The organism is Olsenella sp. Marseille-P4559, from assembly GCF_900605015.1.
In the GTDB taxonomy this organism is placed as follows: domain Bacteria; phylum Actinomycetota; class Coriobacteriia; order Coriobacteriales; family Atopobiaceae; genus Tractidigestivibacter.
The window spans coordinates 398,518-440,916 of record NZ_LR027575.1; the positions used below are offsets into that span (position 1 = coordinate 398,518).

General features: G+C 59.6%; 40 protein-coding genes (1 of these 40 only partly in view). 32 read left to right on the forward strand and 8 right to left on the reverse strand.

What is annotated here, in order from left to right:
- Positions 1–1,959, reverse strand: partial view of a S8 family peptidase gene (locus tag E0E00_RS13330; protein ID WP_130813020.1) — the 5' portion only. The gene continues 498 nt to the left of window position 1, outside the view; only the first 1,959 of its 2,457 coding nucleotides appear in the window; it begins with the start codon at positions 1,957–1,959; its stop codon lies beyond the left edge, outside the window.
- A 3-nt stretch (positions 1,960–1,962) separates the two neighbouring features.
- The gene (locus tag E0E00_RS13335; protein ID WP_130813021.1) at positions 1,963–2,925 is read right to left on the reverse strand and encodes an AAA family ATPase; all 963 of its coding nucleotides are present in this window, start codon (positions 2,923–2,925) and stop codon (positions 1,963–1,965) included.
- Between the two features lie 176 nt (positions 2,926–3,101).
- Between E0E00_RS13335 and E0E00_RS13340 the strand changes: the two genes are divergently transcribed.
- Positions 3,102–3,701: a hypothetical protein gene (locus E0E00_RS13340; RefSeq protein WP_130813022.1), complete on the forward strand. Its 600-nt coding sequence runs from the start codon at positions 3,102–3,104 to the stop codon at positions 3,699–3,701.
- A gap of 263 nt (positions 3,702–3,964) precedes the next feature.
- On the opposite strand, the gene E0E00_RS13345 is transcribed toward E0E00_RS13340, so the two are convergent.
- The 4 genes from E0E00_RS13345 to E0E00_RS13360 all read right to left on the reverse strand — a co-directional run bounded on the left by E0E00_RS13345 (position 3,965) and on the right by E0E00_RS13360 (position 7,602).
- A complete protein-coding gene (locus E0E00_RS13345) occupies positions 3,965–4,426 on the reverse strand; it encodes a hypothetical protein (RefSeq protein WP_130813023.1) in 462 nt (153 codons plus the stop codon).
- A 338-nt stretch (positions 4,427–4,764) separates the two neighbouring features.
- On the reverse strand, positions 4,765–5,886 hold the full coding sequence (locus E0E00_RS13350) for an AAA family ATPase (RefSeq protein WP_130813024.1): 1,122 nt from the start codon (positions 5,884–5,886) through the stop codon (positions 4,765–4,767).
- A 2-nt stretch (positions 5,887–5,888) separates the two neighbouring features.
- Complete coding sequence (locus E0E00_RS13355) at positions 5,889–6,125, reverse strand: hypothetical protein (protein WP_130813025.1); 237 nt, start codon at positions 6,123–6,125, stop codon at positions 5,889–5,891.
- 67 nt (positions 6,126–6,192) lie between these two features.
- Positions 6,193–7,602, reverse strand: coding sequence for a tyrosine-type recombinase/integrase (locus E0E00_RS13360; RefSeq protein WP_130813026.1), 1,410 nt, complete (start codon positions 7,600–7,602; stop codon positions 6,193–6,195).
- Positions 7,603–8,350: 748 nt separating this feature from the next.
- Here E0E00_RS13360 and E0E00_RS14755 point away from each other — a divergent pair.
- Both E0E00_RS14755 and E0E00_RS14760 read left to right on the forward strand, forming a co-directional pair.
- Positions 8,351–8,719 carry a hypothetical protein gene (locus tag E0E00_RS14755; RefSeq protein WP_207302768.1) on the forward strand — a complete coding sequence of 123 codons (369 nt, stop codon included), beginning with the start codon at positions 8,351–8,353 and terminating at the stop codon, positions 8,717–8,719.
- A complete protein-coding gene (locus tag E0E00_RS14760) occupies positions 8,658–9,170 on the forward strand; it encodes a hypothetical protein (protein WP_207302769.1) in 513 nt (170 codons plus the stop codon). The genes E0E00_RS14755 and E0E00_RS14760 overlap by 62 nt, the downstream gene beginning before the upstream one ends.
- 86 nt (positions 9,171–9,256) lie before the next feature.
- Here E0E00_RS14760 and E0E00_RS13370 read toward each other — a convergent pair whose 3' ends face one another.
- A complete protein-coding gene (locus tag E0E00_RS13370) occupies positions 9,257–11,149 on the reverse strand; it encodes a PfkB family carbohydrate kinase (RefSeq protein WP_130813027.1) in 1,893 nt (630 codons plus the stop codon).
- A gap of 210 nt (positions 11,150–11,359) precedes the next feature.
- On the opposite strand from E0E00_RS13370, the gene E0E00_RS13375 reads away from it, so the two are divergent.
- The 29 genes from E0E00_RS13375 to E0E00_RS13510 all read left to right on the forward strand — a co-directional run bounded on the left by E0E00_RS13375 (position 11,360) and on the right by E0E00_RS13510 (position 40,275).
- The gene (locus E0E00_RS13375) at positions 11,360–12,748 is read left to right on the forward strand and encodes an ADP-ribosylglycohydrolase family protein (protein ID WP_130813028.1); all 1,389 of its coding nucleotides are present in this window, start codon (positions 11,360–11,362) and stop codon (positions 12,746–12,748) included.
- 77 nt (positions 12,749–12,825) lie between these two features.
- The gene (locus tag E0E00_RS13380) at positions 12,826–13,914 is read left to right on the forward strand and encodes a BMP family ABC transporter substrate-binding protein (protein WP_130813029.1); all 1,089 of its coding nucleotides are present in this window, start codon (positions 12,826–12,828) and stop codon (positions 13,912–13,914) included.
- 121 nt (positions 13,915–14,035) lie between these two features.
- Entirely contained in the window at positions 14,036–15,592 is a 1,557-nt protein-coding gene (locus E0E00_RS13385) for an ABC transporter ATP-binding protein (protein WP_130813030.1), read from the forward strand.
- Complete coding sequence (locus tag E0E00_RS13390; protein ID WP_130813031.1) at positions 15,585–16,718, forward strand: ABC transporter permease; 1,134 nt, start codon at positions 15,585–15,587, stop codon at positions 16,716–16,718. The genes E0E00_RS13385 and E0E00_RS13390 overlap by 8 nt, the downstream gene beginning before the upstream one ends.
- Entirely contained in the window at positions 16,715–17,710 is a 996-nt protein-coding gene (locus E0E00_RS13395; protein WP_130813032.1) for an ABC transporter permease, read from the forward strand. Before E0E00_RS13390 ends, E0E00_RS13395 begins: the two co-directional genes overlap by 4 nt.
- A 40-nt stretch (positions 17,711–17,750) precedes the next feature.
- A complete protein-coding gene (locus tag E0E00_RS13400) occupies positions 17,751–18,731 on the forward strand; it encodes a nucleoside hydrolase (protein ID WP_130813033.1) in 981 nt (326 codons plus the stop codon).
- Positions 18,732–18,756: 25 nt separating this feature from the next.
- Positions 18,757–19,671, forward strand: a complete 915-nt coding sequence (locus E0E00_RS13405; RefSeq protein WP_130813034.1) for a ribokinase — start codon at positions 18,757–18,759, stop codon at positions 19,669–19,671.
- A gap of 80 nt (positions 19,672–19,751) precedes the next feature.
- The gene (locus tag E0E00_RS14475) at positions 19,752–19,925 is read left to right on the forward strand and encodes a hypothetical protein (protein ID WP_165443708.1); all 174 of its coding nucleotides are present in this window, start codon (positions 19,752–19,754) and stop codon (positions 19,923–19,925) included.
- Between the two features lie 73 nt (positions 19,926–19,998).
- Positions 19,999–20,280 carry a hypothetical protein gene (locus E0E00_RS13410; protein WP_130813035.1) on the forward strand — a complete coding sequence of 94 codons (282 nt, stop codon included), beginning with the start codon at positions 19,999–20,001 and terminating at the stop codon, positions 20,278–20,280.
- A gap of 656 nt (positions 20,281–20,936) precedes the next feature.
- The gene (locus E0E00_RS13415; RefSeq protein WP_130813036.1) at positions 20,937–21,491 is read left to right on the forward strand and encodes a hypothetical protein; all 555 of its coding nucleotides are present in this window, start codon (positions 20,937–20,939) and stop codon (positions 21,489–21,491) included.
- Positions 21,492–21,538: 47 nt separating this feature from the next.
- Positions 21,539–22,276, forward strand: a complete 738-nt coding sequence (locus tag E0E00_RS13420; protein WP_242622281.1) for a GntR family transcriptional regulator — start codon at positions 21,539–21,541, stop codon at positions 22,274–22,276.
- A gap of 327 nt (positions 22,277–22,603) precedes the next feature.
- A complete protein-coding gene (locus E0E00_RS13425) occupies positions 22,604–23,473 on the forward strand; it encodes a class II aldolase (protein WP_130813037.1) in 870 nt (289 codons plus the stop codon).
- Positions 23,474–23,519: 46 nt separating this feature from the next.
- The gene (locus E0E00_RS13430; RefSeq protein WP_165443709.1) at positions 23,520–23,978 is read left to right on the forward strand and encodes a PTS sugar transporter subunit IIA; all 459 of its coding nucleotides are present in this window, start codon (positions 23,520–23,522) and stop codon (positions 23,976–23,978) included.
- Between the two features lie 54 nt (positions 23,979–24,032).
- The gene (locus E0E00_RS13435; RefSeq protein WP_130813039.1) at positions 24,033–24,317 is read left to right on the forward strand and encodes a PTS sugar transporter subunit IIB; all 285 of its coding nucleotides are present in this window, start codon (positions 24,033–24,035) and stop codon (positions 24,315–24,317) included.
- 76 nt (positions 24,318–24,393) lie between these two features.
- On the forward strand, positions 24,394–25,770 hold the full coding sequence (locus E0E00_RS13440; protein ID WP_130813040.1) for a PTS galactitol transporter subunit IIC: 1,377 nt from the start codon (positions 24,394–24,396) through the stop codon (positions 25,768–25,770).
- Positions 25,771–25,861: 91 nt separating this feature from the next.
- Positions 25,862–27,361, forward strand: a complete 1,500-nt coding sequence (locus tag E0E00_RS13445; RefSeq protein ID WP_130813041.1) for an L-fuculokinase — start codon at positions 25,862–25,864, stop codon at positions 27,359–27,361.
- 666 nt (positions 27,362–28,027) lie between these two features.
- Positions 28,028–28,831, forward strand: a complete 804-nt coding sequence (locus E0E00_RS13450) for a GntR family transcriptional regulator (protein WP_130813042.1) — start codon at positions 28,028–28,030, stop codon at positions 28,829–28,831.
- Positions 28,832–28,876: 45 nt separating this feature from the next.
- Complete coding sequence (locus E0E00_RS13455; protein ID WP_130813043.1) at positions 28,877–30,094, forward strand: BMP family ABC transporter substrate-binding protein; 1,218 nt, start codon at positions 28,877–28,879, stop codon at positions 30,092–30,094.
- A gap of 78 nt (positions 30,095–30,172) precedes the next feature.
- The gene (locus tag E0E00_RS13460) at positions 30,173–31,717 is read left to right on the forward strand and encodes an ABC transporter ATP-binding protein (protein ID WP_207302770.1); all 1,545 of its coding nucleotides are present in this window, start codon (positions 30,173–30,175) and stop codon (positions 31,715–31,717) included.
- Positions 31,707–32,825: an ABC transporter permease gene (locus E0E00_RS13465; protein ID WP_207302771.1), complete on the forward strand. Its 1,119-nt coding sequence runs from the start codon at positions 31,707–31,709 to the stop codon at positions 32,823–32,825. Before E0E00_RS13460 ends, E0E00_RS13465 begins: the two co-directional genes overlap by 11 nt.
- A 2-nt stretch (positions 32,826–32,827) precedes the next feature.
- Positions 32,828–33,742 carry an ABC transporter permease gene (locus tag E0E00_RS13470; RefSeq protein ID WP_130813044.1) on the forward strand — a complete coding sequence of 305 codons (915 nt, stop codon included), beginning with the start codon at positions 32,828–32,830 and terminating at the stop codon, positions 33,740–33,742.
- Positions 33,735–34,319 (forward strand): cysteine hydrolase family protein, encoded by a 585-nt coding sequence (locus tag E0E00_RS13475; protein ID WP_130813045.1) that lies wholly within the window; start codon positions 33,735–33,737, stop codon positions 34,317–34,319. The genes E0E00_RS13470 and E0E00_RS13475 overlap by 8 nt, the downstream gene beginning before the upstream one ends.
- Positions 34,320–34,333: 14 nt before the next feature.
- Positions 34,334–35,284: a carbohydrate kinase family protein gene (locus tag E0E00_RS13480; protein WP_242622282.1), complete on the forward strand. Its 951-nt coding sequence runs from the start codon at positions 34,334–34,336 to the stop codon at positions 35,282–35,284.
- Positions 35,285–35,286: 2 nt separating this feature from the next.
- Complete coding sequence (locus tag E0E00_RS13485; protein WP_130813047.1) at positions 35,287–36,039, forward strand: nucleoside phosphorylase; 753 nt, start codon at positions 35,287–35,289, stop codon at positions 36,037–36,039.
- 42 nt (positions 36,040–36,081) lie between these two features.
- Positions 36,082–36,879, forward strand: a complete 798-nt coding sequence (locus tag E0E00_RS13490; RefSeq protein ID WP_130813048.1) for a BtpA/SgcQ family protein — start codon at positions 36,082–36,084, stop codon at positions 36,877–36,879.
- 81 nt (positions 36,880–36,960) lie between these two features.
- The gene (locus E0E00_RS13495) at positions 36,961–38,103 is read left to right on the forward strand and encodes an iron-containing alcohol dehydrogenase (protein WP_242622283.1); all 1,143 of its coding nucleotides are present in this window, start codon (positions 36,961–36,963) and stop codon (positions 38,101–38,103) included.
- A 51-nt stretch (positions 38,104–38,154) separates the two neighbouring features.
- Positions 38,155–38,871 (forward strand): tryptophan synthase subunit alpha, encoded by a 717-nt coding sequence (locus E0E00_RS13500; RefSeq protein ID WP_130813050.1) that lies wholly within the window; start codon positions 38,155–38,157, stop codon positions 38,869–38,871.
- Between the two features lie 101 nt (positions 38,872–38,972).
- A complete protein-coding gene (locus E0E00_RS13505) occupies positions 38,973–39,425 on the forward strand; it encodes a helix-turn-helix domain-containing protein (RefSeq protein ID WP_207302772.1) in 453 nt (150 codons plus the stop codon).
- Between the two features lie 112 nt (positions 39,426–39,537).
- Positions 39,538–40,275, forward strand: coding sequence for an IS3 family transposase (locus E0E00_RS13510; protein WP_207302773.1), 738 nt, complete (start codon positions 39,538–39,540; stop codon positions 40,273–40,275).
- Positions 40,276–40,501: 226 nt separating this feature from the next.
- Here the strand turns inward: E0E00_RS13510 and E0E00_RS13515 are convergent, their stop codons facing one another.
- The gene (locus E0E00_RS13515; protein WP_165443710.1) at positions 40,502–42,244 is read right to left on the reverse strand and encodes an IS1634 family transposase; all 1,743 of its coding nucleotides are present in this window, start codon (positions 42,242–42,244) and stop codon (positions 40,502–40,504) included.
- Positions 42,245–42,399 lie beyond the last annotated feature (155 nt).

Below are 42,399 nucleotides of genomic sequence, written 5' to 3' on the forward strand. Positions count from 1 at the left end.
CTCCCGTGGCCACGGCAGCTCATGCACGCGCATCTCGTTCGTACGGCCCTCTTTGTCGAACGGCTGAATCTCGCCCTGTACCACCAGATTGACTCGGCTGTCCAGGCAGCCGAGAGCATAGTCGATATGGGGGATGCCCCATCCACACGCGCGGAGCAGGGTCCGATAAGACCCCTTCTTGCCCTTCTCGACGTCGAATTCCCTCTTCATCTCGTCAGTCCAGCGCGCAGAATGGACGAGGAGGGCGCGCACCGTCTCGGGCCACAGGTCGGGATACGCCTCGAGGATTCGAGATGCCATCCACGAAGCCTGCGCGGTCGCCGCGCTGGTCGCCCTCGTGGTGGTGAGATAACGCTCTGGGAGCTCGTTCGACGTGGTGAGCCGTGAGAGATCGTCACAGTCCAACACATTGCGGTACGCATCTCCCGCAAGGTTTCCGCCGTCACAACATATCTCGGGCTTGATGGGCCACATGTCATCCCAGAGGACCGAGGTCCTGCTGTAAGGGCAGAGGTCGCCCTTCAGCGCCATCGCGGCGTATCCGTCGAATCCGGCTTCGCTTATGGTCACTGCGTCCGCGTACGCCCCGACTGTGAGCGCGTTCCATGCCTGCGCGGGGTCCTGGACGGGCGAGTTGACGTTATGGTCCGAATAGGGCGCGTCGTGGAAGCCGTTCTTGTCAACGTTGCCGGCGCTCACGAGACACAGACGCTTGTATTCGCCGTCCGCGTCGGTGCCTGCAGTAAGCTCGTCGAGCTTAGCCGACCAGGAGGAGGGCTTTCCGTCAATCTCTTCCGAATCGTCGGTAACCGCCATGCAGTAGACGCGGCTGCGATCGGGATGCTCCATCTCGATGTGCGCCATCGCATCTGCCGTGACGGAGCCGTAGAGGTGTTCCGGGTTGCGGTCCGAGTCAGGGAGGATCTTGACTGACTCGAGGTGGCCATGCAGCTGAATCGGACCAGCAGATTCCAGGGCATGCCTCAAGTCATCATAAAGTGCTATGCCCGCCATCTCGGTGCCATGTCCAGCACGATCATTCGGAGCCCATCCGTCATCGGCGGCGAGGACGGAATCGTCCGCGTCATGGATGGCGACACCCAGCAGCTGGTGGCTCGCGTTGACGCCCGTGTCGAGCAGGCACACCGACACGTCCGATTCGGTCGGAACGACCCTTCCCGCTGCATCGTCAGAGAGCTCCCTCTGGAAGCGTGGCTCGAAGTCGAGGAACTCGTGGTTGGGCTCTGCCAGTGGCCTCACCTCGTTCATGGGGCCTATATTGTCGAAGAGCGTCTCCAGGTCGTCGCCATCGAGTCTGGCAAGCGTGACTAGGCATTCGGGAAAGACGAGAAAGTCATCAGAGGCGTCTATCTGCCGGTCGCGGCACCACATCTTGAATCTGCCGAAGAGCTCCTCGGCGTTCTCCTGCGTCGTGCCGAACCATACCTCGCACCATTTGGGAGCATCAGCCGGATACTCGTCGTCCCTTCCGGTCCATAGGGAGCGAACTGGTACAGACTCGATGCTATCGATGCTCTCGACAAGCGGCTGGTTTTTGGGCTTGCCCCTCTTGGTGGCCTTGCACTCGTCCGCGTAGTCCGAGACCTTCTTCTCGAAGTACTTTGCACTCCTCTGGGGGACGTACACGGTGGCGGAGATCACCGGGTCATCGCCACCGGTGCTCCTCACGTTCACGAGCTGGATCTTGCTGTTCGTATTGTCAAACGAATCGGGGTCCATCTCGTAACCGGCCGAGCTGTTGAAGCGCAGGTAGGTGCCGCCGCGCCCCTCGGCAGCAGTGTCAGCCTTGATGGCCTTCTCCAGCTCCTGGCTCAGCTTCTTGGCATGGGTCTGCCGGTTCCGTGCGGGGTTCTTCCTCTCGCCGCCACCGCCGCCCGGCCGCTCATAGGCGCAGCCCTCCGACGTGTCGGAAAGAATGACGTTGCGCTTGAGCTCCATGGGCTAGCTCGCCTGCCTGCCGGCGCCGTAGAAGCCGAGCCTCTCGTCGCACAGCGCGAGCAGGCCGGCCTCGTTCACGTCGCCGTCGCCGAGCAGCGAGTCCTTGATGGCATCGTCGCACACCTGCACGATCTCGGCCTGGCAGAGCTTGGCCATGCGCGTGGCGAGCGCGGAGGAACAGCGGAAGGAGGGATCGTAGCCGCCCACGGTGTGGTCCACGAGTTCGCGGGCCTGCTCCTCGCTCGGCAGGTCGTAGTGCAGCACGTCGTCGAAGCGCCTGAAGAGCGCCGGGTCGAGCATGTCGCGGTTGTTGGTCGCGGAGATGATGACGCTCTGCGAGCGGTCGGCCTCGATGAACTGGAGGAACGAGTTGAGAATGCGCCTCATCTCGCCGACCTCGTTGTCCAAGCTCCTGTCGGCCCCGATTGCGTCGAACTCGTCGAACAGGTACACGCCGGGCACGCGCGCGATGCTGTTGAAGATCTGGCGCAGCTTCGCGCTCGTCTCGCCCATGTACTTGGTGATGAGCTTGTCCATCTGCACGGTGAGGAGCGGCATCTGCAGCTCGGAGGCGACGACCGAGGCGGTCATGGTCTTCCCCGTCCCCGGCGCGCCCTCCAGCAGGATCCGCCGCCTGTTCTCGTAGCCGTAGTCGGCGAGCTTCCCGCGCTGGCGGTACTCCCTCACCACGCGCCCCAGCCGCGCCTTTATCTCGTCGGAGACGATAAGGTCGCCCATCCGCACGTCGGGGTAGGTCACGGAGAAGAGCCCGTCGTTGCTCGCCAGGTTCAGAACCTTGGCGGAGGCCCGCTTCTGGTCGGCGAGGGCCTTCAGCTCGCGCGCGGCGGAGGAGTGCCCCTTCCTCGCCTCGCCGGCCGCTATCTGCAGCAGACAGCTGCGGAAGGCCTCGTCGTCGTTGGCGTAGTGGGCCTTCGCGAGCTGCTTCACCTGGTCGTTGGTCGCCATCAGCGATTCCCCCTTCCGCGAAAAAGTCAATAGATAATCCGTCTCTCCATGATAGGTCATGCGGCGGGATCCGCCCAGACCCCAAACGCCCCGCGCACCAAAGCTGCGGGTTGCCGGCAACACCGCCCCCTCCATAGAATGTGCGGGCGAAAGTGCCGGCTCGATAGGAGGCGAGAATGGGCGAGAAGGACCTCGACACCCTCAGGAGCGGCTTCTTGCTGCGCTCGCTCTTCGGCTCCGCGATGGGCAAGGAGACGAGCTACGAGCTGGCCTCGCGCCGCGCCTACCGCGACCTCTGCCGCACCCTCGCCGTCAAGGGCGTGCCCGGCGCGGCGAAAGCCAGGGAAAGGTGCGCCAAGGCCGTCGCCGAGGGGCTTCGGGAGGCCCTCGCACCCGCCCCGCTCACGTGGGATGGGTATGCGGAGAAGCACCAAGCCCTGTGCGATGAGCTGGTCGGAATCTACCAGGCCGAGGCTCCCGCCTGCGGCTTCACGTACGGCCACACCCAGAAGTGGGTGAATATGGCCGCCAAGTACCTCGTGGTGCTCGGCGTGAGAGAGGCGGAATCCAGCATCGGCGCGCTGCACGTCCCCATAGACTCCGTCGTGCTCAAGACGGTCGCGATGGCTAAGAGCGAGGGAGGCCTTGGGGTCGAGAGCCCCTTCGGCAAATGGACGGCCATCAATGACTATCCGGCCTATCTGGCATATGAGGAGAGCATCCGCAGGAGCCTTGGCGAGGGCGTCCTGCCCCTTGTTTGGGAGTTCGCCGTATAGAAGGGGCCGGTGCGATCGGCCGATGAGCGCCTCGCGCGACTTCACAAAGCTGTTCACAAATCCATACGCCGTTCACATCCGTGGAAAGGCGGAGGAAACTCATTTGGTGCTCTGACCTGCTGATTCCCAAAGAGATTCCCAACTCGACGGCATTGCCACATCAGGAGCGCACATACGACCGGTCATACCAGGAAAGCCGCCGCTCGGGTTTCACCGTGCCCGTCGTCATCAGGTCATTGGTATTGGTATCCACCACCCGCCGCCTAAGCAGTATTTGGTGAAGGGGCGTCCGTATCCTCTGCTGCGTCGTCCTCAAGCGCCCCGAAGTCGATCGTCTGCTGCACGGGCCTCGCCACCACGCCGAGCACGATCTGGGGAGCCTGGCCCGCCGCCTCTTCCCCGTCGAGGCGTCGCTCGGCCCTGCCGTACTCGTCGGGGTACTTGCGCTCGAGCAGCCACGCGGCCGCCGTCCAGCACTGGTTGCGCACCAGGGCCGCAGCGCGGATGGTCGTCAGGAGCGTCCGCTTGAACTCGGCCTCCTCCTTTTTTAGTCCGTCGCTTAATTCGCGCTGCAGCCGGTTCTTGGGCTCGCCTATCCAACGGTAGAAGGTGGACGAGTGTATCCCAAGCGCAGAGATGATGTCGCCGTTGGAGAGGCCGTCCGCCTTCAGCTGGATGGCCTGGTCAACCATCTCCTGTGTGAGCTTCGTCCTGCGCCCAGCCATATGCGGCCACCTTCCCGTGGAACCGGATGTTTCCCATGCCACCAGCATGGGGCGCGGTCACAACATGGGGATGTCCGGGACGCGACTGGACGCCCCCGTACGACTTATCAAAGGGGTTCTCAAGATTCACAAGAGCGAGATTCTGGCCGTCCCGCATTCTCGGCTCTTGCTCCCAAAAGCCCGTCGGTCTCGGGAAAAGCCCGGCTGGCTGATCAACCCCTATAGGGAGGTTGCCAATCAACCTCCCTATAGGGGTTGATTGCCTAGCTTTTCCGCACGCGGAGACTGTCAAATGACGTCCCTGAGAATCTGACGGGCTTTCCCGACAGGCTTCCGTGCTACCCATTGTCGTCACCTCCGACAGGGATGAGCTCCGTGCCCAGGGTCGGCTGCCATGAGGCCCAGGCGATGTGGTTCCTGCTCTGACCCCTGCCGCCGACGCGCATACGCACGAGCTGGTACTCGTCCATCTCGATGAGGTAGTCCTTGATCGTGTTGGGCGAGAGGGCCGTAAGGCGCTGCACGGTGCTGAACTCCACCGGCTCGCCGCCGTTTTGGTCGAGCAGCTCCTTGATCTTGCCCCGGGCCTTCGCCAGTCGGGCGGCCTCGCGGGTGGGGGCCTTGTCGAACCTGCCATCGTCGTCGCGGAAGAACAGGCCGTCCATGCGCACGGCGTTGAAGTCGAGGTTACGGTTGGCTTTGGACCTCTTGAAGCTGCGCAGGTCCGTCGCTATGCGCACGGCTACGGAGCCGTCCGGAAGGTCGGACATCTCCTCCTCTCCCGGCGCGAGCTCGGTGAGCGCCCAGAGCGCCGCGTAGTTGCGTCCCAGGGTCCCCGCCCCGCTTACGCGGTCGCGCGCCTCCTTCAGGTCCTGCGCGCCCTTGCTGAAGTGGTGCGTGTAGATGACGCCCGCACCGGTCCTGCTCGCCACCATCTTCAGGTATGCCAGGGTCGCCTTCGCGTCCTCGTTGCTGTTCTCGTTGCCCATGAAGAGCGGGTAGATGGGGTCGATGATCACGACGTCCGGCCTGCAGTCGCTGACGCAGATCGCCTCGGCCACGTCCTTGACCGTGAGCTCGGGGTCGTCGTCGGTGTGCGCGATGAGCACGCGCCGGGAGACCTCGCGGGCGACCTCGGGCGAGAGCGCGGCGTCGATGATGCGGTTGTCGTACTCGGCGGCGCCCATCTCGGTGTTCACCACCAGGATGCGCTCGCACCTCGTGAAGGAGAAACCGAGCACGGCCGTGCCCATGGCGAAGGCGACGACCATCTGCGCCGTGAGGAAGGTCTTGCCCACCTTGGGCGCCGCCCCGATGAGCATCACGGAGCCCTTTCGGAGCGTATTCTCGATAAGGACCGGAGGCAGCTCCTGCCGCTCCGCCGGGAGAGGCGAGAAGAGCGCAGAGAAGCCCCCGTTGCCGGAGCTAGCTCCGCCCTCCATGTCGGGAAGCGACTCCATGGCTAGTCCTCGATGCCGAGCATCTCGCAGAGCTTGGGCCCAGAGATGGCCCACGTGCCGCCGATCATCTTGGCGGGCAGCGTCCCGTCCGCGCACCAGCGCTGCACCTGCCTCTGGCTCCAGCCGCCGATCTCGGCCACGTGCTTGGGCGTCTCCCGCACCTTGATGTCCGCTCGCGTGATCCGCGAGCAGTCCAGCGAGTTCTCCCAAGCCCTGTTCTCACCCTTGCGTCGTGCCATATGAAAGCCGTCCTCTCTGTCGCCTCGTATAGGTGCGTGTGGCTACAGACAGGACGGTATATGGGTGTCACAAGTGGGCCTCGTGCCTCCTCACGACCCCGTTCATGGCCTCCATGCCGCGCTTCTTGGCGTCGGGCATCGCGTCCGCGTAGATGTCCACGGTGATGCTCACCTTGGCGTGCCCCAGGATTTTGCTCACGACCTCCACGTCCACGCCCTCGTGGATGGCGCGCGTGGCGAAGGTGTGGCGCAGGTCGTGGAACACGACGCGGCGGCCCTTGATGCCGCGCAGGTCGTTGCCCTGGGCGAAGGAGCGCCAGCTGCGCGAGAGGACGGTGGGGTTGAAGAACCCGCCGTTGGCGTTTCCGCAGACGTGGTAGTCGAGCGGTGGCCTGCCGCCCGTGTCAGAGAGGTCCGCGCCTGCCTCGGCCATCTCTCGGGCCTGCTGCTCGCGGCGGGCCAGGAGCAGGCCGCGAAGGTCTGCGTTGAGAGGTATGAAGCGGTTGCCCGCCTTGGTCTTGGGCTCCTTCTGGACGAATTCGCTGCCAGAGCGCGAGAGCACGTTGCACACGTGGATGGAGCCGGTGGGGTACTGCCCGGAGCCCTCCAGGTCCACGTCGCGCCAGCGCAGGCCGCACACCTCGGACTGGCGCATGCCGGTGAGCAGCGCGAGCTCCACGCACACCATGAAGGCGCTCGGGTCGCCGCCCGCGTTAGCCCGGTCGATGAGCAGGTTCAGCAGGTCGAGGCTCGAGTCATCGAGCGGGTTGGGGTCGGGGTTTGCCGACTTGGGGGCGTCCACGCGCTTGCGCGGGAAGCACAGGGCGAACTGCTCGGCGTCCATGTCGCCGTTCTGCACGGCGTACTCGCAGGCGTTCTTGAGGCACCAGTACGCGCGGTTGATGGTGGCGCCGGCCTTGCCCTGCCGCTCAAGCGACTTCTGCCAGGCGAGGATGCGGGCGGGCGTGAGGTCGCGCAGCCTGGTGCCGCCGAAGCCCCGGTCCATGCTGCGGATTGCGTAGCGGTAGCCGTCGTAGGTGGAGCGCGCGATGCCCGCGGGGTTGTTGGCGCTCTTGATCTTGCGGGAGGAGACGAACGCGTCCACGTACTCGTAGACGGTGGAGTCGGGCGTGACGGAGAGGATGGTGGCGTCCCCGGCCCCCAGCTCCGCTTGGCGGGCCTTGCGCTCGGCCACCTCGTCGTCGACCATCAGCTGCTCGCGCCACTCGGCGAGCGCGGCGAGCGCCCCCTCGCGCCCCTGGTTCGGGCGGGACTTGGTGGGGGAGAGGATCTCCGTGCGCGTGGTGCGCCCGTCGGCCGTCTGCTTGGGGTAGTTCTTGATTGCCTTGCTCTTGGACTTCCACGGGCCGTCGTCGTCGCTCACCTTGAGGAGGGCCTCCCAGTGGCCGCGCTCCACGCCGTCCTTGCCGCGCCTCACGCGGTAGCGCACCGTCCCCTCGCTGTACCTCTTCGCCATGCGCCGCGCCTCCCCGAAGTCACTGTGCCCACCATGGTGCCCACCAAATGCCCACCATGCATCTCTAGTAGAATCATATCAGAGGAATTCGCGCCAATCCGCAGGAATCAACATAATAGCAGGTAAACAGCATTAAACTGGTCGTATCAGTTCGCAGGCATCCGCGGCCATACGCGATACAACACGGACTGACACGGAAGAGGTCAGAAGTTCAAATCTTCTAACGCCCACCACGAACCATATGGTCTACCAGCTCGTCTGCTGGCAGGCCATTTTTCGTACGGCTTCCTGTCCAAATGCTGTCCAAGCCGCTGTCCAAATGCGGTCGGAAAGTTTGAACTATTCAGAGAGTCAAGTCTCGTTTGGCCTAACGAACATCCTCGCTCCTGTAACCATTTATCCCACGATGGTATCTACGCACGACTGAACAACTGGCGGCCCCTAAGAGTTCGGTAGTGTCGAGAATGACACACCATAGGAGCGTCTTTCTAGACACAATCACTGTACGGACGCTTACGCCCAAGTGGCAGGCAATATGATTCCCGGAGACAATAGCTCCCCCATTGAGCAATGCCAGGATGGCCTCATATCGACGGTCCATATTTGCCTCCTCATTATGGCCCGATTCTAATTGAGTGTCCTTTGAAATAACGCACATACTTTTGCCAACGATAGCGACAAGATTTCCGTTTACTGCTACTCTGCATGCACGCTGTCCGAGGGATTCTCCTATAGCGACCTGAAAGTCATGGAGAGCACGCTCAGCGCGCCCGAGTACGTCGGCGCACTCGACAAGGGTGGTACGCAGGTCAAGGCATGGAAGTACACCATCGACCATGCGTCCGAGATCGTTGTCGTCTCGACGTTCTCCGTGAAGGATGGGCAGACTGGCACCGTCACCGACTTCTCCTATGATCTGGCGAACGCGCAGGTAACCACTGCCGTGTTGCAGAAGGGCGATACGGCCACGGTCCGTATTACCGTCAGAAATAACGCAGGTGTGGAGGCGAACTCAACGTCACTGTTCGTCCCCCCTGCTCTCCAAGGCCACCAGCGTGAGCGACTCGTTCACCCCCGAGGGTACGGCTGGGCTTCCGCTCAGTCTCGCATCGATTGAGACCTCGTCAAACTATACGGTCAAGTGCATCAAGCTGAACCTAGGCGTGACATATAACGTGAACCGTGCTCCGCAGCCTGGCGAATATACCGAAGTCGCCAATGCCTCTGATGCCGACTTGCTGCTCCTGGCGTCCACGAAACCCCTAGAGGCCAACAAAGGTGGCTACGTTTCAGTGTCCTACGCGGTAAGCGATGGGGTGGGGCCTGCGTTCAACGACAAGCGGGACGTATTTAACACCGTTCTCGACTTTGACATCGAGGGCAACTCCATACTGACACTTGAGTCGAACGCCGTGATCTTTGTGGGCACCGATATCGTGCTGACCAAGGTGTGGAAGGACGGCGGAAGCGCCAGCGGTCTGCGCCCCGATGCCGACGCCTTCGCAGTGTCCCTGACGCTCTCATCGGACAAGGGCATCGATCGATATCGGTCAGCCCTCGTTATCTAGACCGTTAGATACGAGAAAAGAATGCTTGAGGACAATCCCTCGCTTGAAATCGTCACTGGGTGAAGCCGATCGGGAGATATCCGCGCCTATGCTCCCACATCTTCGCTCTCAAGTGCCATCTCGAGCGAGAACTTATCAATAAGCGACGATATGACCCCGTGCCGGGTAACGCTAAAACCGGCTGCGTAGTTGGCTATCCTAGCCGATCTCCCAAGGCTGTTGCCAGACATCCGGGAGGCAACGAATGCACTGATGAACGCGTCGCCAGCACCCGCGTCATCGGCCGCAACGAAGGCGCTTGGCGGGAAGAAACTCCTAGTTTCCCGCGAACAGAGATAGCACCCCCTGTTGGCAAGCGTGACGATGACGAGTTCTGGTCCCTGGCCAAGAAGCCAGCTCGCCTTCTCGTCCAACCCACCCTCGACGGATGGGCAGATCTCGTCGAGTTCAGTCTCGTTGGGGATGACGCAGTCGACAAACCTCAGGAGCTCCGCAGGAAGCTCCCCGCATGAGGATGGCTTGAGGACCGTCTTGATGTCTCGTTCACGGGCAATTCGGCATGCCTCAATCACCGCATCCACGGGCACCTCGGTCTGAACAAGGCAGTAGCGTGCGCCGTCAAAAGCTGCGGCGCGGCTCCGAATGTCATCGGGGGTCAGTTGTGAGTTGGCCCCTGGTATGAGGGAGATGGCTGTCTCACCCTGGGGGCTTGCGAATATCAGGGCCTTGCCGGTCTCAGTCTCCCCAATCCTCTTCACGCTCGAGTCGTCGATTCCCCATCGGTCGAAAACGCGATAGAAGTCATCCGACTCGAAGTCTGAGCCAACATTGCCAATGACGGCCGCATGAAACCCTAGCTTAGCGATGCCCACGGCCTGGTTGGTGGCCTTTCCACCAGGGAAGCTTTGCGTCGTGAGGGCACTGACGCTTGTGCCAGCCTTCGGCAGCCTGGGGACAAGCATGTAGGAATCGCAGTTGATGCTCCCCACCACGACGACCTTTTCCGGACCGCGCTCGATGGGGGCGGAGACAGTGCTCGTGTTCTCGAGCTCGTAGTGGGGGGCATAGCTCTCCCTCGAGTTGCGTCCCTCGATAGATGACAAGAGCCTCTCGCACAGGAAGGAGCCGAACTCCGCCGTCCTGACAGGGCAGGTCGATATCGATGTGTCATAGTTACCCTCCTGCGCATCGGTGCCCTCGCTTCGGAGCGAGATGAGGGAGATATCGGCAGGGATGTGGTGATGTAGCTTTCCCATGAGCTGGGAAAACCGTATGGCGTCACGAAAGTGGGAGGAGATTATCCCCGTCATCCTTCTCTCGGATATCATGCTGGCGATGTTTGCCCCCACGTCATAAAAGACAAGATCATCGCGCAGGCTGATGTCGGACTCGAGCAGGCAGTCCTTGTACCCCTGGAGAAATTCCTCGGTGCGTCTGCTTTGCGAGAGAAGGCATCCAATGTCTCGATGACCGCGGACAATCATCTCCTGCGTCATGTGGTGGGCAGCCTTGTAGTAGGGCTGTACAAAGCTGTCGCTGCCACCGTACATTCCAATGAGCAGATGTGGGACCTGCGAATCCTCGATTTTTTTCTCCAGGATGCGGCTGGATTCTGCCACGGGCTCCCAGATGATTCCAGCGCATCCGCTCTCGAGTATGGAATCGATGTTCTGCTCTTCCATTTCGGCGCTAGAGTAGCTGTCTAGCACGAGAGGTACATATTCGTTCGCTTGGGCGGTCCTGAGTATCCCGTCTAGCACCGAGTCGTACGAGACGGGCTCCCTTAGGACGACCGCGATGACTCGCCTGGCGTTCTGTCTCGTGATAGCAGAGGAATAGGGTACATAATGGTATTGTTTGACTATTCGTGCGACCCTATCGCGAGTCTCTCGGCTGATGGCTGAGTCCTTGTGGTTTACGACCTTGGATACCGTAGCCGGCGAAACCCCTGCGATGTGTGCGATTTTCTTGATGTCCATCCGTATGGCTCCTCAGTAGGGGCGATGCGGCCTTAACGGCCGTATACCCTGCCGACACTGACGTTCAGCTAACACTCACCCTGCTAATGACTACCGTTGGCGGTCTAGACTCCACAGTTTGGTTCTGGCAAATATACCATCGCATCAACTTGAAAGAAAGCATTTTAGGAAAATGTTTTCTCAACCTGACAACTGTAGGGAGGGCACACCGTGAGGGATTGGGAGATTGAGCGTCATACCAGAGACTGCCAGATTCCCCGTCAGCTACCGAGTGATGACAAGGTGCTATGGGAGGAGCAGTCTGACAATGTGGACAAGCTCCTCGACCGCTCCGTGAAGACTTACTGGGGGTCTGAGGCCCCAGGCTCCTTGGAACGTGAGGTCCTTGCGGTTGCAATGATCCAAGCTACGGAGAACAGGGGTCGGATTGTGCCGGACGCCGGCAGGCTCCTCATGGAAGGCTTTACGGCGATATCATGCGATGACATGGTCGGCCTCCACCGCGCGACACACCAGCTGTTCGAGGGATGCCGTAATGCCGTTGTGGACGAAACGTCCGACTACTGGCACTACAGGCTCTACGATACCTTCGAGGAGTACTCCTCCGCCGTCAGCTTTCCAGATGCCGTAGCCGTGGACATGGGCGACGGCCTGTTCGATTTGATATATGCGGGGTGGCTAGGCCAGGTTATCGGCGGGGCGTACGGGACCTGCCTCGAGGGCTACACCACCGACAACATCCGGAAGGCGTATGGCCCCGTCAGGCGTTATGTCAGGACGCCTAACACCTACAATGACGACATCACCTACGAGCTCGCGCTGCTGGTCGCCTACGAGAATCATGGTGCGGCTACCACGAGCAAGGACATCGCATACGAGTGGATGAGCAGGATCGGGTTCGGCTGGTCGGCTGAGGAGATGGCCCTGAGGAACCTTCGCTGCGGCATCATGCCCCCGGAAAGCGGAAGATTCAACAACCCGTTCTGCGAGTGGATTGGCTCCCAGATGAGAGGTGCGATTTGCGGGCAGATCTGGCCCGGGAACCCCAGGAAGGCTGCCGAGGCGGCGTTCCACGATGGGGAGATCTCCCACTCGGGCAACGGGATCCTCGGTGAGGTCTTCAACGCCGTGCTCGCTTCGATGGCGTTCTATAAAGGCGATATGCGAGGGCTCCTTCGCGACGCCATCGAGCTCATTCCCGTGGACAGCGAGTACAGGAGCGTGGTCGACTTCGCGCTGGAGCAGTGTGAGTCGCACGACAACTGGCTGGATGCATGGCGTCCCTGTGAGAAGAGGCTCGAGCGTTACAACTGGGTCCATGCGTATCCCAATGCCGCAATCGAGGTTATCGCGCTCTGGTTCGGCGGGGATGACTTCACCCATGTCCTGGAAATCTGTGGCGGATGTGGGCAGGACGTCGACTGCGTTGCCGCCCAGGTGATGACCGTGTGGTGCACGGCACATGAGAAGGATGACATTCCAGAGTACTGGAGCGAGCCAATCGGCGACCGTCTCGATACGTACATGTGGGGAATGAAGACGCTCAGCCTCTGCCAGATTGCGGAGAGGACCTGCGCGGTGGCCAGGGCCCTTGCCTAATCAATCGGGGTCTCTCCTATGCGGGATGCAAAAGGATGGAAGTTCGTTGGTGACACGAGGGAGAAAGGGTGAGGAACATGACAAGGAACGTGAGCAGAAGGCAGTTCATCGGAGCAGGCAGCCTGGTCGCCGCTGGCCTGGGGCTGAGTGCTTGTGTTAGCGAGCCGGACAGCGGGAGCCCCACGACAGTCTCCTCCTCTGACAGCGGCAGCCAGAAGAAGCGGATTGTGTACGTGATTAACGGCACCTTGGGTGACAAGTCCTTCTATGACTCCGGCCATGAAGGCGTGCAGATGATTGAGGACAAGTACGGCGACCAGTTCGAGACGGACACTCGCGAGATGGGCTATGACACCTCCGTTTGGGGTCCGACCACTCTGGACATTGCCTCCGAGGGTTGGGACATCATGGTGATGGGCACGTTCGACATGGTCGAGTATGCTGATGAGGTCGCCACGCAGTATCCCGACACGAAGATCTGGTTCTTCGACGAGTCGTGGGACTTCAGCTCCAAGCCCCATAACAACATCTACGGCATGCTTTTTGCGCAGAACCAGGGCTCCTATCTTGTCGGCATGGCCGCCGCCTATGCGACCAAGACCAAGAAGGTCGCCTTCATGGGAGGTATGGAGAACAAGGTGCTCCAGGACTTCTTCCTGGGCTACAAGCAGGGCGTGGCTGCCGCCGACCCCGCCGTTGAGGTGGTCGACGACTGGACGCAGAGCTTCAGCGACTCCACAATAGGGCACGACCACGCCAAGGCGCTGTACCAGCAGGGCTACGACATCGTCTTCTCCTGCTGCAGCAGCTGCGGCCTCGGTGCGTTCGATGCCGCCGTCGAGATGGGGGATGGCTACTACGTCATCGGCGTCGACGGCAACCAGGGAGAGTACTGGGAGTCTCAGGGCGCCACAGACAAGGCGGCCCATACGCTCACCTCGATGCAGAAGAACGTGAATAACACCTTCCTCGATGCAGCCGGCCAGGAGCTCAAGGGCGCACTGCCCTACGGGACGGTCGTGACCTACGGGCTGGACAAGGGCGGCGTTGGCTACTCCGTCACGTCGACGACCAAGGAAGTGCTCACCGCCGACCAGTTTGCGGCAATCGACCAGGCCCAGCAAGACATCATTGACAGCAAGATAAAGGTCGACACCGCATTTTAGAGACAACCACGGGTAGGCGCACCGGCCCGTCCTCCCTCATGGCTTCTCCCTTTCCTTTGCTATGGGGCTGGTGCGCCCCTCCCGTTCGTATGGATGGCGGACACGAGGGGGTGGGGACGCGATGGATGGCGATGACTTCCTGAGGCTCGAGCATATTACTAAGGTCTACGACAACGGGATTATGGCGAACGATGACGTGAACTTCTCGGCCTGCAAGGGCGAGATTCACGCGATTTGCGGTGAGAACGGCGCCGGCAAGTCGACCCTCATGAAGCAGCTCTATGGGATTGAGCAGCCGAACGAGGGGCGCATCATCGTCAAGGGGAGAGAGGTCAAGCTGACCAATCCCCAGGTGGCAATCGCCAATGGGATTGGGATGGTGTTCCAGCACTTCATGCTGGTTCCGTCCCTTACCGTGGCCGAGAACATCATGCTAGGTATAGAGCCGGTCGCCGGGCTGCGCTTCGACACCGAGCGCGCCATGGCCATCACGCGAGAGGCCTGCGAGAGGTATGGCTTCAAAGTCGACCCGGCGGCTAGAATCAGGAACCTGACCGTGGGGGAGAAGCAGAAGGTCGAGATACTCAAGGCCCTCGTCCGCGGGGCCGAGATCCTGATCCTGGACGAGCCGACCGCCGTACTTACGCCCCAGGAGACCTCTGAGCTCTTCGTGCAGCTTAGGGCGCTGAGGGAGCATGGGCACACCATCCTGTTCATCTCCCACAAGCTTAGCGAGGTAAAGTCGCTCTGCGACCGAGTGACCGTTATCAGGCGAGGACACACCACAGGCACATACGACATGAAGGACGTCAGCGAATCCGACATCTCCCGCATGATGGTGGGCGTCAACGTGGAGCTTGAGGTTCCCAAGGAACCCGCAGTCCCGGGGGCCGCGTTCCTCGAGGCGAGGGACCTATGTCTCTTCGATCGGAACGGCAAGCAGGCCGTCAACGATATCTCCTTCAGCGTCCGTACGGGGGAGATAGTCGGCATCGCGGGCGTTCAGGGCAACGGTCAGGAGGTCCTCATCGATGCCATCACGGGATTCGAGCCCGTGGGCAGAGGTTCTCTCACCATGGACGGGCACGACGTGCAGAGCACCGACATCCATGGCCTTCGACAGGACCGAATGGGCTACATCCCCGAGGACCGCATGGTGATGGGGGTTGCCGGCAACCTCTCCATCAGGGAGAACATGATCGCCGACAAGCTTGACGCCCCGCGCTACAACAAGGGCCCGCTGCTTGACCAGGCGGCAATCAATCAGGACACGGACGCCTGGGTCAAGGACTATGACGTGCTCTGCGACGGGGCCACGCAGCCTGTGGGCATGCTCTCCGGCGGCAACATCCAGAAGGTCGTCGTAGCGCGCGAGCTCACGAGCTCGCCCAAGTTCATCGTCTGCGACCAGCCCACGCGTGGGATCGACGTTGGCGCCACGGACTCCATCCGGCGCAGGCTCGTGCGGATGCGCGACGCCGGGAGCGCGATCCTGCTCGTCAGCGCGGACCTAGGGGAGCTCCTCAACCTCTCCGACCGGCTGTTCGTCATGTTCGACGGCGAGATAGTCGCCTACTTCCCAGACGTCAGAGCGGTCAGCGAGGAGGAGCTGGGCTACTACATGCTCGGAGTGAAGAGGATGCCCTCGGAGATGATTGAAGGTGCCTACATTGCCTAAGAATGCCAACATGGGCCTGCTACAGCGGATTCGCGGCGTCAGCGTCCAGACGAAGCACGGGATCTTGCGCATGACGGTGGCAATCGCCATTGGCCTTGGAATCGCGGTTGCGTTCATAGCGCTCACCGCAAAGGAGCCCGCAAGGGCGCTAACCTACTTCATCGCCGCCCCGTTCATGGGCACCTCTTACTTCTCGCACATGGTCGAGGTCATCATCCCACTCATGATGAGCGGGGCTGCGGTGTGCATCATGTTCTCCGCCAACCAGTTTAACCTCGGTCTCGAGGGAACGATCTACCTGGGCGGTCTTGTGGCCGCTCTCTCGGGGATCTACCTAGTTCCCAACCTCCCGGTGCTTGGCCCCATCTTCTCCATCCTCCTCGGAGGTCTCATCGGGTTCTTCATCATCGCCATACCCGCGCTCTTGCAGTACAAGTTCAAGGCCAACATCGTGGTGTCGACGCTGATGATGAACTACGTCTGCCTGTACGTGGGGCTGTTCTTCCTCTTCAGGGTATTCAAGGACCCGTCTTCGAGCGAGCATACCTATCCCATTGGGGAGGACGCCGGCCTGGCGGTCCTCATCCCCGGCACAAAAATCCACACAGGCCTCATCCTCGCCATTGCCGCTGTTGTCTTTGCCTACATCTTCCTCTACAAGACGAAGCTCGGCATGGCCATAAGGATGGTCGGGCAGAACCCGACGTTCGCAAAGTATGCGGGTCTGAGCGTATCCGGCTTGGCTCTGTTGTCCCAGTTCATTGGCGGAGCGATGGGTGGCATGACCGGTGCTGTCCAGATGCTCGGGCTATATCAGCGCTTCCAGTGGACCTCGCTTACCGGCTATGGGTGGGATGGCGTTACGATGGCCATCTTCGCCCGGAACAACCCAAAGTACCTGCCGCTGGCTGCCATCTTCCTCGCGTACTTCAAGACCGGTGCCTGGGCGATGTCGTTCAAGGCGGGCGTTCAGATTGATCTCGTATCGGTATTCGAAGGCGTGATGGTCCTCTTCATCATGGCTGAGAAGTTCCTTTCGGGAACCTACCGCAAGATGGTGTTCGCCGATGCAGACCGAAAGCGCAAGGCACGGAACGCCACAGGAGAGGGAGGCCAGGCAGCATGAGCGACTTCTTTGTCACCCTCGGCGGCATCGTATCTAACCCCAACTTCTACTTCACCGTTCTGAGCACGACTGTCCCGATTCTTCTGGCGACTCTAGGCTGCGCCATTGCCGAGAACGTCGGAAGTACCAATATGGCCGAGGAAGGCATAATGATTCTCGCGGCATTTCTAGGTGTCATTGGGACGGCATATTCGGGTAGTGTGTGGGTTGGTTTGGCCGTTGCCGTTGTTATTGGCATTGTTATGGGGCTCCTGATTGGCTACTTCGCCCTCTATCTCCAGGTTGACATCATTCTGGTGGGCATCGCGGTCAACCTGATCGGTGCGGGCCTCTCGGCCTTCCTCATGTACGTGCTCACAGGGGATCGTTCTGCAACGACCTCCCTGCATACGGGGACGCTCCCTACGGTCACGCTCCCCCTCATCAAGGACATCCCCTTCGTGGGATCCATTGTGTCGGGGCAGAGCATCCTGGCCTGGGTTGCCTATCTTGCAATCCCTGTCATGTCGTTCCTTCTCTACAAGACGAAGCTGGGGCTGCGCATCCGCAGCGTGGGAGAAAACCCTGATGCTGCGTCATCTGTTGGCGTGAGCGTGAACAAGACCAAGCTAATCGCGCTGGCTATATCCGGCCTGCTCGGAGGCCTTGCGGGTGCCTATCTCTCCATGTCGTACCTGCCGTACTTCTCCAAAGGCATGTCCGGTGGCCGTGGCTTTATCGCGCTTGCCGCCACAGCCATGGCCAGCAACACCCCCGTTGGGTCGCTGGGCACTTCTCTCCTCTTCGGCTTCTTCTATGCCCTCTCGACCTTTGCAAGCACGCTGGGCATCCCAGACCAGTTGGTCACAGCACTTCCTTACATCGCGACACTTGTCGGACTCGTTGTCTTCTCAATCAACCTGCAGCACCGCGAGCGGAAGCTGCTTGTCGAAGGCTCCGGCGGGGAAGGCGGAGCAAAGGCGGACGCAGCGGTTCCGGCAGAAGACGCATGACGCTTCCTCACCCAAGTACATTCGTCGAGAGGTGATTGTGATGTCTACGAAGAGGGTCATTCTGGACTGCGACCCGGGGCATGATGATGCGTTCGCAATCATGCTTGCGGTGCAGCACTTGGATGTTCTCGGCATTACCGGCGTAGGCGGCAATTCGCCGCTGGGGAACGTCACGCGCAACGCGCTTACGGTGCTCGAAGCGATTGGCCATGCGGATGACGTTCCCGTGTACGCCGGTTGCAGCCGTCCCATGGTTGCAGAGCTTGTAACTGCGCCCATGTTTCACGGCAAGAGCGGCTTGGACGGCCACCATCGGCCCGCCCCAACTCACGAGGTGCAAAGGGGACATGCCGTCGATTTCATCGTCGATACCGTCATGGGCACCGATGACGTGACGCTGCTCGCTACCGGCCCCCTTACTAACGTTGCGGAGGCGCTGAACAGAGAACCGCGTATCGCCGACCGCATAAGCGAGATATGCATCATGGGCGGGTCAGTCACCTTCGGGAACTGGACGCCCGCGGCAGAGTTCAACATCCTCGTGGACCCAGAGGCGGCGGCGCGCGTCTTCAACAGCGGCATCCACGTGAAGATGACGGGTCTCAACCTTACCCGGCAGTGCGGGTTCACCTCCGAGACGGTTCGGCGCTTCCGGGAGATTGGCACCCAGGCGTCGGAGTTCGCGGCGGACCTGACGGAATTCTTCACCTCTGCGGGAAGGAGGCTGGACGACCCTACCGTCGCTTGCATGCATGATGCCTGTGCCGCTGCGTGGCTCATCGGCCCCACGCTCATCAGGAGTGCGCCGATGCACATCGACGTCGAGCTTTCCGGCAAGCTGACGCGAGGGATGACGGTCTGCGACTACAGACACCTCTGCGGGCCTCATCCGGAGTGCGACATCGAACGCGATGCCCAGACCGGCTACAAGGGCGACGATCCCAACGCCGAGGCGGCACTCGAGCTGGACTACGACGGGTATCTCAAGCTCGTATATGACACGCTTGCCCGATACCAGTAGCGCTTCGTCTAGTTAGGGCGTTCAAATGAGGATATTGAACTTTGGTTCGCTCAATGCGGACTACGTATACGATGTCGAACATTTCGTCCGTGCGGGAGAGACGATTTCCTCCAAGTCCCTGAACCGCTACCCAGGGGGAAAGGGGCTCAACCAATCCATCGCTCTCTCTCTTGCGGGTGCGGAGGTCTTTCACGCCGGCCAGGTGGGTAGGGACGGCAGATTCCTGGTGGACCTGCTCGCGTCAAAGGGCGTGGATACCTCACGAATAGCTGTGGATGGCGAGGCGAGTACCGGCCACGCCATCATCCAGAGGGACGAGAGGGGGGACAACTGCATCATCCTCCACGGGGGAGCGAACCAGTCCCTGGGCGAGGGGACCATCGGCAGCGCCTTCTCGGGCTTTGCGAGTGGCGACTGGCTGCTCGTTCAGAACGAGGTCAACGGCCTTGGCCGGATTGTTGACGCGGGAAAGAGGTCGGGGATGTGCATTGCCCTGAATCCCTCGCCGGCGGACGAGAGGCTGAGCACCGTGGACTTGGGTGCGGTTGACCTCCTCGTCCTGAACGAGCTGGAGGCGGCTTGGCTCTGCGGTGCCCGGCCCGATGCCGGTGTCGCGACGCTCGAGAGAATTCTGGGAGAGCGATTCCCGCATGCGACAACCGTCTTGACTCTGGGCAAGAGCGGCTCTCGCTGCATCCGCGCGTCCGAGCCTGTGGTTGTGCAGGAATCGTATGCCGTCGAGACGGCGGACACTACGGGAGCGGGGGATACGTACACAGGCTATCTCCTTGCGGGGATTGTGGAGGGGGAGCCCATCGAGGTGGCGATGAGGAGAGCGGCCGCGGCATCGGCAATTGCCGTGACGCGGCCGGGGGCGGCGACCTCAATCCCCACGCGGTACGAGGTCGAAGCGTTCATCTCGGAGAGGGAGGAGAGGTAGTTGTATTCGCTAGGGTAAGAATCGACGGAAGGGATTGCGGTGGTGATCCTGGACCAAAAGGAACCAGGAGGAACGCACTGATGTACGGCAAGGAGCAGGGGCGGATTGCGATGGAAGCCTTCATCAGGTTCGACCGCAGCGCTGCGAACACGATACGGGAACTCGGCCATCCCAACCGCCAGACACTCTACGATTGGCGGAAGGAGCACCGGCTTCGCGGCGAAAGGTTCCTGGAGGATGGTCGCCGCAGGTAAAAGGTACACCGAGGACGAGGGACGGACCGCGGTTGACTACCGCCCGGGGCGGGGGAAGGGCCTTGCGGGGACCATGCGTGCACTCGGCTACCCGAAGGGCAGCGAGACGCTCGTGACCCGGATGGACGGGTTGGCCCCCGGCTGGCGCAGGCACAGGGGCCCGGGTCTCAGGAAAGGTGACGCATCCCTCGAGGGGAAGGCGTGGGCCGTGGCCGAGCTGGGAGCAAGGCCTGGCACGGCCGCCGAGGTCGCCGACCGCCACGGAGTGGCCAGAGACATGCCCCACCGCTGGAGAGGGGCGATGCTGGGCGATGGTTGCGGGGACGTCGAGACCAGGGGTGTGATGCCCTTCTGATTGTCAAGCCGTTTCTGGCATGCGATTCTGGGCGATGATGTCGTAGCAAGGCTCGCGTGCGACGTGTCGCCTGGCGCATCGCATCGCCTCGGGCCTGGGGTGTCCCTCGGACGTCCTGCGGGCCACATGCGTGCGGGTCCTCTCGCCCGTCCCCGGCCCTCCGGTGGCGACGATACGTGTCGCGCTGTTCGCGGCCCTGTCGCCGCCCCCGTCGGGCCTGTGGCGCGTCGCGGGCCCCGACGGCGCGGGCCGTGGTGCCAACCCCGCACAGCATTGCGAACGACGACTCGCCCCCGGGCATCGCCCCCGAGGGATGGTCGAGCTCCGCCATCGTGTCCGCGTAGCTGTGGTCGAAACGGACGGACGTCTCGATTGTGGCCCTCTTTTGCTCCTCGCTGCACATAGATCCTCCTGAACCCCGTTGGTCCAAGATCACCACCGCAGGCCCCCGCAGCCCCTTATGCGAAATGCTCCTAAGCTCCGATGATTCACGGGGCCTCCTTACAACTCGAAGTGGGGCCTGATGAGTGGAACGTAGCTTCAGGGCGCCCATCGCCGTGACATCTGGCTGCCGCTTGAGGGATCGGCTCTTGCAATGTGTACAAATATGGACAATAGTTCTTCTCGTCCAGCTGGCTATGCCCGGGAGAGCAATAATGGCCGATGAGATTTTGGCAGACAAGCCTTACTTCTATCCAAATGCAGGTTCGCTAAAGGCAGTAAAGGACCTGATAAAGACCATCGAAATAACGGCTGGGGATAGTAGCGCGACCACCTGTTCTGGCATAATGACAGCCAGGTTCGAGGCCGCACTCGCGGATATCGCCGCAGGCGGGGAACCGAGCTATGCCAAGTTTGCCTCTGAGCAGCCCGCGGTTGACTACCTTACCGAGAAGGTGCCTGCAGTCATCGTATGCCTGGCGCTTGTCGTTGGCGGTGCGATTGCAGGATTTCTCTGGCAGGCAATCCTCATCGCGGCATTCCTCTCCGCAGGAATTCACTTTACGATAGGGGTGGATAGCGAGCACATGGTGTCGGAAGGTAACCGCCTGCTCAATGAGCTTGACGACTCTATCTCATCGATTGATAGGACTCTCGAATCGCGTAAGACCAAAGGGACTCATAGGGACTTTCTAAAGACGCTGCGCTTGATGGCAATCGGTGCGAGAAACGAGCTTGCATCTGACCTCGAAGTCCGCACTCGTCAATAAGTTTCTCGGGCTTTTTGGAAACACCGCGATGGGAAGGACGGTACCTTTTGCCGCTTGAGAAGAACTCGAGTACACCTCTACATGTTCAGGTTGCCGACTTCATCCGTGAGAAGATTTACATGCGGGAGTGGGAGCCAAACAGCAAGATTCCGACAGAGTTCGAGCTCTGCGACATGCTCGGTGTTAGCCGTGGTTGCCTAAAGAACGGAATAAAAATACTGGTAGACGAGGGTCTTCTCGTTCAGTACCGCGGCCGTGGGACCTTTGTTACAGACCGAAAGATGATATCGCACCCCACGGGAAACACCCTCCTCTCGTTTGCGGAGTCGCTCAAGTCACAGGGAATCAGCTTCAAGACCAAGGAAATCGGTAGCGAGATTATCCCTGCCGACGCTTTCTTGGCAGGAAAGCTCTATATCAAAGAAGGGGATCCCGTCTTCTTCATGCGGCGAATCCGATATGTCGAAGGCAAGCCGATTATGTATATCGAGAATCGCATCAGGGCGAATGCAGTACCGGGAATCGGGAAGGTCGACTTCTCCCAAGAGACACTGTTCCAAGCGCTCGAGAAGCTGTCGGGGAAGAAGATAGGATTCTCCAACGCACGCTATTCCGCAGAGGTTGCCGGAGAGACCAAGGGCAAGGCTCTTGGGGTCGGCTCTGACTCGCCTGTCCTCCACCTTGAGCAGCACATTTTCTATGCGGACGATACGCCGGCAGAGTGGGGTAACGTGTGGCTTCAGGCCTATCGCTACGTGGTGGGGACAATTCTTCCCAGGGCTTGACTTCCGCTGGGGGCAAAATACCGACCGCTTATGGAAGACGCGATTTCAAATTTGGGCGACCGGAGAGGCTCCTTTGTCCATTGAGAGAGGATATCTTTTCTCTCTTGTCTGTCTCGCCGTGTGGCGGAATACGCCTACAGGCGCTCGACAGCCGTCATTTCCGCAGGTACTCAAAGTGAATTCGCAAGAAAATAATAATAAGCAAAAAATTGTCAAGTATAAAGCTGCAGAAATTTGTACAACTTCATTATACTTGCACAAATTTGTCTAGCTTTGTATATATGTTTGCGAGTAAGGCCATAGGCCATTTCCAAAAGGAGGAAATACATGCCGCTCGTGAACATGAACGATCTTCTTAAGATCGCAAAGAAGAACAAGCTTATGGTTCCCGCCTACAACTCCACCGATGTCCAGATGACTCTGGCAATCATGGATGCTTTCCAGCGTGCGGGAATGCCCGGAATTGTCCAGGTTGCGCCGACGAATGTGAAGCTCACTGGATATGAGTACATTGCTGAGACCACGAAAATAGCTGCCGAGCACTATGTGACTCCCTTTGCCCTGCATCTTGATCACGGTAAGACTCTCGACGATGTGCGTCAGGCTGTGGAAACGGGCTTCACCTCAGTGATGATTGACGGGGCTGCGTTGCCTTTCGAGGAGAACATTCGCTTCTCTCGTGAGGCCGTCGACTTTGCGCACTGCTATGGCGTGCCAGTTGAGGCCGAGCTTGGCGCACTCAAGGGCAAGGAAGATGATCACGTCAGCGAGGCTGATTGTCACACTGACCCTGCTCAGGTTGAGGAGTTCTGCGATCGGACAGGTTGCGATTCGCTTGCGGTCTCTATCGGGAACGTCCACGGGCTTCAGGAGAAGCCGAAGATTGACCTCAACGTTCTGGCGGAGATTTCCAAGGTCTCGCCTGTGCCGCTCGTCCTCCATGGAGGTTCAGGGATTCCGTTTGAGACAATCCGCGCCATGCGCCAGTACGGAATGATGAAGATCAACATCGCCAGCGACCTTCGCCAGACATACATTCGTGCCATTGCGAAGCGCTACGAGGAGAACCATGAGGAGGCAAATCTCGTCTCCGTTCTGATGGATGCGCGTAAGGCCGTCTCTGAGATGGCTTATGGCCTTGCAATTGAGATTAACAAGGACGTACTCATCGGTAAATTCGCAGAGCAAGTTGCCTAGCTGGTGCCGGCTCAGGCGTGTACGAGAATGGCGAGGGGAGGTTGTGATGGACGTTTCTATCGAACCAGAGGCAATTCACGCAAACCTGATTGCAACGGGCCAAGAGGAGTTGTTCTCCGAGATGGCTCAACCACTTGTACTTGCGGGAAAAGTTCATGATGACTTTGCGCGGCGCGTGATGGATCGCGAGAAGGCATTTCCGACGGGGCTTCCGTTTGAAAGCTTTGGTGTTGCGATACCGCACACAGATCCTGAACATGTTATTGAGCCGGCGGTTGCTGTTGCGACACTTGCGGAACCAGTGGAGTTCAGGGTTATGGGAGAGCCCAATCAAACGGTTTCGGTGACGCTTGCCTTCATGCTTGCCCTTAATGATGGGCATGCTCACCTCGAGTTTCTTCAAAAGGTCATCAAGCTGGCCCAGAATGCTGGCGGCGTTGAGAGGATGTTCTCTGCACGTGACGATCGGTCTTTGTTTGATCTGGTCAAGAGGTTCTTGACGTAACCAATTGGCCTGTAGGCAGTCTTGGGTCTACCCAAGGGGAGGAGAGGATTGGAAATGGCAAAGAAAAGGATTCTATTCGTATGTGCAACGGGAATTGCGACCTCAACGGTGGTTGAGGAAAAGGTCTGCGATTACCTGCGTGCGCAGGGAATCGATTTTGAGGCAGACCAGCGAAATGTCGGAAGCGTCCCCAGCATTGGTAACGACTTCGACCTTATCGTTGCCTCGACACAGGTTCCGTATGACATTGATGCGCCGGTTATCAGCGGACTTCCGTTCTTGACTGGCATTGGTGCCGACGAGACACTCGAGAAAATTAAGGACGTGTTGGCTAAATAGTCGTTCTTTGACGGTCTGAGGTGATGCACTTCATTGCCAAGACTTCGAATCCATTTATCGGGAATGGAGATGTTCCATGGATAGCGTGTATCAGGGCCTATATGACTTTGTTCAGTACTTCCTTGGGTTGGGTGCTATTGTCATGCTCCCAATCGTGATTTTTATCCTCGCCCTCTGCTTTAGGATCAAACCTTCGAAGGCGTTCAGGTCGGCGCTCGTGGTGGGCATCGGCTTCGTGGGCGTCTTCACCATCTTTAACCTCATGGGTGCTCAGGTTGGTCCTGCTGCGCAGGCTATCGTCCAGCGGACGGGCCTTGACCTCCCCGACGTGGACCTTGGATGGGCACCTCTATCCGCGATTACCTGGGGAACCGTGATTGCGCCCTTCGCCATCGTGCTCACGCTTGTGATTAACCTCGTGATGCTGGCGCTCAAGTGGACCAAGACGGTCGATATCGATATCTGGAACTATTGGCACTTCGCATTTGCCGGCGCCCTTGTGTATGTCGCGACGGGCAACTTCTTCCTCGGATTGCTTGGGTCTGCCATTGCCGCAGTCGTAGTTATCAAGATTGCCGACTGGTGCGCGCCCCTCACGCAGAAGTACTGCGGTCTGCCAGGCATCTCTCTGCCTACGCTCTCGAGTGCCGTGTTCTTCCCGATTGGCCTCTTGGGTAACTGGATTCTCGACAAGATTCCGGGAATCAACAAGCTGCAGGCAGACCCCGTCCACATTCAGAAGCGCTTTGGCATCTTTGGCGAGCCCATGATGGTCGGCTTCATGCTGGGTGTTCTGCTCGGCATCCTTGCTGGCTATGATTTCAAGGGCGTCCTTTCGCTTGCCATCTACCTCGCGGCTGTCATGTACATCCTCCCGCGCATGGTTCGAATTCTGATGGACGGCCTCATTCCCGTCTCCGATGGCGTGAAGGATTTTATGGCCAAGAGGTTCCCCGACCGCAAGGACTTCTACATTGGTCTTGATATTGCCGTCGCAATCGGCAATCCCGCGATCATCGCAACCGGTCTTCTCCTTACCCCCATTGCAATTCTGCTTGCCTTCATCGTTCCCGGCAACCAGACCCTTCCTGTTGCTGACCTGTCCAACCTTGCGGTGTTCTGCTCGATGATTGTTGTTGCATGCAACCAGAACATTATTCGTGCTGTCATCATCGCTATTCCTTGCCTCATTGGCGACCTGCTGATTTGCTCGGCCGCATCGCCTCTCATCACTCAGCTGGCGACTACCGTCGGTTACGACATGTCAGCTGCGGGCGGCGCAAACATCACTGCGTTCCTTGATGGTGGCAATCCGTTCCGCTATCTCATCTACCAGGTCTTCTCTGGTAACATCACGGCAATTGTCATCGCTGTTGTCGTTGCGGCACTTATGTTCCTTACCTACAAGCTCACATACGCTCAGACTCACCCGCAGGCTGAGGCCCGGGATTAGAATCGCTTATGTGGAAGGCGGGGGATACCTTTGGTGTTCCTCGCCTTCCGCTGGATGGCATATCTACAAGTGGAAAGTGAGGTGACGAGGATTGCCGTTCGCGATTGGCATCGACGTTGGGACTACAAACACGAAGGCAGCGCTCTTCGGGCTTCCCTCGTGCAACCCCATTCATATCGAAAGGATGCCAAGCCCGAGGATTATAGCGGGAGACAACACCGACTACGATATACGTGCACTCGTACGTGGAATTATGGATATGCTCTCCTCCTGTGTAGCATCAGCTGGAGAGTATGCCCGGGAGATCGAGTTCGTCTCCATTGCCAGCGTGGGTGAGTCGGGAGTGCTGGTGCGCTCCGATGGCACCTATTCCGATAAGTCCATCTTCTGGTATGACAATCGTGGCGAGTCGTATGCCGAGGAAGCGATATCGTCTGGGTATTCGAGCACTCTCTATCGAATCACGGGGATTCCAACTCACTCGAACTCGACCCTCTTCAAGATTCTCTGGATGCGTGAGCATGGTGCCAATCTGCAGGGCGCCACGTGGCTCACAATGGCTGACTTCGTTGCGTGGCTCCTATCTGGTCAGCTTGCTCAAGATCGCACCCTTGCATCAAGGACCTCTGCATACGACGTCCTGAACGACCGAATGTCGGTGGAAATCCTTGATCACTATGGCCTTCCTCGGCAGTTGTTTGCACCGCTTGAGGAGAGCGGGGCATCTCGTGGCCGGGTCCGGAGCAAGGTCAGTCAAAGGACAGGCCTCCCAAAGGAATGCATGGTGTGCGTTTCCGGCCATGACCATATGTCCGGTGCCGCTGTGTGCAATCTCCGGGTGGGTACGGAGGCCTTGAACTCGACTGGCACGTCGGAGGGTCTTCTTCTTCTGAATGCTCGGCCATCGCTTACTGATTCTTCGATGGAGCGGCAGATTACCAATGGGCGCTACGTAGAGACATCCTTGTTCACGTCGTATGCCTCAGTGCCTTCCGCAGGACTATCGTTTGAATGGTCGCTAAAGACCCTTGGGTATGAGCCGGATGACTATTACAAGGAAAGCTTGCCCAAGCTCTACGAGTCATACCTCGAGGGGGAGTTCGATGACACTCGAGTACTGTTCGTGCCGCATTTGAGGGGCAGTGGCCCTCCGTACAGAGATGCGGGATCTCGCGCACTCTTCTATGGCATGAGGGATGCGACGGATCGAGATGAGCTTGTTTTTGCAACGCACTCTGGTACTACCATGGAGTTCGCACGGCTCTGCGACTGTATGACGGACGGCAAGGGGCTGGGTGAGGATGTGTGCGTGAAGGTGATAGGGCCTGCCGCTAGAAATCCACTCTGGATGCAGCTCAAGGCCGACTTGCTCGGCATCCCTTTTGTTGCGTGCGATGTGGTGGAGGCGGTGTCACGCGGTGCCGTGATAGTTGCTGCACGCAAGAACGGCATTGACGTCGATCCACAGTTCTCCACGACTGCCTACCAGCCGAGCCCAGAACGTCACGACATCCTCGACGCTGGGCTCCATGAGTCCTATATTCCGCTTTGTGATTCCATCGCCAGGTTCGAGCGGCACCACATTGATTAGGGCTTTGCCTCGGTTGGATGTAGATCCTGGTCGGGGTGATTCGTGTAGCTGTTAGGCGAGGTCGTGTAGTTGGGAACAGGAATACCCTGAGATTAATTGCGTGGAGCGCCGCTTCCACCGCACTAAGCGAACCGCTTCGAGCGTGCGCCTGCTGGCACGGCTCTGGTGGCCCAGGTCCAGGCAGGCAGAACGGGACTCAACATCTAGGTCGCCAGCGTGGGCGTTCTCTGCGAGCCGCAGTTCAAGCCGCCGATAGAGAACCATGCGGTTTTCCGAGCATACCGCATGGGGCAGACGAGGAAGGTCTTTGTCTGCCGGCCCCTCTGTACCGACACCATCGACGAGAGGATCATGTGGATCCAGGCGGACAAGCGGCGAATCTTCGACACCTTTCTCGACATTTCCTCGCCATCTTCATTCACGATGCCGAAAACGCTAGGCAATGCTGCACGATTAGAACATCAAACATGCAAAGGCAAGAGAAGCGGCGTGTCTTACGGGCTTGCCGCAAGGTGTAGGTGGTGCCTCCCGCGCTCTCACAGACACCTTAACTGGTATTACCACTCACTGACCAATGCATGCATTTCGCGGCGCAAGCTCACCTCGATTTGCGTGACGCCGATACGATTCTGGCTGGATATGACGACATGACGATGAGGGGCACCTATGGCACAGTCAATCGAATTGCCGCTGGATATGAGGCTAAGGGTAGCTGAGCAGTCAATGGCCCCCAAGTACTACATCGTCAAGCGCACAATCATTAGGAAGATCGAGAAGGAGGAGTACAGGGAAAACGAGCTCATTCCCTCCGAGCGCGAGCTTACAGAGCTTTTCGGGGTAAGCAGGATAACGGTGCGACGGGCAGTTGACGAGCTCGTCGGCGAGAACTACCTCTACCGCATTCAGGGCAAAGGGACATACGTTAAGTCGCACAAGATTCAGCAGAACCTCGTCTCCATAACAAGCTGCACGCAGGACGTTATCAACCTCGGCATGACACCTAGGCGGCGTGTTGTCTCTGCATCAACGGAGATTGCCGACCAGAAGCGCAGGCGCCTCTTGGACCTTGGCGAGAATGACCGAGTTTTCCGGCTCGAGAGGGTTTACTTCGCAGACGATGACCCTCTGAACCACACGATTGCCTATCTTCCGTACAAGCTGTTTCCAGGCATCGACGCGCATGACTTCTCGAAGGAGTCCCTCTACGCGGTTCTCGAGTCGCAGTATGACTGCCAGATAACCACGGCAACGAGGACGATCGAGGCAATCCTGGCAGAGGGAGAGATTGCGCGCTATCTGCAGGTCGTTTCGGGAACTCCAATCCTCCACTTCGAATGCGTTACCAGGGGAAAGGTCCACGGAAGGGAATGTCCCATCGAGTACTTCAGATGCTGCTACCGGAGTGACAAGTTCAAGTTCTATATCAACCAAGTGATGGATGGGGGAGATGCAGCCAGGGGGAGTCTATAGGAGCACGTGCAAGGTGGGTTTGGTGGATAGGGGAGGAGAAAGGCCATGCAAAACCTCATAGGAAGGAAGATGTCGCGTCGTTCGTTCTTCGGTACCTCAGCAGCGGTGGCTGCCATCTTGGGCCTCTCGGCCTGTGGCGGCTCGAGTGCGTCCGACTCGGGTTCCGCCGACAGTGGTGCCGAGAACAAGAAAAGGCGCATTGCAGTTCTCTGCGACGATGCGGGCAAGAATGACAACGGCTACAACCAGGCTGCCGTCGAGGGCGCCCAGAGGGTTGGAGAGGACAAGGGCTGGGAGGTCAAGATTGTCGAGCCGACCAATGGCGTGCCCGATGCGCTCGAGTCCCTCGGTGAGGGTGGCTATGACATCGTGTTTAACATGGCATACGACTTCGATGCCCTGATCAATGGTGTGGGCGGCGCCGAGCCTCTTGCCAGTCAGTATCCTGACACCGAGTGGGTGATCTTCAACGACAACCCGAACGTGAGCGATGATGGCTCCGTTAAGCACAAGAATGTCATCGCGGTCCTCTACGACCTCAACGAGTCCTCCTTCCTTGCCGGTGCGCTTTCCGTCCTTGTGAACGAGAACGCGGCAACCCTGTTCAAGGGTGGCGACTACGGCTTCACTGACCCCAGTACCACGCGTGCATGCGGCTTCATCGGTGGCACGAACTCCGCAGGTATCGTTGTCTTCTCCTACGGCTACATCACGGGCATCAACTACGAGGCACAGAAGCTTGGCGTCACATACGACTACTATGCCAAGTACGACGCCGGCTTTACCGATTCCGCTGGCGGCGCTACCGTCGCAGGTACCTACTACAGCAATGGCGCAAACGTTGTCTTTGGTTGCGCGGGTAGCGTGGGTGATGGCGTTACGTCCAAGGCAAAGGAGGTTGGCAAGCTTGCCATTCAAGTTGATGGCAACAAAGATGACCAGCAGCCTGGCTATGTCCTCACCTCCGTGCTCAAGAATACGAACGTCCCCGTCCAGACCATTTGCGACGCGCTGGATGATGGGTCCCTCTCCTCGATGGACAACCTGCAGGATTACTCGCTCGCCTCTGGCGCGACGGGCCTAACGGATTGTACCGGGATTCAGAAGGCCATCACCACCGATGAGGGCAAGGCCAAGTGGAACGAGATCTGGTCCGAGATTGAGGACCTCAAGGGCAGGGTTGGCACTGAGATCAAGGTTGTCAACGCCCAGAACGGCGAGGAGTTCGATCATTCGACCTGCCAGAACGTGAACATCAAGTAATTGCTTGCCGCGGGACGGCGCAACGCGTGGCTTTCGTCCCGCGGCCCTTCCCCTGCTTCCCGGATAGGTGGTGCACTCGTGGGAAACATAATCGAGACGGTTGGTCTCACAAAGATGTTCGGGGACTTCACTGCCAACGACCACATTGATCTTGCGGTTAGAGAGAACGAGATCAAGTGCATCGTCGGTGAGAACGGTGCGGGCAAGTCGACGCTCATGAACATGTTGTATGGCATACTGCAGCCTACCAGCGGAAAGATTCTCCTGAGAGGGGAGGAGGCCACGTTTCGGTCTCCTGCAGACGCCATCTCACATGGGCTTGGCATGGTACACCAGCACTTCAAGCTCGTTCCAAGCCTCAAGGTGCATGAGAATGTACTTCTCGGCGCAGAGATCCTTCGTAAGGGGACGCGTCTCATCGACACCCAAGAGGAGATCAGGGTCGTCTCGGAGCTCATCGAAAAGTATAAGTTCGACCTCGATGCCTGCGCGAAGGTGGAGGACATCTCGGTTGGATCTAGGCAGTGCGTCGAGATTCTCAAGATGCTCTACAGAGACGTTGACATCCTCATCATGGATGAGCCGACTGCAGTTCTCACTCCCCAAGAGGTGGACAAGCTCTTCGATAGCCTGAGGGAGTTGCAGCGCCAGGGTAAGACCATCATCGTCATTACCCACAAGCTTCGCGAGGTTATGGAGCTTTCGGATTCTGTCACCGTCATCAAGCATGGCAGGGTCGTTGGTTCCTTGATGACGAGGGACACCTCACAGGAGCAGCTCGCCCAGATGATGGTGGGGCGTGAGGTCATCCTTACTGTTCATAATGACGAGACGCCATCATCGTTGGGTGAGGCCTGCTTCTCGGTCAGGGACCTCTCCACCATCGATGAGTACGGTAAGGAGGTTCTCCATGGCGTTTCCTTTGATGTGCATCGAGGTGAGATTCTGGGTATCGCCGGTGTCGAGGGGAACGGTCAGACTGAGCTCATCAAGGTGCTTACGGGGCTTATGACCGCAACGTCAGGAAGCGTAATCCTCGATGGCGGGGACATCACTAACCAGTGGCCCGACAGCTTGCGTGCCGAAGGGATGGCAATCATTCCAGAAGATCGCTTCGAGGATGGCCTCTGCTCGACAATGAGTGTCGCAGACAACTGCATAGCCGGCCACCATGGCGACCCGACCATCTGCAAGCATGGGCTTATGGACAGGAAGGCAATGCTTGCGAGAAGAGACTTGCTTCTCAAAAAGTACGACATCCGCGTCGGTGATATCGAAGGCCCCGTTGGCGCCCTGTCTGGAGGAAACGCCCAGAAGGTCATCATCGCCCGAGAGTTGGGGTCGTCTCCGCAGTTTCTCATCGCATGCCAGCCAACGAGAGGCGTGGACATTGGTGCTACGGAGTCCATCCACGAGGAGATTCTGAGGTTCCGGAAGGCTGGCAACGCCGTTCTCCTGATCTCCAGCGAGCTCACAGAGATTCTTGGGCTCTCAGACAGGATCATCGTCATGTGCAAGGGACAAATCACCGGCGAGGTGTCACCGAAGGAAACGACAAGCACGGAACTCGGCCTGCTCATGGCTGGCATCAAGCAGAGGGAAGGCGAGGAAGTTGAAGGCTAGAACCGTTGGCATGCGCATCCTCAACTCGCTTGTCCCCGTCCTTCTCGCGTTCCTTGTGGGTGGAGTGGCGATTGCCTGCCTTGGCGAGAATCCCCCTGAGACCTACTGGATTCTCATCAGCAAGTCTCTCCTGACCCCCAAGGGCTTCCTCACCACCCTGCATTACGCGGCCCCGCTTATCCTCACGGGTCTTGCCATCGCAGTGAACTTCAAGGCAGGCATCTACAACATGGGTGTCGAGGGATCAGTGCTTCTCGGCGGCTTCTTTGCCGGCATCGTGGGGGCGTATCTTCCCGGTACGTTGGATCCCACGGTGCTCAAGCTGCTGTGCCTTCTTGTGGGCGTGGCTTGCGGCATGCTCTACGTGGTGGTGCCGGCCCTGCTCAAGGCATACTTCCACGTGGACGAGATGGTCGTCACCCTCATGCTCAACTATGCCCTGGCAAAGGTGCTCGAATTTCTCGCCACTGGAGTCTTTCGCGACCAGGGGGCTGGCTACGTCTGCACCCCCACGGTTAGCGATGGCGCCATGTTCCAGCGAATTACAAGCGCGAAGCTTACGCCGTTCTTCTTCATCTCTCTCGCTGCTTTCGTCGTGATGTTCCTTGTGATGAATCGTTCCAAACTTGGTTTCGAGATTACGGCAATGGGCAAGAACGTCGAGTTCGCAGATGCCATGGGCATGAGGGTACGAAAGAAGATCGTTGTCCTCATGCTCATCTCTGGTGCCCTCGCAGGCCTTGCCGGAGCAGGTTACATGCTCTCTGACCAGTATCACTACACACTTTCCTTCTCGGGTGACCCGGGCCTTGGCTGGGACGGCATGCTCATTGCCCTGCTTGGCAACCACTCTCCAGTGGGAATTCTCATCGCCGCCGTCTTCTACGCAGCGCTTAAGACGGGTGCGGACAACATCAACCTCTACTCCTCCGTTCCAAAAGAGATCGTCACCGTCATCCAGGGGCTCATCATCCTGTTCCTTGCGGTGAAGCTTATCGATGAGCGCCTTAGCCTTGGGGACCGCGTGAAGAGGCGCATCTCTCACGGGGGTTCGAAGGCACAGGGTACGGTCAGCGTGACGCAAGGCAATGGCACAAGGGAGGCATAGAGATGGATCTGCTGGCGAACATCCTGTATGACACCGTCTACCACGCGACGCCAATCATCCTCTGCGTCATCGGCGGCGTATTCGCCTACCAGGCAAACGTTCTGAACATCGCACTCGAAGGCATGATGGGTATTGGGGCGTTTGCGTCGACCCTTACCGTTTACTTCACTGACAACCTGCTTCTCGGTTTCATTGCGGGAGTAGCGGCGGCGCTCGTGTTCGGAGTCATATTCTCCGTCATGGGGGTGACGCTCAAGGGAAACGTCATCATCATTGGCGTTGCCCTTAACTTGCTCGTGACCGCAATAGCTGGGTTCGTCATGGTGAGGATGAACGTGGCGAACATCTCCCTCCCAAACCTCAATGCTTCTGACCTCCAGATTGTAATACCGGGGGTAGACTCGGCTCCCATCCTGGGTCCAATCGTCTCCGGCCACCCAATCCTGACGTACGTCTCATTCATTGGCATTTGGCTTATGTGGGTCCTCTCGTATCGGACGAGGTTTGGTACGTATGTCAGGGTCGTCGGCGAGAATGAGGACGCTGCAAAGTCTCTGGGCCTGAAGACGGATCTCTACAAGATCGTGGGAATCCTCATTGGTGCAGCGACCTGCGGACTTGCGGGAATCAACCTCTCCACCGAGCGGATGGGGCTCTACACCAACAACATGACCGCCGGCAGGGGCTTTGTGGCTATCGCTGCCATCTACTGTGGGCGAGGGGATCCGCTCAAGTCCTCCCTGTACGCGATGCTCTTTGGATTCGCGCGTTCGCTCTCTATCAACCTTGCCATCTACGCTGGTCCTGCTTCGGGCCTCTTCGACGTCATCCCCTATGTGATCATGGTCGTCGTGCTGCTCTTCGTGCAGATCTCGAAGCGTCGCAACGTCCGCACGAGGGGATTTGCAAATGGCTGATAACGCATCGCGCAAGCACGAGAGCGCGCTGCTCGTGGTAGACATGCTGAGGGATTTCACGGACCCCAATGGCTTGGTCTATTACCCCCAGAACCGCGTCATCCTCCCACGGGTAAAACGGGTTGTTGGCATATGTCGAAGCGCGGGGATTCCGATAGTGTTCCTCAAGCACTTCAACAGGGCTGGCAAGGTGGACGAGAAGGCGGCCGCCATGAGGCCGAACTGCATTGAGGGTACATGGGGTGACGAGATCGACCCCATGCTTGAGGTTGACCAGAGCGACTACGTCATCAAGAAGCGTCGCTACTCTGGCTTCTTTGGCACGGATCTGGACCTCGTTCTCCGTGAGAACAAGGTTCGTAACGTGGTTGTCGTTGGAACGAAGACCAACTGCTGCATCCGGGCAACCGTTACCGATGCCTTCTACCTCGACTACAACCCCATCGTCGTGCGGGAGTGCGTGGCAACCGACTCGGATGTCGTGAACGACGTCCACCTCGAGGACATACGCAAGTACCTGGGTGAGGTCGTTGGCATGGACGAGCTGTTCTCGCGAATCGAGAGGGGTGAGCTTTGATGAGAGGCGGAGTCGTGCTCACATCGGGATACGTGAGCATGGACCATATGATTGAGATTTCGACACCAGCGCGTGTCGGGTACACGTCAGTCATCACGAACAGCACCTGTACCAAGACGTACTACGGAGGGTGCTCCGTGAACATAGCTTATGCACTCTCCAAGCTCGGCGTTCCGGCAAAGCCCATCCTCAGGGTCGGTGACGACTGGGAGGAAAATGGCCTCCGTGCGTTCCTCGAGAGTGCCGGTGTGGGCACGGACGCCATACACGTGATTCCAGGAGAGGCAACCTCGGCCAGCTACCTCATTCAGGACTCCGATGGCCAGCACATTTGCTGCTATTATCCGGGGCCCATGTCCGCCGAGTTCTTTCGACCCCTTCCGGACGAGCTTTTCGACAACGTGGCCCTAGGGGTGGTAACGGTTGCCTCGCTTAGGGATAACGAGGAGTTCTATGAGAAGTGCAGGGCCCATGGTGTCCCCATCGCGTTTGGGATGAAGGCGGACGAGACGGCGTTCCCGCGCGGTTTTCTCGGCAAGCTCCTCTGCCACTCGGAGATCGTCTTCATGAACGAGTCCGAGCGTCGCTGCATCGAGAGGATGTTCGGGCTCTCGAGCATTGAGGGCATGCTCTCCGATGAGGTCCATACCATCGTTACGACATATGGCTCGAGGGGCTCTGCATGGTGTCACCGCACGTCGAGTGGGGAAATCGAACAGGACTCGGTGGGCGTGGTCCCGTGTCCTAGGGTTGTTGATGCCACAGGTGGTGGAGACGCATATATGAGTGGCTTCATATATGGGTGGATGCATGGGAAAGACCTGTCGGAATGCTGTCGCCTTGGCGCGACGCTCTCCTCCTTCGTACTAGAGGCATACGGCTGCTGTGACTCTGCTCCCAATGAGCATGAGCTTCTCGGCAGGCTTGAGAAGAGCCGCGAGTCAATTGGAAGGATGAGTGACTAGCCTTGGCAACGCTGTACCTTGGTGCCGACAAGAGCACCGTGGCACCGAACGTGATCTTCTCGGGGGACCCCTGGAGAGTCGAGGTGCTTAAGCGTTACCTCGACAATCCAACCCACGTGGCATTCAACAGGGAGTTCAACACGTATACAGGCACGTACCATGGCATTCCCATCACGGTGAGCTCAACGGGAATAGGGGCTCCCTCGGCAGCCATCGCGGTTGAGGAGATGCATGAGGCCGGCATGAGGGTTGCCGTCCGTATGGGTACCTCGATGTCACTTCAGGATGACATGCTGGGACACTTCATCATCCCAGCGGCGGTGATGAGACGTGAGGGCACAAGTGACACTTACGTAGAGCGTGGCTATCCCGCGGTTGCCGACATCGAACTCGTGAATGCCATGAATCGGACGGTTGTCGATCATGGGTGTCGCTACCTCAACGGAATCGCTTGCAGCATGGATGGCTTCTACACCCAGATGCATGACTCCAAGCTCTCTCTTGAGCAGGGGAGGGACATCTCCTCGACCTTCGATGAGATGAGAAGGCTGCGCGTATGCGCGATAGACATGGAGTCGAGCTGCATCCTCACGGTTTCTCGCCTCATGGGAGTCAGGGCCTGCGTTGTGACCCTGGCAACGGTTCTGGAGAACTTGAAGGACAGCCTCAAGGGGGACGAGAGGGTGTCTGCAGAGGACCTGCTCTGCCGCGTTGCGCTCGAGGGTCTTGCACGCTTTGCAGGATCGGGGCATTAGGAGCCCATACATAGTAGTTTTCAACAGGAAGGGATGGTAGAGATGAAAGACATCAAAGACGTTATCAAGGTTCGCGGGGGATTTGTTATCGGCATGGTGCACTGCCTCCCGCTACCAGGGTCGCCTGCCTACCAGTGGGACGTGAGCAAGATCATGGGGCAGGCGGTCGAGGATGCTCGTACTCTTGAGCGAGGCGGAGTCGACGCGGTGATAGTAGAGAACACCAACGACAACCCGTTCACCGAGCTTATCTCCAAGACGCAGGTTGCCGCTTTGTCTGCAGCGACTGCGCTGGTGAGGCAGGCAGTTAATATCCCCGTTGGCGTGGATGCGTCCTTCAATGATTTCGAGGCGGGGCTAGGCGTCGCGGTTGCCAACGACTGCCACTTCATTCGCGTCCCCGTCTTCGTCGATACCGTGGTGAACTGGTGCGGCGTAGTTGGCCCCTGCGCCTACGAGGTGGTAGACATGCGCAAGCGCCTCGATGCCGAGGACGTGATGCTGCTGTGCGACGTCCAGGTAAAGCACAGCAACATGCTTCAGCCGCAGGTCCCCATCGAGGAGAGCGCGAAGAACGCTGCCGCTGCCGGCGCTGATGCAATCATCGTTACGGGAACAACCACAGGCGAGGAGACGCCAATCGACATGATCGAGCGCGTCAAGAAGGTGGTCAATGTCCCCGTTATGGCAGGTTCAGGCATCAATCCGGTGGATGTTTGCGAGCAGTTCAAGATCGCTGACGGTGCCATTGTGGGTTCTGCGTTCAAGAGAGGTGGGCTCACGACCAACCCCGTCGAATACAAGCTCGTGAGGAAGCTCATGGAGCCACTCGGCAGGTAGACGAACGTTACTGGCAGGATGGATAGAGAAGCAGGACGATACTGTTGGATGAAAGGCGGATTGACAGCAATGATGAGGCCGATGAAGCTAGCGGGCAGTGAACTCATGTTTGGTGAGGGGTGCCTTGAGTACATCAAGACGTCTGTCCACTGCAAGAAGGCATTCATTGTCATTGGCGGACATGCCGTCGAGGAGAACGGCTCGCTCGCCAAGGTCGAGGGGTACTTCCACGACGGAGGTGCGGAGACCTTCGTTTTCAGGGGCGTCGAACCCGACCCTCACTTCTCAACGGTACGCAGGGGTGCCCAGAGCATGCTCGAGCAGAAGCCCGACATGATTTGCGCTTTGGGCGGCGGCTCCGTGATGGACGCAGCCAAGACGATGTGGGTCATGTATGAACGCCCCGAGCTCAAGGAGCTCGATCAGATTCTGCACACGAAACCCCTTCCCAAGCTTCGGGAGAAGGCTCGCTTTATTTGCATCCCCACTACTTCGGGCACTGCGTCAGAGGTATCCCGCTCTGTTGTCGTTACGGATGATGAGAAGGGCCGCAAGCATGGTATTGGCGACATGGAGATGATGCCGGATATCGCTATTTGTGACCCTGATGTGACAAAGAGCATGCCGCAGCATGTCACTGCCGAGACAGGCATGGACGCCCTTACCCACGCTGTCGAGGCGCTTGTCTCCAACAGGGCCAACTATGTTGCCGACATCCTCGCCACGGCAGCGGCGAAGGACATCGTCAAGTGGCTTCCCCGCGCCTACGAGAACGGTGACGACATACAGGCCCGTGAGATGATGTGCGACGCTTCCATGACTGCGGGCCTCGCTTTCACGAACGTGTCGCTTGGCATTGACCACTCGATGGCACAGACCATCGGCGGATTCTTCCCCATCGCTCACGGCCGCATCTGCGCAATCCTACTGCCTTATACCATCGATTGGAACAGCAGAAGCGACTACGCCAAGGAGCGCTATTCCAAGCTTGCCGCAGAGATGGGCGCTTCGTATGGGCTTGCACAGCTGGTACGCGACCTCAATACGCGCTTGGGAATTCCCGACACTGTCAAGGGTGCAGGCATTGACGAGGGGGTCTATATGGCCAACCTCCAAGAAATGGCGGAGACATCGCTGCATGACGGGTGCACCAAGACAAACCCTGTCATCCCCACCGTTTCCGAGTTCGCAGAACTTCTCAAGAAGGCTTATTACGGCGCATAGCACCACGGTGCCTTGGACGTATCATCAATGTGGCCGCAAGGAGGCAATCGGATGAAGTTGATTCTCTACCTCTCGAACGGATATCCAACCATCGAGAACAGCATAGAAATGGCAAAGACGTATGTGGATGCCGGCTGTGACATGATAGAGATGGACTTTCCCAGCCGTGACCCCTTCCTCGAAGGTGACTTCATCGCAGGTAGGATGGCGAAGGCCCTTGAGAACGAGTCGAACTACGACAAGTACATGGAGGGGATGGCGAAGGCCCATACCCTCCTCCCAGATACGAAGTTCATCATCATGGCCTACGAGAACACCATTCGAGAGATTGGTGTGCCTCGTTTTACGAAGTTCTGCTCTGATAACGGCTTCGAGGACATTATTCTCGTCGGGCCCGATGGGGACACGATAAAGAACGGGCTGATTGGGGCCGGACTCAAGGTTAGCTGCTATGTGCAATTCAATCTTCCCGAAGAGGAGGTTAGGCAAGCGCTCGAGTCCAACGGCTTCACGTACATGCAGGCGGTTCCCACCCCCGGACAGGCTACACCCGAACACCCGACACTTAAGTCGTGCATCGATTATCTTCGCGGTCGAGGATTGAAGAGCCCGATTTACTGTGGGGTAGGGGTTCATGCTCCAGACGATGCCCAGATGGTGAAGGATGCCGGTGGCGACGGCATCTTCGTAGGGTCGACGATTCTCAAGCTCCATGGGGACAGACCTGTGCTCGTCAGCAAGATTCGCGAGTTTAAGGCGGAGTGCTAATGCTCCTTAGATTCTCCTGTTAGCATGCCCCCCGTTGGCGTGGCCCCTGCAAGATTGAACTGCCTCCCATCTCTTGGACACGAGAAATGGGAGGCCTCTTCATGGCTGGAAACGCTCTTTGCGATGTCGCACTCAGGATGCGCGCCGCCGAGCTGTACGACGAGGGGCGCGGACGCGCCTCGGTCGCGGCCCTGCTGGGTGTTCCGGAGGAAACCGTGAGACAATGGCTTTCGGCTTACGAATCCGTTGGCATCGAGGCCCTTGCACTGATGGGTGCTAGGAAGACGGCCTGCCCGTTCGAGACGAAGGCCGCCGCCGTCAGGGCGGTCGTGGGCGGGGGCATGACGGAGCCAGGGGCGATGGCGAGGTTCGGGATCTGCTCGCCCAGCGCGTTCAAGAGGTGGCTGAGGGCCTACCGGGGGGGCGCCGGGGCGCCCGGGCCCAAGCCGAAGGGCGGGCCGCCCGGGCCCAAGCCGAGACCCGCACGGCCCACGCGCGAGCAGGGGCCAGGGCGCCGCGTGCAGAGGCTCGGGGCGGAGAGAACGCCCACCTGAAAAAATCGATGGCCCCGAAGGCGGGGGAGCGCCCTCGAACCGCGAGAGGGCCGCGGCCGCGAGCGGGCCTTCGGGGCGACACCCCCTCGCCGGCCTGCTGGAATGCGCAGGATTGGCGAGATCGAGCTGCCACTACGCGCCGTCCCACCCGAAGGGTCCCACGAGGCCCGGGCCCTGGGGGGCCGCGGGAGAGATCCTCTCGCGCACGGCCGACGGCCGCGGGCACCGGCAGGTGGCCACGTGCCTGCGCGCCGGGCGGGGCGCGGCCATCGCCGGCAAGACGGTGCCCGAGACGACGCGCGGGACGGGCATAAGCCGCGGGATCCGCCGGGAGACCGACTGCCACAGGCTCAACACGTACGGGGGCAAGGCCGGCGAGACGTCCGAGAGCGTCATCGGGCGTGGCTTCCGGGCGGGCGCGCCGTGGGAGGAGGCGGGCACCGACGCCACCGAGCCCAAGCGGCCGTGGGGCAAGGCCCGCTTCGCGCCGACCTGCGACTTCGGCAGCAAGGAGACCGTCGCCTGGCCCACGTCGCCGCGCCCCGACATGGCCCAGCAGCCCGAGCCGCTGGGCCAGCTCCCGGCGAAGAGGCCGGAGGGCTCCGCCCCGATGCCCCATTCCGACATGGGCTGGCAGTACCAGCACGCTTCCCGGTGCGGACGCCTGCGGGCAGCCGGCATCGTCCAGAGCATGCCCAGGAAGGGCAACCGCATCGGCAACGGCGCGACGGAGCAGGCGTTCGGCCATCTTAAGGACGAGTCCTTCCGGAACCAGACGTGGCCAAGCTTCGAGGAGTTCAGGCGGGACCTCGACGCATACGTCGTCCACTGGAACGCTAGGAGGAGATAGGTCAGACTGGAGGGCTGACCCCGGAGGAGTTCCGGGATCAGTCCCTAGGCGCGGCCCAGGCCGCTTATTAGCCCGTCCAAGAATCGGGATGCAGTTCACGAGGTGCGGGGGCCACGTTTTTTGTATGGCGCATGGCATGGATCCTGACTTTTGCAGTTGAAGAGGCCGTTTTACCTGTGCTTACCGGGAAAACGGCCTCTTTTTCACTTGTATATTTTCTGTAGTGTTACAGGGCCTTCCAGCGCACCTCGCGCCCCTTCTTGAAAAGCCCCCTGATGTCGCCGGTGCGCATGAACTTCCTGGGGGCCTCTTCGCCGATCAGCGCGAATAGCCCGTCCGTGAGGTCGGTGCGGTGGTCGAAGAGCCACCACTCCGCGTCGACCGAGCTGCACTCCAGCGCCCTCATGTCCTCCAGTATCGCGCCCGCTGAGTAGCGGTTGCCCAGCGCGTGCTCGATCAGCCGCTCTATGACCAGTGCCAGGTAGCAGGTGAGGAAGTGGGCCTGGATGTGCTCCGGCGTCCAGACGTACACCGGCCTTGCCCCCAGGTGCGACTTCGTGACCTTGAAGGCCTCCTCGATCCTCCACAGCTCGCGGTAGGTGTCGACCACCCTCGCCGGCTCCCAGCCGGTCTCCGAGGTGACTATGCAGCAGTGGCCGTCGCAGGCGGCGTCGGCCTCGATGGCGGCGTAGTCGAGCTCCGGGGCCTTGGCGCACTCGACGACCTCGCCGGTGGCGGCGTCGAACCCCACGTTGCGCACGTACTTGGCGGCGCCCAGGTGCGTGGCGCGGGTGCACCTCCCCGGGTTGGCGACGAGCTGGCGCGACTTCTCCAGCACCCTCTCCCTCTCGTGACGGGCGCGCTCGGCGTACTTTCGCGACCAGAAGGCCACGACCTGCACGTCCACCTCGACGGAGTGCCCGCGCCCGTCGGCGGAGTCCTCCCTGGGGACCCTTATGGTCTTGGTGTCCTGCCGGGACTTCATCTTGAAGGTGCCGTTTGCGCTGGGGGAGTAGCCCCTGTCCGATATGACCCACTCGCGAAGCTCCCTGCGGCCCTTGGTGCCGCGTATGGACTGGCTGAACACGAAGCCGTCGCCGCGCGCCACGGTGGCGATTACGTTCTTCGAGCAGTTCATGCCCTTGTCGGCCACGGTGACCACCCGGCCCATGCCCGCCGCCCTCCTGGCCTCGGGCAGCGCGTCGACCAGGGTGTCGCCGTCGTGCACGTTGCCGGGGAATATGCGGAAGTCCACCGGCACGCCGTTGGCGTCCTGCATGAGCCCCATCTGCACGATGGGGTTGGGGCGGCGCTCCTTGGAGACGCCCTTGCGGCGCGGCTCGTCGCCGTCGCTCTCGAAGTAGTAGTTCGTGCAGTCGTAGTAGCCGCAGCTCAAGTCGCGTATGCCCGCGGCGGCGATGGACGAGTTCGCCTTCGACACTATGGCGCCCGACATCCTGGCGATCTCCGTGAGCCCGCGGTAGACGTCGGACTCGGACAGGTCGCATCGGTAGAAATGGCGGCCCGAGCTCTCCCACGCCGCCCTCTTGGAGCCCGGCGCCAGCAGCCTCTCCATCACCAGCAGCCTCAGCAGCGCGATCATGACGAAGCCCGTCCTCCTGCCCCGCATGTTGGACCTGACGGCGGCCTCTACCCCGAGGGCGCCGTAGTACGCCATCGGCACGGCGTCGCCCGCCGCCATGCGGTTGGTCCTGCGCTTGTCCACCCTCTGCAGGGGGTGGACGGTGATCGTCTGCGGCCCCTCCGCCGCCAGCCTCTCGGCGTCCATCGCCGCCACGACCTCGGCGAAGTGCGCGACCGGGTCGTCGAACTCCGCCTCGAGCGCGTCGACGTAGCCGAAGGTCTCCACGGTGCGCTGCCTCACGCGCCCGGTCTCGGGGTCGCGGTAGCCCTGCACGGCGGACAGGCTCACCCTGCCGCTCCTGCTCGGCGTCTTCTTCAGGTACATGCGGAAACCGCCTCTCACCTGCGGGAACATGTGCTTCGCATTATACACCGCGTAACACAACGTAACAAGATAAATACTTAAAATTTGACATAAAAAATGCCCATCTAGCTGGGCAAGGGGTGGGAGGTCAGACTAGGGCAACTGCAAAACTACGG

What these genes read in the sequence shown, in the direction of transcription:
- E0E00_RS13335 (WP_130813021.1), bottom strand. Translation starts at nt 2,925, where the DNA reads ATGGCGACCAACGACCAGGTGAAGCAGCTCGCGAAGGCCCACTACGCC.
- E0E00_RS13340 (WP_130813022.1), top strand. Translation starts at nt 3,102, where the DNA reads ATGGGCGAGAAGGACCTCGACACCCTCAGGAGCGGCTTCTTGCTGCGC.
- E0E00_RS13345 (WP_130813023.1), bottom strand. Translation starts at nt 4,426, where the DNA reads ATGGCTGGGCGCAGGACGAAGCTCACACAGGAGATGGTTGACCAGGCC.
- E0E00_RS13350 (WP_130813024.1), bottom strand. Translation starts at nt 5,886, where the DNA reads ATGGAGTCGCTTCCCGACATGGAGGGCGGAGCTAGCTCCGGCAACGGG.
- E0E00_RS13355 (WP_130813025.1), bottom strand. Translation starts at nt 6,125, where the DNA reads ATGGCACGACGCAAGGGTGAGAACAGGGCTTGGGAGAACTCGCTGGAC.
- E0E00_RS13360 (WP_130813026.1), bottom strand. Translation starts at nt 7,602, where the DNA reads ATGGCGAAGAGGTACAGCGAGGGGACGGTGCGCTACCGCGTGAGGCGC.
- E0E00_RS14755 (WP_207302768.1), top strand. Translation starts at nt 8,351, where the DNA reads ATGGAGAGCACGCTCAGCGCGCCCGAGTACGTCGGCGCACTCGACAAG.
- E0E00_RS13370 (WP_130813027.1), bottom strand. Translation starts at nt 11,149, where the DNA reads ATGGACATCAAGAAAATCGCACACATCGCAGGGGTTTCGCCGGCTACG.
- E0E00_RS13380 (WP_130813029.1), top strand. Translation starts at nt 12,826, where the DNA reads ATGACAAGGAACGTGAGCAGAAGGCAGTTCATCGGAGCAGGCAGCCTG.
- E0E00_RS13385 (WP_130813030.1), top strand. Translation starts at nt 14,036, where the DNA reads ATGGATGGCGATGACTTCCTGAGGCTCGAGCATATTACTAAGGTCTAC.
- E0E00_RS13395 (WP_130813032.1), top strand. Translation starts at nt 16,715, where the DNA reads ATGAGCGACTTCTTTGTCACCCTCGGCGGCATCGTATCTAACCCCAAC.
- E0E00_RS13400 (WP_130813033.1), top strand. Translation starts at nt 17,751, where the DNA reads ATGTCTACGAAGAGGGTCATTCTGGACTGCGACCCGGGGCATGATGAT.
- E0E00_RS13405 (WP_130813034.1), top strand. Translation starts at nt 18,757, where the DNA reads ATGAGGATATTGAACTTTGGTTCGCTCAATGCGGACTACGTATACGAT.
- E0E00_RS14475 (WP_165443708.1), top strand. Translation starts at nt 19,752, where the DNA reads ATGTACGGCAAGGAGCAGGGGCGGATTGCGATGGAAGCCTTCATCAGG.
- E0E00_RS13410 (WP_130813035.1), top strand. Translation starts at nt 19,999, where the DNA reads ATGCGTGCACTCGGCTACCCGAAGGGCAGCGAGACGCTCGTGACCCGG.
- E0E00_RS13415 (WP_130813036.1), top strand. Translation starts at nt 20,937, where the DNA reads ATGGCCGATGAGATTTTGGCAGACAAGCCTTACTTCTATCCAAATGCA.
- E0E00_RS13425 (WP_130813037.1), top strand. Translation starts at nt 22,604, where the DNA reads ATGCCGCTCGTGAACATGAACGATCTTCTTAAGATCGCAAAGAAGAAC.
- E0E00_RS13430 (WP_165443709.1), top strand. Translation starts at nt 23,520, where the DNA reads ATGGACGTTTCTATCGAACCAGAGGCAATTCACGCAAACCTGATTGCA.
- E0E00_RS13435 (WP_130813039.1), top strand. Translation starts at nt 24,033, where the DNA reads ATGGCAAAGAAAAGGATTCTATTCGTATGTGCAACGGGAATTGCGACC.
- E0E00_RS13440 (WP_130813040.1), top strand. Translation starts at nt 24,394, where the DNA reads ATGGATAGCGTGTATCAGGGCCTATATGACTTTGTTCAGTACTTCCTT.
- E0E00_RS13450 (WP_130813042.1), top strand. Translation starts at nt 28,028, where the DNA reads ATGGCACAGTCAATCGAATTGCCGCTGGATATGAGGCTAAGGGTAGCT.
- E0E00_RS13455 (WP_130813043.1), top strand. Translation starts at nt 28,877, where the DNA reads ATGCAAAACCTCATAGGAAGGAAGATGTCGCGTCGTTCGTTCTTCGGT.
- E0E00_RS13470 (WP_130813044.1), top strand. Translation starts at nt 32,828, where the DNA reads ATGGATCTGCTGGCGAACATCCTGTATGACACCGTCTACCACGCGACG.
- E0E00_RS13475 (WP_130813045.1), top strand. Translation starts at nt 33,735, where the DNA reads ATGGCTGATAACGCATCGCGCAAGCACGAGAGCGCGCTGCTCGTGGTA.
- E0E00_RS13490 (WP_130813048.1), top strand. Translation starts at nt 36,082, where the DNA reads ATGAAAGACATCAAAGACGTTATCAAGGTTCGCGGGGGATTTGTTATC.
- E0E00_RS13495 (WP_242622283.1), top strand. Translation starts at nt 36,961, where the DNA reads ATGAAGCTAGCGGGCAGTGAACTCATGTTTGGTGAGGGGTGCCTTGAG.
- E0E00_RS13500 (WP_130813050.1), top strand. Translation starts at nt 38,155, where the DNA reads ATGAAGTTGATTCTCTACCTCTCGAACGGATATCCAACCATCGAGAAC.
- E0E00_RS13505 (WP_207302772.1), top strand. Translation starts at nt 38,973, where the DNA reads ATGGCTGGAAACGCTCTTTGCGATGTCGCACTCAGGATGCGCGCCGCC.
- E0E00_RS13515 (WP_165443710.1), bottom strand. Translation starts at nt 42,244, where the DNA reads ATGTACCTGAAGAAGACGCCGAGCAGGAGCGGCAGGGTGAGCCTGTCC.